Here is a 57671-nt window from a genome sequence, read left to right on the forward strand (position 1 = left end):
GCTGGTCACCGACATGGCCGCCGACGGGCTCACCCCGTCGGTGACCGGCTTCGCCGAGATCCGGGCCGCGGTCTCCCTGCCGCTGCGCGTGATGCTGCGCATCCGCGACGGCTTCACCCCCGGCGACCTGGACGACCTGCTCGCCCGGACGGCCGCGCTGCGCGCCGAGGGCGCCGAGGAGTTCGTCTTCGGCTTCCTCGACGAGCGCGGGGCCGTCGACCTGGCGGCCACCGCCACCGTCGCCGAGGCCGTGGCGGGCTGCCCGTGGACGTTCCACCGCGCGCTCGACCACAGCGCCGACCGGGCCGCCGTCCGGGCCGCGGTCGCCGAACTGCCGGGCGTGGACACCTTCCTCACCTCCGGCGCCCCCGCAGGCGTCGACGTCGGCCAGGGCGTGCTGGAGGGCGAGATCGCCAAAGCGGGCGAGCCCGGCTACGCGCAGCGCATCCTGGTCGGCGGCGGTCTGCGCGCCGGGCACGTCCCCGGGCTGAAGGCGGCCGGGTTCGACGCCTTCCACATCGGCGGCGCCGTCCGCGTGGACGGCTGGTCGACCCCGGTCGACCCGGCCAAGGTCGCCGTCTGGCGGACCCTGGCCGACGCCTGACGTTGCGCGAAGGCGCCCGGGTGCACCCATGGGGCGCAGGGAACTGCGCGATTCGGATGCGGCCGCCGTACGGATCACGGCCCGGCCCGTGCTGTCGTGACACCGCGTCCGAATCGCGCGGTTCTCCCCGGCCTCCGGCCGGGAGGTGCCCCCACGCGCCCCTCGGGCGTTCCCCGGTACGCCCTAAGCGCCGAGCCGCTCCGGCAGGGGGGCCGAGTGCAGCACCTGCAGTCCGGAGACCGCGCGGGTCAGTGCCACGTACAGCCGGCGCAGGCCGGTCCGCTCGTCCGGCTCGCCCGCGACGACGTCGGCGGGTTCGTCGAGCACCACGTAGTCGTACTCCAGGCCCTTGGCCAGCGAGGCGGGCACCAGGGTGAGCCGGGCCTCCGCCGTGGTCTCGGTGCCCGGCTCGACGAACGGCAGCCCGGCCGCCGCCAGCGCCTCGGCGAACAGCGGGATGCGCGCGTCGGCGGCGATCAGCCCGGTCGAGCCCTCCCGGCCGAGAGCCGTCCTGCAGGCCGTCACCACCTCGGCCACCAGGTCGCCGTCGACCCTGCGGACCACCAGCGAACCGGGCGCATCACGCACCGAGCTCGCCGGCGCCAGCCCGGGCGCGATCTCCGGCAGCAGCCGCGAGGCGTACGCGATGACCTCCTCCGGCACCCGGAAGCCCTGGGTGAGCTCCTCCACGTGCGCGCCCGGCTTGCCCAGGTGGTGCAGGGCCTGCGGCCAGTCGGCGGTGGCCCACGGGGTGGTGCCCTGCGCGATGTCCCCGAGGACGGTCGCCGAGCCGGTCGAGCAGCGGCGGCCCACCGCGCGGTACTGCATCGGCGACAGGTCCTGGGCCTCGTCCAGCACCACGTGGCCGAGCGACGGGGTGCGCTGCACCAGGTCGGCCGCCTCGTCCACCAGCACCGCGTCCGCCGCCGACCAGGGGGCCGTGCGCGCGGAGCGGACGGGCTTCGCCCAGCGGACCGCCCGCTGCTCCTCCTCGCTCAGCACGCCGTCCGCGCACTGCGCGAGGAACTCCGCGTCGGAGAGCAGCCGGTGCACCAGCTTCACCGGGTCGATCGGCGGCCAGCAGGCCTTCACCACCGCCTTGACGGCCGCATTGCGGGCCACCGCGTCCTGCACCCGGTCGTCGGGTGCCTCGCCGGACTGCTCCATCTTCACCAGCACGGCGTGCGCGATCCGCTGCGGCAGGGCGTCCCGGGCGGCACCGTAGCGGATGTCGCGGCCCTGCAACTCCTCGATGATCTCGACGAGTTCGTGCACCGGGACGCGCCAGCGGCGGGAGCCGCGGACCACCACGCACGGCTCGGTGGGCAGCGTGATGCCCGAGCGGACGGCGCGCCGCAGCACCTCCGCCATCCGGGCGTCGCCCTTGACCAGGGCCGCCTCGGCGGAGTCCGCGCCGCGCACCTCGACGTGCCCGACCAGCTGCTGCACGGTCGCCTGGGCGACGTCCAACTCGCCGAGTGCGGGCAGCACCTGCTCGATGTACTGCAGGAAGGAGCTGTTCGGGCCGATCACCAGCGTCCCGGTGCGGGCGAGGCGCTCCCGGTGCGCGTACAGCAGGTAGGCCACGCGGTGCAGGCCGACGGCGGTCTTCCCGGTGCCGGGGGCGCCCTGGACGCAGACGGTGCCGCCGATGTCGGCGCGCACGATCTCGTCCTGCTCGGGCTGGATGGTCGCCACGATGTCGCGCATCGGACCGACGCGGGGCTTCTCGATCTCCGCGGCGAGCAGCGCCGACCGGGTCTCCCCCTCGGCCGGGTCGCTCAGGTGCTCGTCCTCGTAGGCGGTCAGTTCGCCGCCGGTGTAGCCGAACCGGCGGCGGCGCTCCACGTCCATCGGGTCCTTGCGGCTGGCCCGGTAGAACGGCTGTGAGACCGGGGCCCGCCAGTCGATCACCATCGGGTCGCCGTCCGCGTCGTGCACGTGCCGGCGGCCGATGTAGAACCGCTCTCCGGTGCCGCCCTCGGCCAGCTCCTCGCTGATCGCGTGCAGGTAGTCGAGGCGGCCGAAGAACAGCGGGGTGTGCGACAGGTCGGCCAGTGCGGCGATCCGCTGCTGGATCTGGTTGTGCAGGACGGCGGCCGACACCCAGGTGCCGGTGACGTCGGTGAGGTCGAGCGACTCGACGTCCTCGCGCATGGCGCGCAGCGCGGCGCGCGAGGAGGCCAGGTGGCCGCGCTCGCGCTGCAGTGGATCGGCGGCGTCGGTGAGGGGGGAGTGCACGGCGAACCTTCCCGGCTGCCCGGCCGGCGCACGGCGGCGCGGGGGCAGCGGACTCATGGTGGAAGCTCATGGCAGAAGGACACCGGCCGGTTGCCGAGCGGCCGGACCTCCCCCGGCTGCCGCACGACGGGGCACCACGGTTCGGGAGGGGCAGACCGGCGATCATAGCCGATCGGCTGCGAACCGGGCGAAGAATCAGGCGGGGCCCTCAGGGGTGCAGCAGCGCCTCGAACGGGCGCTCCGGAGGTGACCGCCCCGGGGGCGGTCTCGGGGTCGCCACCCCCGAACCTCGGGGTCGCCCTACGCCTCCAGGACGACACCGGGGACCGGCGGAAACGGACTTCGGGCCGATGCGCCCCGGTGGCCGCAAACCTACGGTGGAAACATGAGGAACAGAACGCAGCACACCGCCCACCGCCGCTCCGCCAACCGGACGGACCCGGCCGGCCCCCGCCACCGCAGCCCGGTGGCGAAGGCCGTCCGCAACGTCGGGATCATGCTCGACACCGCCGCCCGCGTGGTCTTCCTCGGCCGCGACGGCGTCTCCTACTGACCCCGGCCCCGGCCGCGGGCCCCGCTCAGATGTCGTCCGCGTCGACGATCCGGTACGCGTAGCCCTGCTCGGCCAGGAACCGCTGCCGGTGCGCCGCGAAGTCCTGGTCCACGGTGTCCCGGGCGACGACCGAGTAGAAGTGCGCCATGTGGCCGTCCGCCTTGGGCCGCAGCACCCGGCCGAGCCGCTGCGCCTCCTCCTGGCGGGAGCCGAACGTCCCCGAGACCTGGATGGCCACGGTGGCCTCCGGCAGGTCGATCGAGAAGTTCGCCACCTTGGAGACCACCAGCACGGAGATCTCCTTGTTCCGGAACGCGTCGAACAGCTTCTCGCGCTGCGCGTTGGTCGTCTCGCCCTTGATCACCGGGGCGTCGAGCGCCTCGCCCAGCTCGTCCAACTGGTCGATGTACTGGCCGATGATCAGCGTCTGGTCCTTCTCGTGCTTGCGGACCAGCGACTCCACCACCCGGCGCTTGGTCGCCGTTGTGGAGCAGAACCGGTACCGCTCCTCCGGCTCGGCGGTCGCGTACGCCAGCCGCTCCGAGTCGGAGAGCGTCACCCGCACCTCCACGCAGTCCGCCGGCGCGATGTAGCCCTGCGCCTCGATCTCCTTCCACGGCGCGTCGAACCGCTTGGGGCCGATCAGCGAGAACACGTCCCCCTCGCGGCCGTCCTCGCGCACCAGGGTCGCCGTCAGGCCGAGGCGGCGGCGGGCCTGCAGGTCCGCGGTGAACTTGAACACCGGCGCCGGCAGCAGGTGCACCTCGTCGTACACCACCAGGCCCCAGTTGCGGGCGTCGAACAGCTCCAGGTGCGGGTAGACGCCCTTCCGGCGGGTCGTCATCACCTGGTACGTGGCGATGGTGACCGGCCGGATCTCCTTGCGGGTGCCGCTGTACTCGCCGATCTCGTCCTCGGTCAGCGAGGTGCGCTTCACCAGCTCGTGCTTCCACTGCCGGGCCGAGACGGTGTTGGTGACCAGGATCAGCGTGGTCGACTTGGCCTCCGCCATCGCCGCCGCGCCGACCAGCGTCTTGCCCGCACCGCACGGCAGCACCACGACGCCGCTGCCGCCGTGCCAGAAGCCCTCCACCGCCTGCTGCTGGTACGGCCGCAGCTGCCAGCCGTCCTCCTCCAGGTGGATCGGGTGGGCCTCGCCGTCCACGTAGCCGGCGTGGTCCTCGGCCGGCCAGCCGAGCTTCAGCAGCACCTGCTTGATCTGGCCGCGCTCCGAGGGGTGCACCACCACGGTGTCCGGGTCGACCCGGGCGCCGACCAGCGGGACGATCTTCTTGGAGCGCAGCACCTCCTCCAGCACCGGCCGGTCGGTGGTGGAGAGGACGAGGCCGTGCACCGGGTGCTTCTGCAGCTGCAGCCGGCCGTAGCGGGCCATGGTGTCGGCGATGTCGACCAGCAGGGCGTGCGGCACCGGGTAGCGGGAGTAGGTGACCAGGGCGTCGACCACCTGCTCGGCGTCGTGGCCGGCCGCCCGGGCGTTCCACAGGCCGAGCGGGGTGACGCGGTAGGTGTGTACGTGCTCCGGGGCGCGCTCCAGCTCGGCGAACGGCGCGATCACGCGCCGGCAGTCCGCCGCCCTGGGGTGGTCGATCTCCAGCAGGAGCGTCTTGTCGCTCTGGACGATGAGCGGTCCGTCGTTCACGCGGGCACCCTCCGGGTTGTCGTGTCGCAGACTTTCCAGTGTCCCGCACCCGGACGGCCTCCGGCGGCCCGGTGGGCACTCCCCGCCGGGCCGCCGGGCCCGTGGACTACCGCCGGAGCTCGTAGATGCCGATCCGGCCGTTGTCGAAGACGCGCTCGGGGGACTCGCGGCCGGCCTTCCCGTCGCCGAAGGCGGCGAGGACGGAGGACGGGTCCGAACCCCGGTGCTTGACGCGGGCCGCGACCCGCGCCCGCATCCCGGCGCTCCTGTCGACGACCGCCCACAGGGCCAGCAGGACCTTGCCGCGGGTGGACAGCCGGGCCCGCTCGAAGGACTCGCAGAAGCCCCAGGCCGACAGCACCACGCCGAAGGCGAGGCCCGCGTGCGTGAAGTAGCCGGCGTTCCAGCCCTTGACCAGCAGGAAGACGGCCGGCCTGGCGACGGCGCCGCCGAGCAGGAACCACTGGACGGTGTCGAGCCGCAGCCGGGAGCGCAGCAGCAGCGGCAGCGCACCGACCAGCCGCAGCTGGGTGTTGACCAGGAACGCGAAGCAGACCAGCGCGGCGAGCACGGCCCGGCCGGCACCGGAGCGGAGCTGCTGCGGGTCGGCCCAGCTGCCGCTGAGGTTGGCGAGCGGCCCGACCTCCAGGCCGTAGCTCTTGAACCGGAAGATGACGGCGGTCGAGAAGAGCTGGGCCGCGGCCACGGCCAGCCCCATGCCCAGGACGGCCAGGGGGAGCCGCCGGGTGCGCACCAGGACCACCAGTCCGGCGAGCGCGAGGCCGGCCAGGGGCACCGGGACGGAGGTGGCCTTGGCGGCGCACGAGGCGAAGGCGAACAGCGCGACCAGGACGAACACCCCGCGGCCCAGCGCCGGGACCTCGTCGTCCGCGGCGCGCTTGCGAAGCCCCTCCGCGGTGACGCCGATCAGCGCGAAGAGCAGCGGCTGGCTGTACGTCATCGAGATGCTCGCCCAGACCATCAGGGTGGTCTGCGGCGAGCCGAACGGCGTGCCCGTGGCCGAGGCGTTGAACTCGCCGATGGCGAAGATCAGCAGGGCGGCGACCGGACCGGCCCAGGCGCGGCCGGAGATCCGCCAGGCGACCACGGCCGTGAGCACCAGCGTGAGCGCGACCAGCGCCGGGATCATGAGCCGGAGCTGGACGACCGGGAGGTCGAGGTGGCCGACCAGGCTGGTCATGGCCTGGTGCGCGAAGGCGAACCAGTGGTACTCCAGCGGCTCGCCGGCGACCTGGGGCAGGGTCAGCGGGAAGTTGTGCTTGGCGTTCCCGGCCAGCGACATCTGGTAGGAGATGTCGACGAACTGCCGGGCGCTGTCGTTCGGCGGCAGGATCGGGTTCCGCTCGAGGTACACCTTGTACAGGTAGCCGAAGGCCGCGGCCACGATGCCCGCTACGGACCAGGACCAGCCGAGCGGGACGGGCCGGTGGCCGCGCACCCACCAGTGCCTGCGAAGCCGGGGCACGGCGGCGAACGGGACGACCACCAGCAGCGGCCACAGCGTCGCCGCGGACTCGATCCCGAGCGAGACGAACAACGCCCAGGCGGCCAGTTCGAGGACCAGGCCGGTGGCGGCGCCGAACGCCAGCTCCTCCACCAGGGTGTGCGGCCGGCGCCGCAGCGAGCGGTAGACCAGGGTGCCCGGCAGCAGGACGCCCCAGGCCGTGTACCGGCGTAGCGCAGGACCGCGTGGGGCCGGCGGCCCGCCCGGTCGGAGCCTCCGCCGTCCGAGGGCCGGCCCGGGCCGGAGCTGCAACGGCGACGGGTTCGCGGTCCGCCAGGAGCGGGGTGCTGTGACTCGTGCCCATCGGGCTCTTCCACTCCCGTGTGTGTCCGGCTCGACCGGCGCCCGCCGACCTGTCGGCCGAGTGCGCCCGGCGGAGTCGCTGCTGCTGCCCGGACACACGGGTGCTCCGCCGCGCGCGGTGTCGGCCGGTCTCCCCGACCGGTCGGTCCGCGGGGTCGCGGGCGGCAGTCCTGTGCGCGTTCCGGTGCGATCCGCGGTGTTCCGTGCGGGTGCCGCCCACCCCCTTGCGCAGGGGAGCGAATGAGAATCGTCAGACTGTCAGCCTTGATATGGCCCACTGGGACGTGCACCCCCGGAGCGGGCGCCCGCCGGAGGCCCGGCACCCCGGGGCCGGTCCGTGGCCGGAGCGGCCTGCGGGCCGCTTGCGCGCATGTACTAAAGTCAGGGCGCCATCTTCGTCAAGTCCGATACCGCAGGCAGGATTCCATGGTGGCTGAGCCAACCACGACAGTCTTGTCGGTGGTCATCCCGATGTACAACGAGGAGGAGGCCCTCCCCGCACTGGTGTCCCGCCTCCGGCCCGCACTTGACGGGACGGGCGTCAGCTACGAGGTCGTCGCGGTGGACGACGGCAGCGCGGACCGCACGGCCGAGCTCCTCGAGGAGTTCCGCCTGACCTGGTCGGAGCTGCGCATAGTCAAGCTGCGCCGCAACTCGGGCCACCAGGCCGCGCTCACCGCCGGCCTGCACAGCTCGGTCGGCGCGTACGTCGCCAGCATCGACGCGGACCTCCAGGACCCGCCGGAGAAGATACCGGAGATGCTGGACCTGGCCCGGAGCCAGAACCTCGACATCGTCTACGGCGTCCGCTCGGACCGCAGCACCGACACCGGCTTCAAGCGCTGGACGGCCGGCGCCTACTACTGGCTGATGCGCCGCATGGTCGGCAAGCGGGTGCCCTCGCAGGCCGGCGACTTCCGCCTGCTGAGCCGCGAGGCCGTGGACGCCCTCAAGTCCCTGCCGGACCAGCAGCAGGTCTACCGCCTGCTGGTGCCGTGGCTCGGCTTCCCGAGCGGCCAGGTGACGTACTTCCGCGACGAGCGGGTGGCCGGCGAGACCAAGTACCCGCTGAGCAAGATGATCCGCCTGGCGGTCGACAGCATCATTAACTTCTCCGCGGCTCCGCTGCGGATCGCCACCTGGCTCGGCGTCACCAGCTTCTTCGGCTGCTTCGCGATGCTGCTCGCCACGCTCGGCATCTACATCGGCGGCAAGACCGTCCCGGGCTGGACCTCCCTCATCGTCGGGATGCTGTTCATCGGCGGCGTCCAGCTGATCTGCGTCGGCCTGCTCGGCGAGTACATCGGCCGGATCTACACCGCGGTCCAGCACCGTCCCACGTTCTTCATCGGCTACGACTCGGCGCGTGACGCGGCCCCGCAGCCGAAGGACGGCTCGAAGGACCAGGAGACGGCCGGCGCGGGCGTCTGACCCACCGAAGCCCTTCCCCAGGAGCCCCGGGCCCGTGCCCGGGGCTCCTGCCGTTCCCAGGGCGGCCCGCGGGTGACCGGACGGCGGCGGCCTCGTTGGGCAGGTCATGAACAAGCCGAACCGCCTCCTCGCCGGCCTCGCCCTCTCCGGCGCGGCCTTCGCCACCGTCCTCGGCGCGAGCCACGCCCAGGCCGCCGAGCCGGGCCTCGACCAGGTCGCCGACATCGGGCAGCCCGGCGGGCTGCTGGGTGCCACCGCGTTCACCGCGACCGGTCTGCTGACCGGGGTGCAGCCCAAGATCCCCGACCCGCAGTCCTTCGTCGAGCAGGCCAAGCAGCAGAAGGCCGAACAGGACGCCAAGGCCGCCCAGGGGCACTGACCTCCGGTCTCAGGCCGGCTCGTCGACCTCGGCGACGCCGGTGATCCGGTGCAGGGCGAAGGTGCGGACCTCGTCCGACAGGTGGTCGAAGGCGGTGACGAACCCGCCCTCGACCTTCACCGGGTCGACCACCCGCTGCGAGGCGATCCCCTCGGCGTTGATGTAACCGATCCACATCCGCTCGCCGAGCAGCACCGCCGTCTGCAGGGCGGCCAGCGTGTCGGCGGCCGCGGTGCGCGGCAGCTGCCGCAGGTCGGTGCGGGCCGGGCCGGACTGCGGCATGTTCGCGGCCGGCCCGGCCACCGTCTCCCGGCGGACGGCGGTGGCCGCGCGGTCGCCGGCCCGGATCGCCTTCACCGCCGCCCCGAGCAGCGCGTCGTCCGGGCGCGGCGGCCCGTCCGGCACCGGAGCCGGCGCGCTGCGCGGCGGCGTCCGCCGGCTGTCCGGGCGGGTGATCAGCACATCGCCCTCGGCGGACTCCGCGGCCGGCGCGTAGCCCATCCCCCGCAGCACGGCCAGCAGCGTCTCGGTCGGCGCCTGCGCGGCCAGCACCGTCGGCGCGAGCAGTCGCAGCCGCAGCTCGGCCGTGCGCCGGTCCGCCAGCACCTCGTTCAGCAGTGCGGGGTCGTCGCAGCGCAGGTACGAGGAGGCGGCGCCGACCCGCAGCACGCCGTGCCGCCGCGCCACGTCGTCGACCAGGTAGGCGAGCGGCTGCGGCACCGGCGTCCGGGAGTGCTGTTCCAGGAAGGCGTGCAGGTCGGACGCGGTGCGCCCGGCGTCCAGCGCCCGCCGGACGGACTCCGCGGTGAACCGGTAGACCGTCGCGCCGCCCTTGGACTCGATGTCCGCGCAGAGCGCCAGCGCCTGGGAGAGCGGGGTGAGCAGCGGCCCGGGCGCGATCGCGGTCAGGTCCGGCTGCAGGATGACGTGGTCCAGCGGCTGCGGCAGCAGCGGGGCGAGCACGGGCACCGGATCGTCGCCCGCCAGCAGGGTGCGGGCGGCCGTGGCGAGCGCCCCGCGGCCGGTGACGCCGAGCAGTTCGGCCTCGTGCAGCGTCCAGTCGGTGAGGTGTTCGCGCAGGTCGCGGCCGTCCGGGCCGGTGGCGCCGCCGCGCAGCGGGCGCTGCCAGCGCAGCGCGGGCAGCAGGCCCCCGGCGGTGGCGGTGCCGCCCGGTGGCAGGCCGGCGAGCAGCCCGAGCACCGCCCGGCGGACGGACGGCGCGAGGGTGCGGTCGAGCTCGGGGCCGAGGGCGGCCCGCGGCTTGCCCTTGGCGTCCGGGCTGCCGGTCAGCCCGGCCACCCGGGTGCCGGCCAGCCAGGCGTCGGCGAGCCGGGCCCACCGCTCGGCCACCGTGTCCTGCAGCCAGCCGTCGTAGGCGGGGGTGGGCGCCCAGTGCTCGTCCGCCTCGCCGTCCGGGGCGAGCAGGCCGGCCGCGTAGGCGAGTTCCAGCCAGAACGCGGCGGTCTGCTCGGAGCACTCCAGTGCGGCGGCGGCCCGCTTGAGGTCGCGGACGCCGACGCCGCCGGCCCGCAGGGTGGGCGGCGGCTGGAGCCCCCAGCCCTCCAGCAGCTCCTCGACGGTCCGCACCGCGGTGTAGGCCTGTCCCGCGGCGGTCGCGTCGACCGTGGCCGGGTCGCGTTCGGCGGCCGGTGCGAGCACGGGCGGTGCCGGCTCCACGGTGCGGTGGCTGCGGCCGCCGCGCAGGTGCAGGGCGAGTTCGCGGGGCAGCACGACCGAGCCGGGGCCGGAGGGCAGCAGCATGCCCCGGGCGAGCAGCCACTCCAAGGGGGTGTGCGCCTGCTCGGCGGTCACCGGGCGGGCGGCGTCCGGGAGGGTGCCGGTGGGCGGGCCCCAGACCAGCCGGTCCAGCAGGGCGAGGGCGGGCGGCGGCGCCTGCTCCAGCAGCGCGGCGCAGCGCTTGCGGTCCGCGAACAGGCCCGCGAGCGCGGCCACCGCGGTCACCGGGTCCGGAGTGGCGGGCAGGCCTGCGCCGGCCAGCAGCTCCTGCAGCCGGGCCGGCGACATGCCGGTGGTCGCCTCGGCCACGGTCGGGCCGAGGCCGGTCCGTCCGGGGTTGGCCGCGCTCGGCGCCAGCGCCTCGCGGACGGCCAGGACCAGCCGCAGCGCCGAGTCCGGGCCCCAGAGCAGCGCCCGGGAGCGGAGTGCGGCGAGCGCGCCGGGCAGCGCGGCGGTGACCGCGGCGCGGTCGACCGGGTCGGCCTGCGGGTGCGGCTTCACCCTGGCCGGACCGGCCAGCAGATTGCGGACGACCGTGTCGGGGCTGCCCTCCGGCGCGGCGGCCAGCGCCTCGGCGACCTGCAGGGTGAAGCGGTCGAGCCGCTCCAGGGCGCGCAGTGCGGAGGCCCGGCTGGACAGCCGCGCCGAGAGCTGGGTGAGGTCGCCGGGGACGGGGTTCAGCAGGTCGGGCCGCACCCGGAGCAGCCCGGCGAGGTCCTCGTCGCTGCGGGCCCGGAGCTCCTCGGCGAGCGTGCGGGGTGCGGTGGCCCGGGTGCGGGACGGCCCGCTCTGCTGGGTGGTCATCCGACCCAGGTTAGTCGGCCCGCCTTCCCGGGGCCCAGTGCCGGACGGTGCCCGGTCCGCCGCAGGCGGGCCGGTGCGGTCCGGAGGGGGGCGACGGCGGCGCCTCTCGCGTGTGCGGCACGCCAGTCGGTACCGTCGGCAGTGGGCGGGGCCGGTGAGCGAGCGGGGTGCGGGAGATGGCGGACGACGGGGCGGGCGGTACGGCGGACGGCGCCGGGCAGGACGGCGGCCGGGGCGGCGGGGCCGGCGGCGAGTGGTGGAAGTCCGGGATGCCGTGGCGGGTGATCGGGCCGCCGCGCCCGGCCGCCGACGACACCCCGGCCGACGAGCAGAGCGTGTACGCCCCGAAGTCCCCGGCCGAGCCCGGTCCGAAGACTCCGGAGGCTCCGCAGGCGGCGAGGCCCCCGGTGGCCCAGGACGCCCCGCTCTTCGGCCCCTCCGACTCCGGGCTGACCCTGCCCGGCTGGGAAGTGGTGCAGTTCGACCCGCTCGGCGAGGCGGCTCGGGCGGCCGCGGACCCGGCCGCCGACGTCCCCGCGCAGCGGGCCGGGGCGGAGGCCGAGGCACCTGCCCCGACCGAACCGGCCCCGGCCGCGCCGACCGGCCGCACGTCCAGGAAGGGCAAGCCCGGGAAGGGCGGGGCCGGGAAGGGCGGCAGCACCGGGGACGCGCCGGCCGAGCCCGCCCCGAAGGGCCTGCTGGCCGGCCGCCGGCCCTCCCCGCTGCTGCTGTTCGCGGCCGCCGCACTGCTGGCCGGCGCCGTGACCGGGCAGCTGCTGGCGATCCTGCTCGGCTGGGGGGCGGCCTACCTGTCGCGGCAGTTCTCCGACCTGACCCGCAAGGTCGTGGTGATCGGCATCCCGCTGGCCACCATGAGCGCGTCGGCCTTCTGGTACTGGGGCCGGACGAAGGGCCGCTGGGGCGAGCCGCTGGCCGAGGGCGAGGCGATGAACCACGCCGTCTGGACGGCGGCCCCCGACGTGCTGCGGACGGCCGCGGTGCTGACGGCCCTGGTCGTACTGGCGGTGACGCTCCGCCGGCGCAAGGCCGCGGAGTGACGCCGGCCCGGTCGGCAGCCGCGGAGGGGCCGCCCGGTCAGGCGCCCAGGAAGCGCTGCAGCTCGCCGACGATCAGGTTGGCCCCGGTGTAGCCGACGCCTTGGAACCACAGCCGGTCGTCGACCGGGAAGGCCCGGTGCGCCCTGACCGCGCCGAGGGCGAGCCAGCCGGGGCTGCGCAGTACCGCCGTGGTGCCGGCCCGGTCGGGGTCGCCGTAGGTGGCGTAGAAGAGGAAGTCGGCGTCGGCGCGGGCGAGCTGGTCCACGGGCAGGTCGATCTCGTCCTGCTCGGTGTTCTGGGCGTCCGGGCGGCCGAGGCCGAGATCGGTGAGGACGCTGCCGAGGAAGCTCTGCCGCCCGTGGGTGCGGATGCCGGGCGGCGGGCCCTCGACGAACCGCAGGACGCCGATCCTGCGCCCGCCCGAACCGGCGTTCCGGATCGCCCGGGCGGCCCGCTCGATGTGCCGGCGGTACTCGGAGGTGACCGCGGCGGCCTGCTCCTGGCGGCCCAGGGTCTGCGCGTGCAGCTGGAAGTTGTCCTTCCACGGCGGGCCCGGGGTGCGGGTGAGCACGGTGGGCGCGATCTGCTGCAGGGCTTCCAGGTGGGCGCCGTCGCGGGACTGGCTGCCGAGGACGACCTGCGGCTCGGTCCTGCGGATGCGGGCCGGGTCGGGGCTGCCGGTGTCGCCCACCTGGGCGATCTCTGCGAGCCGGGAGGCCGGCCAGTAGTCGGGCAGGCCGGGGTCGAGGGCGGAGCGGGTCGAGCCGACCGGGGTGATGCCGAGCGTCATCGCGGAGTCCAGCTCGGGGGTGCCGAGGACGACCACGCGGACGGGGCCGCCGGGCACCGTCACCGGGCCGGTCGCGGCGGTGACGGTGGTGCTCGGGGTGGGGCGCGGGCTGGGACTGCCGCTCGCCGCGGACTGCGCGCCGGTGGCGGCCGGGGTGCCGCGGAGCACGGTGGGCCCGGTGCATCCGGCGAGCACGCCGCCGCAGCCGGCGGCGAGCGCGGTCAGGACCGCCCGGCGGGTCGGCCGGTGGGGCATCGGGACCTCCCGGAGGTCGGGCATCTGCATCCGATTATGGATGAAATGCCCGATCTGCCTGAGGAGCCGTCACCGGCGTGGGCGTCAGCGCGGGTCGGGGAGGTGCTCGCCGAGCCAGCCCAGCGAGGCGGGAAGCATCCGCGACCAGGTGTTGAAGTTGTGGCCGCCGGTCGCCAGGGTGATCGAGGAGACCTTGGTCGGCCCGCCCTTGGCGGCCGCGACGAACTGCTCGGTGCTGCGGTAGTAGTCGCCGTCGCCCTCCTTGGTGCCGCCGACCAGCAGCGAGACCGCGGGCCGGGGCAGGTGCGTGAGGCGCCAGGTCAGGTCGGCGTCCTCGCGGCGGCGGGCGTCGCCGCCGAAGAGGTCGCCGGTGGTGGCGTCCTCGGCGGCCTTGTAGTACCCGGAGAGCGAGACCGCGGCGGAGAACACGCCGGGATTGCGCAGCGCCAGCTTGAGCGCGCAGTACCCGCCGGTGGAGTTGCCGATCACGCCCCAGCTGCCGGGGCCGGTGGCCACCCGGTACGCGCTGCCGATCGCGGCCGGCACGTCGTGGGTGAAGTAGCTCGCCGCCTGCGGCCCGCCCGGCACGTCCTCGCACTCGGTGTCCCGCGGCATGGCGGGCGAGGGGCGCATCAGCACCAGGACGGTCGGCTTCATCCGGCCGTCGCGGATCAGCTGGAGCTCGGTGGCCGGGTAGTTCAGCTTGGTGATCAGGTTCTTGGCGTCCCCCGGGAAGCCGGTGATGGCGATCGCGGCGGGGAAGCGCTTGTCCTTGTACTCCGGCTGGAAGTACTGCGGCGGCAGGTAGACGTACCCGTCGGTCGCCAGCCCGGTGGTGGCGCCGGGGATGCGGATCTTCTCCAGCTTGCCGACCTGCGCCGCGTCCCGGCCGACGGTGTTGGTGCCGCGGACGTTCTCGGCGGAGATCCGCTGCACGCCGTGCTGGCGCCCGTCGAGCCGGTTCTGGATCGTCACCGGGCCCTGGTCGCCGGTGCCGAGCAGGTCGTCCCAGCTGCTGTAGAAGGCGAAGTAGTTGTTGGCCAGCAGGCCGAGGGTGCACATGACGGCCAGCTGGGTGCCGACGATGGTGCCCAGCCGGGCCGTCACGGCCGTCCAGGTCGGCCTGGCCAGCCTGGGCCAGAGCCAGACGGTGCCCGCGATCGCAGCCACCGCCACCAATGCGGACAGTGCCAGCACCTTGTGGCTGGTGAGTCCCATGCGCCCGCTCCCCCCGGTCGGCCCTGCGCCCCCGTTGTTGCTTCAGTTTCAAGGATCGCTGGGAGATTCCTGGGAGGACTCGACACGCAGGCTGAATCCGCCCCCGCCGAACGGCGGGGGCCGACGGCTGGGAGACTGATGCGTGCCGACGCAGTGAGGAGCCAGTTGTGAGCAAGCCGTCCGCCGACCGCGGCGACGCCCTCGTCCGGGCCGGGGCGATCGTCTTCGCCGTCGGAGCGGTCGCGACCATGGTCACCTTCGTCCCGCTCTTCTTCCACCTGACGAGGCTGCCCACCGCGGCGTACTGGATCTGCATGCTGATGCCGCTGGGCTTCCTGCTGTCCCTGGCCGGCCTGCTCACCTCCGCCCGCGCCCAGCGCCGCCGCACCCGCACCGACGCCTAGGGGGTGCCTTACGGATCTTGCCGGGCCCGCGACGCCATGGCACGCTCCCTCCTTGCCCGCCCTCGGACAGGAGGGGCCCACCGCCGCGTTGTCGTCGGTCGCCGATGGCCCCCAGCCTCCGGCCGGGAGGTGCCCCCACCGCATGGACTCCCTCCTCCGCCTTGCGATGCACGCACCCTGACGCCGCAGGCTGATCCGACAAGATCCGTAAGGCACCTCCTAGGGCGGCACCGGAGCCGGGAGTGCGTTACCACATCCCCCCGTGGTGGGCGGCGAGCCAGTCCGGGAAGGCCGTGAGGTCGTCGAGGACGGCGTCCGCGCCGGCCTCCCGCAGCTGCGCCGCGGTGTACGGCCCGGTGGCCACCGCGACCGCGACCGCACCGGCGGCCCGGGCGCCGCGGATGTCGCCGAGGTGGTCGCCGACGTAGACCCCGGCGCCGTGCTCGCGCAGTGCGTCCCCCTTGGTCTCCGCCCACAGGTCGCCGACCAGGACGTCCGCGTCCAGGTCGAAGTGCTCCAGGTGCAGCCGGGCGTTGGGCTCGTACTTGCCGGTGATCACCGCCACCCGCCCGCCGTGCGTCCGCACCGCGGCGACCGCCTCCCGGGCGCCGGGCAGCAGCAGGGTCGCGGGCAGCGCGTACTCCCGGTACATCACCCGGTACCGGTCGGCGATCGCGTCCACCTGCTCGGCGGGGAACCAGTTCGCCAGCTCGCGCACCAGCGGCGGCCCCAGCCGGCTGACCGCGAGTTCGCTGTCGATCCAGGTGCCGGTCTCCGCGGCCAGCGCGTCGTACGTCGCCTTGATCCCCGGGCGGGTGTCCAGCAGCGTCATGTCGAGGTCGAAGCCCACGGTGAGAACCATGTCGGCCAGCCTAGGGCGTGTCCGGCGCGCCCGGGCGGGCCCGCGGACCGCTGCGACGTGCTGTCCGTCACTGTTCGCAGTTCTCCGGGGACCCAAAGTTTCGGCAGCCGCCCCGGCCGGGTATGCAGCCCTCGCACGGGGTTGATCGGGTACCCCGCTTCGTCATCGGGGGTGTCTGCCTGTGGATCGCGCCGCGTCGCGTCCCGGCCGCGTCAGGCCCCCGGACGGATCGAGTGCCGCTCGGGGATGAGCGGCTGAGGGATCATTAATCTGCTGAGCGTCGCCGGTCTCCCGCGTAGGGTGGTCGGCTCGCCGTCCACCCGGCGGGGTCCGGCCGAACCGGTGCCCCGCCCCACACTCACACCGAGGACAGTTCGAGATGCCCACCGGCCAGGTCAAGTGGTTCAACGAGACGAAGGGATTCGGCTTCCTGTCGCGCGACGACGGGGGCGACGTCTTCGTTCACACCAAGGCGCTGCCCGCCGGGGTCACCACGCTGCGGCCGGGCCAGCGCGTCGAGTTCGGGATCGTCGCGGGCCACCGCGGCGACCAGGCGATGGGTGTGACCCTGCTCGACGCCCTGCCGTCGGTCGCGGCCGCCCAGCGCCGTAGCCCCGACGACATGGCACCGATCGTGCAGGACCTGATCACCACGCTGGACGCCGTGCTGCCCGGTCTGCAGCGCGGCCGCTACCCGGCCAAGCCGGCCGGCCAGAAGCTGGCCGTCATGCTCCGTGCGGTCGCCGACCAGTTCGACGTCTGACCGCACCGCCCGCCGAGGGCGTCAGAAGTGCAGCGCACCCGGGTCGACCGAGGGCACCAGCCCCTCCGCGGCGGCCCGGGTGAGCAGTTCGGCGACCGCCGCGTAGCCCTCCTCGCCGAGGTCCGCGGTGAAGGCGTTGACGTACAGCCCGATGTGCTGGTCGGCGACGGCCGGGTCCATCTCCTGCGCGTGCTCCAGCACGTACGCCCGGGAGTTCTCCGGCTCGTCCCAGGCGGCCCGCACCGAGGCGCGGACGGTGTCGGCCAGCTCCCGGAGCCGGTCGGCGCCCAGTGAACGGCGGGCGACGATCGCACCGAGAGGGATCGGCAGGCCGGTCCTGCGCTCCCAGGCCTCGCCCATGTCGGCGAGGCTGTGCAGCCCGTACTGCCGGTAGGTGAACCGGGCCTCGTGGATGACCAGCCCGGCGTCCACCCTGCCGTCCCGGACGGCGGGCATGATCTCGTGGAACGGCATGACCACGATCTCCCCGAAGCCGCCGGGGACCGCCTCGGCCGCCCACAGCCGGAAGAGCAGGTAGGCCGTGGAGCGCTCGCTCGGCACCGCCACCCTGCGGCCGGCGAGGTCGGCGCCGGCCTCGCGGGTCAGCACCAGCGGGCCGCAGCCGCGGCCCAGCGCCCCGCCGCAGGGCAGCAGCGCGTACTCGTCCAGCACCCAGGGAAGCTGGCCGTAGCTGATCTTCAGCAGGTCCAGTTCGCCGCGCTCGGCCATGCCGTTGGTGACGTCGATGTCCGCGAACAGCACCTCGGGCGCGTCCGCGCCGGGCACCAGGCCGTGCGCCCAGGCGTGGAAGACGAAGGTGTCGTTCGGGCACGGCGAGTACGCGACCCGCAGCGGCTCAGCCATCGGCGGCCTCCTGGAGCAGTTCCGGGTACGGCAGGGCCGCGAAGGCCCGCTCCAGGGCCGCGAGCGCCTCGCCGATCCGCCAGGCCGCGCGGTCGCGCGGGCCGACGGGGTTGGACACGGTCCTGATCTCGAGGGCGGGCACCCCGAACCGGGCAGCCGCCTCGGCCACCCCGAAGCCCTCCATGGCCTCCGCGGCCGCACCCGGATGACGGGCCGCCAGGGCGGCGGCCCGCTCGGCGCTGCCGGTCACGGTGGTGACGGTCAGCACCGGGCCCGGCACGGCGTCCAGGACCTTCGCCGCCAGGGCGACGGCGCCGGGGGCGGGCCGGTGCCGCACACCGCCGAACCCGAGCTCGGAGACGTCCAGGAAGCCCTCGGGGGTGTCGGCGCCCAGGTCGGCCGCCACGATCTCCGAGGCGACCACCGTGCCGCCGACCGGTGCGTGCGGGGCGAAACCGCCCGCGATGCCCGCAGAGACGACCAGGCGGTACCGCCCGGCGGAGAGCGCCGCCGCGGTCGCCGCGGCAGCCGCGGCCGGGCCGACCCCGCCCGCGAGCACGTCCACCGGCACCCCGCCGGGCTCGCCGCCGCGCCACAGGCCGCCGCCGGGCAGCGGAAGCGGCCGCGGGCCGCTGCCGAGTCCGCGCAGCACCGCCTCGGCCTCGGCCCGAACGGCGACGACGACGAGCAGCCCGGCCGTGGTGCCTGGCTGCTCGTCGCCGTACGGAAGGCTCATCGACGCTGCGGTCAGTCCTGGGGGGTCTTGAGTTCGAAGTACCAGATGCCGAGGATCTCCTGGGACTTCTGGTCGGCCTCGACGACGGTCACCGTGGTGGTGCCGGAGGCGTTCAGCACCGTGGAGGCGAGCACCGAGCCGGACCACGTGGAGCCGCGGGTGTCCTGGGCGAGCGGGGCCTGACCCTGCGTGCCGCCGTCGGTGAAGGCGAACCAGCCGCGATCGGCCACGGACGGGGGCACGCCCACGCCGATCCGGTCGCTGGCGAGCACGTCGGAGGAGGGCAGCTTGTTGGCCTCGCGGGCCTTCTTCGCGTCCACCTGGCACTTGGCCAGGACGTCCTGCTGCAGCGCCTTGCCGTCGTTGTAGCAGAACGGCTCCGAGGTGATCGACGTGCGGCCGACCGTCAGGGTGACGACGTTCTCCGGGGGCTCGCCCTGGCTGTTGGCGTACGCGATGGAACCGCCGACCGTGCCGGCGCCGATCACGACCACGGCGCCGATGGCGGCGATTGCACGGGTGCTGAGGCTCATGGGCAAGAGGCTACCGGGCTTTCGCGATCACGCGACGCGGGGGTGGCCGAGTCGCCGGAGCTATGCCACCCGCGGCCGAGCGGCCGGTCTGCGCATCCCCCCGACCTTGAAGAGCGACCGCAGCGTCCACAGCAGCATCAGCGTCATCACCGCGGCCGCCAGCGCCAGGCCCAGCGTCGCGTTCAGCGGCAGCGAGATGCCGATCACGCCGCCCGCCACCCAGCACAGCTGAAGGATCGTCTCCGACCGTGCGAAGGCGGACGTCCGCACCGACTCCGGCACGTCCCGCTGGATCAGCGCGTCCAGCGCCAGCTTCCCCAGCGAGGCCGCCATGCCCGCCGCGGCCGCCACGATCGCCATCGTCAGCAGGCTGTACCAGAGCGCCGCCGCCCCCGCCGCCAGCGCGGCCAGCAACAGCATCGCCGCCACCGTCGCCTCCGAACCGCGGGTCTTCAGCCACGAGCCGAACACCGACCCCAGCGCGTTCCCCACCCCGGCCGACGCCGCCACGACACCCAGCGCCAACGTCTCCGGCACCCCGCTCGGCGGTTCGTTGCGGATCAGGAACGCCAGGAACATCACCAGGAAGCCCACCAGCCCGCGCAGCGAGGACACCCCGCGCAACGCCAGGATCACCGACGGGCCGACCGTCCGCAGGATCGCCTTCGACGACCGCGGCCCGTGCCCCTCGGCGTGCATCACCGCCCGCTGCTCGCCCTTGGCCGAGTCCACCTTGTGCGGCAGGTGAAAAGCCATCAGCGTGCCGATCACGAAGACCAGGAACGCCCCGCGCAGCGGCCACCCCGGCCCCGCCAGGTGCAGCAGCCCGCCCACCCCGGCCGCCACCATCGTCGCCAGCAGCCCGGCCAGCGTCACCCGCGAATTCGCCTTCACCAGCGACAACTGCGGTGGCAGCAGCCGCGGCACCACCACGCTGCGCACCACCCCGTACGACTTGGAGGCCACCAGCACGCACAGCGCTTCGGGATAGAGCGCGATCCCCCCTCCGGTGATCGAACCGGCCATCGTCCAGGCCAGGATCGCCCGCGCCAGCATCGACATCGCCATCGCCGAACGGCGGCCGTGCGGCAGCTTGTCCAGCAGCGGGCCGATCACCGGGGCGAGCAGCGCGAACGGCGCCATGGTGATCAGCAGGTAGAGCGCCACCCGGCCGCGGGCCTCGCCGGTCGGCACCGAGAAGAAGATGGTGGAGGCCAGCGCGATGGTGATCAGCATGTCGCCGAAGGAGTTCAGCGCGTGCAGCTCGATCAGCTTCGCCAGGCCCGACTCCCCGGCGCCCTCCGCCGAGGTCGCCCGCCGGATCCTGCGGCCGGTGCCGTGCACCACCCGCCCCGTCCGCACACCCGCCGCGGACGCCCCCCGCAACAGCCGGTTCTTCGGCTTGCCCGCCTTCGGTGGAACCGTGCCGCCCGGCACGTCGGAGGGGGTGCCGGCATCCTGTGGAGGCACAGCCCTCACCCCCGAGGGACCCTCCGGCTGCGGAGCGTCCACGCCGTGCTGCGAGGGGGTCTCGTCCTCCACATACGCCATCCTGCCCGAGAATGACCCGCCGTACGACTGTGACCCGGCGGAGGTTCCGCGACCGGCCGTGCGCAGCCCGGACTGTGCCGAGGCACCGACCGGCGGGTAGCCTGCACTACGCGCGCACGGGGCGGGACGGACCGGGCGGGGCGGCGCGGCCGGTACCGGGGACTGACCCGGGTCGCGCAGAATGGAAGTGCCCCTCGTACGGCTTCGGCGGCCTGCGGGAACCACCCGGACGGCCCAGGCCGTGCGCGGGACGACAGCCGGACAACAGGACTGGGAGAAATCGACGCCGTGAGCGCTGCGATGCGAAGCCGTACCCCCGACCGGCTCTGTGCCGAAGCCGTCGAACTCGCCCGCCAGGCCGCCGTCGAGATGGTCGGACCGGAGACCGTCGGCGCCCACCTCGGCGCGCGCGCCGAGGCCGACCGCGTCGTCACCCACACCTTCGAGTGCCTCGACGCCGCCTACCGCGGCTGGCAGTGGGCGGTCACCGTCGCCCGCGCCCCGCGTGCCAAGAACGTCACCCTCGACGAGGTCGTGCTGCTCCCCGGCGACGACGCCGTCCTGGCCCCGCAGTGGGTGCCGTGGAGCGAGCGGCTGCGTCCCGGCGACATGGGCCCCGGCGACCTCCTCCCCACCGGCGCCGACGACCTGCGGCTGGAGCCCGGCTGGAGCGGCGAGGACGAGCCCGCCCCCAACTCCGCCATCAGCGAGGCCGCGGAGGAGGACGTCGTCCTCACCGACCCGCACATCCAGCCCGCCCCGGCCCGCGCCCGGATCGGCGCGGTCGCCGAGGAGCTCGGCCTCGCCCGGCCCCGGGTGCTCTCCCGGCTCGGCCTCCACCTCGCCGCCGAGCGCTGGGAGACCTCCTTCGGCCCGCAGACGCCGATGGCGCAGGCCGCCCCGGCCAACTGCGACACCTGCGGCTTCCTGATCCCGATCGGCGGCTCGCTCGGGCAGGCGTTCGGCGTGTGCGGCAACGAGTTCGGTCCCGCCGACGGCCAGGTCGTGGCCTTCGGCTACGGCTGCGGCGGCCACTCCGAGGCGGCCGTGCTGCCCGCCCCGCCCACCCCCTCCGAGCTGATCCTCGACGAGACCGTCGTCGAGCCCCTCGCCCTCCACCCCGACCGCACCGGCGGCTCCGTCGAACCCGACGCCCCCGCAGAGGAACTCGGCCACGCCTGACGCACTCGGCGAGCGCCCGGGGGCGACCCTTCGGCACCCCGCGCCCCCGGGTGCGCCGTCAGCGCCCCCGGGCCGGAGCTGTCCTCCCGACAGGAGAGAATGCGGACCGTACGCAGGGTGCAGACGGCGGAAGGCGGCAGGGCCAGTGGAGCCTCGGATCATCGGCGGTACGGACGGACGGGCGGCGGACGTCTTCGACACGGCGGGCCTGCGCCACCGCGTCCTGGAGGCATGGACCGCCGCCCCCGCACGCTTCCGCGAGGACGCCAACGCCGAGGAGGAACTCGCCCTCGGCGGCTACCGCGACCGCCTGATCGTCGAGCTCGCCCAGAACGCGGCCGACGCCGCCGCCCGCGCCGGCACCGCCCCCGGCCGCCTGCGGCTGATCCTCCGCGACGGCGTGCTCGCCGCCGCCAACACCGGCGCCCCGCTGGACGCCACCGCGGTGGAGTCGCTCTCCACCCTCCGCGCCTCCGCCAAGCGCCCCGAGGACGCCCCCGCCGTCGGCCGCTTCGGCGTCGGCTTCTCGGCCGTCCTCGCCGTCACCGACGAGCCGGCCGTGCTGTCCTCGCACGGCTCGGTCCGCTGGTCCCTGTCGGAGGCGTACGCGCTGACCGAGGCCCGTTCGCAGCTGGCCGAGGAGCTGCGCCGCCGCGAGGGCCACGTCCCGCTGCTGCGGCTGCCCTTCCCGGCGGAGGGCGCGGCCCCGGACGGCTACGACACGGTCGTGGTGCTGCCGCTGCGCGACGCCGCGGCCGAGGACCTGACCCGCCGTCTGCTCGCGGAGATCGACGACGCGCTGCTGCTCACCCTGCCCGGCCTGGCCGAGGTCGTGGTGGAGACGCCGGACGGCGCCCGCACGCTGACCCGGTCCGCGGACGCCCCGCGCCCGGACGGCATCACCACCGTCACCATCACCGACGGCGACCGCGCCACCGTCTGGCAGACCGTCGGCGCCGAGGGCACCGTCGCGGCGGAGCTGCTCGCCGACCGCACCACCGAGGAGCGCGCCCGCCCGTACTGGTCGGTGACCTGGGCCGTCCCGGTCTCCGACACGGGCGTGCCGCAGCAGATGCGGACCACCCCGGTGGTGCACGCGCCGACACCGAGCGACGAGCCGCTGGGCGTGCCCGCGCTGCTGATCGCCGGCTACCCGCTGGACTCCACCCGCCGGCACGTCGCGCCCGGCCCGCTCACCGACTTCCTCACCGAGCGCGCCGCCGACGCCTACGCCGACCTGCTGCGGGCCCGCGGCGCGGACCTCGGCTCGCTGTCCCTGGTACCGGGCCGGCTCGGCCACGGCGCGCTGGACAACGCGCTGCGCGCCGCGATCCTGGCCCGGCTGCCCGGTACGCCGTTCCTGCCGCACCCCGGCCCGGTCGAGAACGGCACCCCGGCGCTGCGGCCGCGCGACGCGACGCTGCTGGAGGGCGCCGACACCTCGGTGGTGGCCGCACTGGCACCGATCTTCCCCGGCCTGCTGCCGGCCGGCCTGGAGCGCCGCCCGGAGCTGCGCGCCCTGGAGGTGCGGCGGGTGCCGCTGGCCGAGGTGGTCGACCAGCTCGGCGGCCTGGAGCGCGAGCCCGCCTGGTGGCGCAACCTGTACGCGGCGCTGGCCGGGGCCGACCCGGAGGCGCTGGGGGCGCTGCCGGTGCCGCTGGCCGACGGCCGTACCGTCACCGGCCCGCGCCGGGTGCTGCTGCCCTCGGACCCGGCGGACTGGGCGGGCTACGAGGGGTACCCGGACACCCTGGCGGAGGCGCTCGGCCTGCTGGACCTGCGCCTGGCCCACCCGGAGGCGGCGCACCCGCTGCTCGCCAAGCTCGGCGCGGTGACCGCGACCCCGGCCGGGGTGCTGGACACCCCGGAGGTCCGGGCCGCCGTCGCCCGCTCGCTGGAGGTCGGCGAGGACGACTTCGACGCCGCCGTGGACCTCGCGGACGCCGTGCTGGCACTGGTCAGGGCCGCGGAGGCGACTCCGGGCGACCACCCGTGGCTGGCCCGGCTGGCGCTGCCGGACGACGAGGGCGAGCTGACCCGGGCCGGCGAGCTGATCATCCCGGACACCCCGCTCGCCGACCTGGCCCGCGAGGGCGACGCCGCCTTCGTGGACGAGGACCTGCTGGAGCGCTGGGGCCCCGAGGTGCTGGCCGCGGCCGGTGCGCTGGCCGCGTTCGTGCTGGTCCGCGCCGAGGACGTGGTCCTCGACCCGGACGACCTGGAGCGGCTGGACCCGACCGCTCCCGCCGACCGGGCGGCCGGCGGCTCCCCGACCGGCCTGATCGACGAGGCGCCGGACGGCCTCGCCGAGTGGTGCGAGGACGCCCTGGAGTCCCTGCACGCCGACGACAGCGGCGAGCTCGGCGTGCCGCCGGTCGCCGCCGAACTGCTCGCCGTGCGGGACTTGGACCTCGTCGACGACTCGGCCTGGCCGGAGGCGCTGGCGGTGCTGGCCCGCCCGCCGTACCGGGACGCCGTGGTCAACCCGGTGCGGACCCTGCTGCCGGACGGCCGGTACGTCGACCTGCCGCCGTACACCGCCTGGTGGCTGCGCGACCACCCGGTGCTGGACGGCCGCGAGCCCGCCGGCCTCCGCGCGGCGGGTGCGGACCCGCTGCTGCGCGGCCTGTACGACGAGGCCCGCACCACCCTGGACGAGCAGTTCCTGCACGCCCTCGGGGTGCGGACCACGCTGGCCGCGCTGCTGGCCGAGCCGCACGGCCCGGAGGAACTGCTGGACCGCCTGGTCGACGACGCCTCCGAGGTCACCCACCGCCAGCTGCACGGCATCCACACCCAGCTGGCCGCGCTGCCCGCCGAGCGTGTCGAGCCGCTGGACGTCGTCCGGGCGCTGGCCCCGCTCGACCCGGAGACCGGCCGCCGCCCCGACACCACGGTGGTCGTGGACGCCTCGCAGGCGGTCGTCGCGGACGCCCCCGACCTGGTGGAGCTGCTGCACGACCACGCGGTGCTGCCGGTCGCCCCCGAGCTGGCCGTGGCGCTCGCCGAGCGGCTGCACGTGTCGCTGGCCAGCGAGGTGGCCGGCGGCCGGGTGCTGTCCGAGGGCGTGCTGCACCGCGTTCCGGCGGTGGTCCGCGAACTGCTGCCGGGCTGCCCGGCCGCGTACGAGGAGCACGAGGAGCTGCTGGTGGTCGGCCCGGACGGCGAGGAGGCGAACGTCGACTGGCGCTGGGACACCGCCGCCGACACCCCCGAGGTGCCGTACGCCCCGGAGGAGGCCGAGTCCGGCGACGAGGACGACGAGTTCGAGGTGCCGCCGGTGCCGGGCCTGCTGCACGCGGCCACCCCGGAGGGCCTGGCCGCCGGTCTCGCCTGGTCGGTCGGCCAGTGGCACCGCCGCTTCGAGATCCTCGCCGCCCTGGCCGAGCCGGACCGCGCCTACGAGCTGCTGAACGCCCGCGACTACGAGTCCTGACCGGGCCCGGCCGGGGCGGCGGTCAGCCGCCGTCCCCGGCCGGTTCGGAGCGCAGCACGATCACCCGCCAGCTGATCTCCAGCAGTACGCCGGCGATCCCGGCGATGATCACGCCGATCCACGGGTCGCGGACGCCCGCCAGCTGCAGCTGGAAGAAGTCGGACAGCCAGGGCACCACCAGCACCAGGGCGAAGGCCCCGCCCATCGCCCCGATGAGCAGCAGCCGCCACCACGAGTACGGACGGGCGACGATCGCCAGCACCCACATCGCGACCAGGAAGAGCGTCAGCGTCGCCACGCTGGTGTCGGCCTCCAGGTCGGTGCCGTTGTTGGCGCGCGCCAGCATGTACGCGGTGAAGGTGGCCGTGCCGGCGATCACCCCGCCCGGCACGGCGAACCGCAGCACCCGCCGCACGAAGCCGGTGCGGGCCCGCTCGTTGTTCGGCGCCAGCGCGAGGAAGAACGCCGGCACGCCGATGGTCAGGGTGGACAGCACGGTGGAGTGCCGCGGCAGGAACGGGTACGGCACATGGGTGAAGACCACCAGCAGGGCGAGCAGCACCGAGTAGACGGTCTTCACCAGGAAGAGGTTGGCGACCCGTTCGATGTTGCCGATCACCCGCCGCCCCTCGGCGACCACCGACGGCAGGGTGGCGAAGGAGTTGTCGAGCAGGACGATCTGGGCGACCGCCCGGGTGGCGTCGCTGCCGGTGCCCATGGCGACGCCGATGTCGGCGTCCTTGAGGGCGAGCACGTCGTTGACGCCGTCCCCGGTCATCGCCACGGTGTGCCCGCGCGACTGGAGGGCGCCGACCAGGTCGCGCTTCTGCGCGGGGGTGACCCGGCCGAAGACGGACGTCCGGTCGGCGGTGTCGGCGAAGGCCGCCTCGTCGTCGTGGGGCAGCGTCCGGGCGTCCACCGGGTCGTCGGCGCCGGGCAGCCCGAGGTGGGCGGCGACCGCGCCGACGGCCACCGCGGCGTCCCCGGAGATCACCTTGGCCCGGACCCGCTGCTGCTCGAAGTAGCGCAGGGTGTCGGCGGCGTCGGCGCGCAGCCGCTGCTGCAGCACCACCAGGGCGCACGGCTCCAGCCGGGCCGCCGGGTCCGGGGCGTCCAGCGGCAGCGGGGAGCGGCCGAGCAGCAGGACCCGCAGGCCGCGTGCGCCGAGCCCGTCCGCCTCGGCCAGCGCCGGGTGTCCGGCGGGCAGCAGCACGTCGGGGGCGCCGAGCAGCCAGCTGGCCTCGCCGCCCTGCGGTTCGGCGAGCCGGGCCGCGCTCCACTTGCGGGCGGAGGAGAACGGCACCGCCTCGACCACCCGCCAGCGGCCGTCCGGCGGCGGCCCGTAGGCGTCGATCACGGCCTTCATCGAGGGGTTCGGCCGGGCGTCGGCGCCGCCGAGCGCACCGAGCACCTCGCCGAGCGGTCCGGCGCCGGGCCCGGGGCTGCCGTCGGCGAGCGGCCGCAGCTCCAGCAGGTCCATGCCGCCCTCGGTGAGGGTGCCGGTCTTGTCCAGGCACACCGTGTCGACCCGGGCCAGACCCTCGATCGCGGGCAGCTCCTGCACCAGGCACTTCTTGCGGCCGAGCCGCACCACGCCGATCGCGAAGGCCACCGAAGTCAGCAGCACCAGCCCCTCCGGCACCATCGGCACGATGCCGGCCACCATCCGGCGGACGGCCTCCTGCCAGTCGTGCCGCTCCACGGCGAGCTGGCTGACGATCAGCCCGATCGCGGTGGGCACCAGCAGCCAGGTGATGAACTTGAGGATCTCGTTGATGCCGCTGCGCAGCTCGGAGCGGACGAGGGTGAAGCGGCTGGCCTCCTCGGCGAGCTGGGCCGCGTACGCCTCCCGGCCGACCTTGGTGGCGGTGAACGCGCCGGAGCCGGCGACCACGAAGCTGCCGGACATCACCTGGTCGCCGGGGCGTTTGAGGACGGCGTCGGGCTCGCCGGTGAGCAGCGACTCGTCGATCTCCAGGCCGTCGGCCTCGGTGATCGCGCCGTCCACCACCACCTTGTCGCCGATGCCGAGCAGCACGGTGTCGTCGAGCACGATCCCGGAGGTGGCCACGGGCTGCGCGGTGCCGTCCCGGCGGACCTGCGGGCGGGCCTCGCCGATCAGCGCGAGGCTGTCGAGGGTCCGCTTGGCGCGCAGCTCCTGGACGATGCCGATCGCGGTGTTGGCCACGATGACCAGGCCGAACAGGCCGTCCTGGATCGGGCCGACGACCAGGATGATGGCGAACATCACGCCGATGATCGCGTTGAAGCGGGTGAAGACGTTGGCCCGGACGATCTCGCGGACGGAGCGGCTGGAGCGGACGGGGACGTCGTTGACCTGGCCGCGGGCGACCCGCTCGGCGACCTCGGCCGCCGTGAGCCCGCCCCGACGCCCTGGCGGTCCCGGGTGTCCTGCCTCGGCCGTGCCCTCCGCGGGATGCGTCATGGCACCGACTCTAGGTGGGCACCCGGTCGGGTGCCGCCCTGCCGGGGGAGCGGTCAGTCCAGACGAGTGGCGGGGCCCTCGGCGGTCTCGGCCTCGGCGGCGCGGGCGCGGCGGATGGCGTCCCGGCGGGTCCGGCAGTACCAGAGGCCGATCAGTCCCAGCAGGCCGCCGGAGAGGCAGATCCACGGCCAGGTGCCGTGGCCGTGGGCCTCGAGGGCGCTCTTGAAAGGCAGCAGGGCGAGGAAGGCGACGAACCACAGCACCGTGCCGCCGCCGACGATGGCGACGTCGTTGGCCTCCAGGGGCGGGGGCGAGGGGCGCAGCGGGGTCTTCGGCATGGCCCCTAGGGTACGGGGCGGCCGGGCGGCGGCAGCGGGGCGGCGGCCCCGTACCGCCGATTCCGTCGCGAACGGCCGTAAGGGGCATTGCTCTACGCGCGAAGATGGCGTGTGCACGAGCGGAAACTCATACTTGTGCTTCCGGTTGCTGCTACGCGCGTCATTCCGACGTCCCCAGGCCGCCGGCGGACCAGGTCAGCGCTGCCCCCGGTCCCTCCTCCCGTGCCCCCACCCGACGAGGACCCCGCATGTCTCCGCAGGCCCAGTCGACGCCCGTGCTCGATGCGACCTCCGCGCCCTCCGCCTCCCCCAGGCCCCCGGCCGGCCCGCTCGACCGCTTCTTCCGGATCACCGAGCGCGGCTCCACGCTGCCCCGGGAGATCCGCGGCGGCATCGCCACCTTCTTCACCATGGCCTACATCCTGGTGCTGAACCCGATCATCCTGGCCAACGCCACGGACATGACCGGCGCGCACCTGGACAGCGGGCAGCTGGTCACCGCGACCGCCCTCACCGCGGGCCTCACCACCCTGCTGATGGGCGTCGTCGGCAACGTGCCGATCGCCCTCGCGGCCGGCCTCGGCGTCAACAGCATCGTCGCCCTCCAGCTCGCCCCGCGGATGACCTGGGCCGAGGCGATGGGCATGGTCGTCCTCGCGGGCCTCGCCATCCTCGTCCTGGTCGCCACCGGCCTGCGCGAGCGGGTGATGAACGCGGTGCCGCTCGGCCTGCGCAAGGCCATCGCGATCGGCATCGGCCTGTTCATCGCCCTGATCGGCCTGGTCGACGCCGGCTTCGTCAGCCGCATCCCGGACGCCGCGCACACCACCGTCCCGCTGCAGCTCGGCGGCAGCGGCCACCTGACCGGCTGGCCGGTGCTGGTCTTCGTGCTCGGCCTGGTGCTCACCCTCGTGCTGCTGGTCCGCAAGGTGCCGGGCGCGATCCTGATCGGCATCGTCGCCGCCACCGCGGTCGCCCTGGTGGTCGAGCAGGTCGCCGGTCTCGGCCAGGGCTGGGGCCTCACCGTGCCGACCTGGCCCGGCAGCCCGGTCGCCGCCCCCGACTTCGGCCTGGTCGGCGAGGTCGACCTGTTCGGCGGCTTCCACCACGCCGGCGCGCTCACCGGTGCGCTGTTCGTCTTCACCGTCCTGATGTCCTGCTTCTTCGACGCGATGGGCACCATCCTCGGCGTCGCCGACGAGGCGCACCTGCTGGACGGGAAGGGCGACCTGCCGGGCATCAACAGGATCCTCATGGTGGACGGCATCGCCACCGCCGCCGGCGGCGCCACCTCCTGCTCCGCCAACACCTGCTACGTCGAGTCCACCGCGGGCGTCGGCGAGGGTGCGCGGACGGGCTTCGCCTCGATCGTCACCGGCGCGCTGTTCCTGCTGGCGCTCTTCCTCACCCCGGTCGCCACCATGGTCCCCGCGCAGGCGGCCACCCCGGCGCTGGTCGCCGTCGGCTTCCTGATCCTGGCCAACTCGATCAAGGAGATCGACTGGGCCGACCACACCATCGCGATCCCGGCCTTCCTGACCATCGTCCTGATGCCGTTCACCTACTCCATCACCAACGGCCTCGGCATGGGCTTCATCGCCTTCTGCGTGCTGCGCCTGGCCGCCGGCCGGGGCCGCGAGGTGCCGGTGGCGATGTACGCGGTGTCCGCGGTGTTCGCCTTCTACTACCTGATGCCGGCGCTCGGCCTGCTCTGATCCGCGCCGCCGCCGACGGGCCCTTCCCCGACACCGGGGGAGGGCCCGTCGGCGTTCCCGGGCCGGCGTGCGGGCCGCCGGGGGGAGGCGCGGAGCAGCGCACAAGGGGGCGTGCGGGTGGCGATCCGGCGTCGATTCGACGAAGGGGGCGCGTGTTCGGGGCGGGTGTTGTGCAAGGCGTGGCGACACGCCCCGATCTGGCAACTTGCGTGTGCATGACCATGCTTGGATGGCCGAAATCCCGCCGCGCGGCAGCCCGGACCCCCGACCCGGACGCCCCGCCCCGGTGCCGCGGGCAGCGCACCCGGGTAGGCAGTCGGGCACCCGGAGCCGACCGGACGGGCCATCCCCCCACAACCGCTGACATGTCGTCGGAGGGCCACCTTGCGCATCCTGCTGGTCGCCAGCGCCTTCAACAGCCTCACCCAGCGCGTCCACACCGAGCTGCGCGGCCGCGGCCACACCGTGGCCGTCGAGCTCGCCCTGGGCGACGAGCCAGTCCGCGCCGCCGTGAGCGGCTTCGCCCCCGATCTCGTCCTCGCCCCGATGCTCACCCGGGCCGTCCCCGAGGACGTGTGGAGCCGGCACACCGTGCTGATCGTCCACCCCGGCCCCAAGGGCGACCGCGGCCCTTCCTCCCTCGACTGGGCCATCCACGAGGGCGCCGAGGAGTGGGGCGTCACGGTGCTCCAGGCCGTCGCCGAGATGGACGCCGGCCCGATCTGGGCCTCCGTCCCCTTCACCCTGCCGTCCTGCGGCAAGAGCGAGGCCTACCGCAACGAGGTCGCCGACGCCGCCCTGGAGGCCGTCCTGCTCGCCGTCGAGCGGTACGAGAGCGGCTGGTTCGAACCGGAGCCGCTCGACTACACCCGCTGGGACGTCCGCGGCCGCCTGCGGCCCTACCACGCCCAGGAGTACCGCCGGATCGACTGGGCCCGCGACGACACCGCCACCGTGCTGCGCAGACTCCGCTCTGGCGACTCCCAGCCGGGCGTCCTCGACGAGCTGTACGGCCGCGAGTACTTCCTGCACGGCGGCCACCCCGAGGACGTGCTGCGCGGCGCGGCCGGCACCGTCCTCGCCACCCGCGAGGGCGCGGTCTGCCGCGCCACCGCCGACGGCGCCGTGTGGATCCCGCAGCTGCGCCCGCGCCGCACCCCCGGCGGTCCGGCCACCTTCAAGCTGCCCGCCGCCCAGGTGCTCGGCGACCTCCTCGCCGGGGTGCCCGAGGTGCCCGTCACCCCCTACGACGCGGCCCGCCGCACCACCTGGTCCCAACTGCGCTACCGCGAGCACGCAGGCGTCGGCCACCTCGAATTCGCCTTCCCCGGCGGCGCGATGAGCACCGAGCAGTGCCGCCGCCTGCTCGCCGCCTACCGGGAGGCCTGCACCCGGCCCACCGGCGTCATCGTGCTCGGCCCCGCCCGGGACTTCTACTCCAACGGCATCCACCTCAACACCATCGAGGCCGCCGCCGACCCCGCCGAGGAGTCCTGGCAGAACATCAACGCCATGGACGACCTGGTCGAGGCGATCCTCACCACCACCGACAAGGTCACCGTCTCGGCGCTGGCCGGCAACGCCGCGGCCGGCGGCATGATGCTCGCCGCCGCCGCCGACGAGGTCTGGTGCCGGGCCTCCGCCGTGCTCAACCCGCACTACCGGCTGATGGGCCTGTACGGCTCCGAGTACTGGACGTACACGCTGCCCCGCCGGGTCGGCGAGGAGAACGCCCGCCGGCTCACCACCGCCGCACTGCCGGTGGGCGCCCGGGAGGCCGGGGAGATCGGGCTGGTCGACCGCGTCCGGCGCGGCAGCGCAGGGGAGTTCCGCCGCTGGGTGGAACGGGAGGCCGCAGCGATCGCCGCCTCGCCCGAACTCGGCACCCGGCTGCTGGAGAAGAAGCGCCGCCGGGCCGCGGACGAGGCCGAGAAGCCGCTCTCCGCCTACCGTGCGGAGGAGCTGGCGCACATGCGGCGCAACTTCACCGCTCCGGACGAGCCCTACCACCGCCTGCGGCGGGACTTCGTCCACAAGGTCTGCCCCACCGCCACCCCGGAACACCTGCGGGGCTGAGGCTCCCCGCCGGGGCGTGAGGGCCACCCGGGGGCGCGGAGAACCGCGCCCCCGGGTGGCCCGACCGGTTCAGTAGCGGGGCTGGTCGTCGGGCTGGGGGCCGGACCAGGCCGGGACGACGCGGCCCGAGACCGGGGCGGAGGTCGTGGGCCGGGCCCGCCGGCCGCTGCGCTGGCCGAAGGCACCCTGGCCGTACGGGGAGCCGAGGTCGTCCTGCCGGGACCTCGCGCCCTGCAGCGGCCACTCCGGCCAGTCGTCCGGCGCCCGGCGGGCGGCCTTCTTCGGCGGCAGCGGTGCGGCCGGGCCGGTCAGCACGGGCTGCGGGCGGTGCTGCTTGCTCGGTGCCACCGCGAAGGCCAGGGCGCTGATGAAGACGTAGGTGCCGAAGCCGACCGCCAGCGGGAAGACGAACTGCAGCGCGACCGGGCCGGACGGGGTGCGGTCGGTGTCGGTGAGGTGCACCGAGACCGCGAGCATGCCGGTGAAGTGCATCGCGCAGACGGCCACGCCCATCACCGGGGAGGCCGCCATGACGGCCGCGGTCCCCTTGATGTTCAGCGCCGCCCACAGTGCGGCGGTCGCGGCGAGGACGGCGATCGCGACGGAGGCGCCGACCAGTACGGGGTCGTAGCTCAGCCGGCCGGGCAGCCGCACCGCGGCCATGCCCATGTAGTGCATCGCCGCGACGCCGAGGCCGGTGGCCACGCCGCCGACCAGCAGGGCGCCCCGCGGCCGGGTGCTGTGGCCGACGGTGAAGAGGCCGATGCCGACGAAGCCGATGGCGACCAGCAGGCTGGCCAGGGTCAGCGGGACGTTGTAGCGGATCTCGGCGCCGCTCACGGCGAAGCCGAGCATGGCGACGAAGTGCATGCTCCAGATGCCCCCGCCGAGCGAGACCGTCCCGAGCAGCAGCCAGTTGCGCTTGGAGCGCCCCTCGGCGAGCAGGGCCCAGCGGGTACTGCGCAGGGCGACCAGGGCGCCGAGGCAGGCGATGAGGTACGAGGACGCCGGTGTCACCCAGCCGTAGACAGCGTGGTGGATGTGACCCAAGAGGACTCCCGGGGCGGAGTAGGGGTGCACAGTGCCGGCGTGCTGTGTTCCTGACAATATCGAACCCTAGTCACCCCCTCCGCTCGTGGGCAACGCCGGGAGATTCGGTGAACTCGCAGGTCATCAGCGGTACTTCACGTTAGGGGCAAGATCTCGTCACCGGAGATTGACGCGATGTCCCGCGCGCCTCCGCATGGTGCCTGCGGGTGGGCGGCCGGGCCCGTAAAGGATTTTCCTTAGAGAGGGTAATGACGTAGGCTAATGACCATGCCCGAGATGTCCGAGGACGATCTTGCAGCGATCAGCCAGCTGCGCTCGTCCACGATGCGCCTTGCCCGTCGGCTGAGACACCAGCGTGTCGAGGAGTCGCTGAGCCCCACGGAGATGGGGGTGCTCGGCACCCTGGCGCGCTGCGGCAAGGCAACCCCTGGCGAGCTCGCCCGGCGCGAGCACGTCCAGCCGCCGTCCATGACGCGGATCATCGCGATGCTGGAGGAGAAGGGGCTGGTGCGGCGCGAGCCGCACCCGGACGACCGCCGCCAGGTGGTCGTCAGCAGCACCGAGCAGGCCGAGGCGATCCTCATGGAGAGCCGGCGGCGGCGGAACGCCTGGCTGGCCGAACTGGCCGAAGGGCTGACCGAGGAGGAATGGGCGCTGGTCCGCGCGGCGGCACCGGCGCTCTACAAGCTCGCGCACCTCTGACTCGCGCACTCCGAGGAGCACGACGTCTCACGGCACCCGAACGAAGGAGTACCGCATCACCGCAGGACACATCCGCGACACCAGCCGCGCTGCGACGCACCTGCCCGTCGCCGCGCCCCGAGGGGAGAACACCTTGACACCGCCGGCCGCAGCCAGCGCCGCCGCCACCCGTACCGACGACCTCACCGCAGACCCCGCAGCCGACCGCGCTGCGACCGCCGAGAGCCAGGCGCCCGCACCCGTGGGCCTGCCCGGCACCGGCGACGACGACCCCGACGAACGCACCGCGGCGGCCACCACCGCCGCACCCCGCCCCGCAACGGGCAGCCCCACCGGGGCACGCTTCACCCGGCCCGGGGGGATGTTCTCCTCCCTCCGCATCCGCAACTACCGCTACTACTTCGCCGGCCAGGTGGTCTCCAACACCGGCACCTGGATGCAGCGCATCGCCCAGGACTGGCTGGTGCTGAGCCTCACCGGCAGCCCGTTCGCGGTCGGTGTGACCACCGCGATGCAGTTCCTGCCGATGCTGCTGCTGGGCCTGTGGGGCGGCGTCCTCGCCGACCGGCTGCCCAAGCGCCGGCTGCTGCTCGCCACCCAGGGCGCCATGGGCCTGCTCGCCGCCGGCCTCGCCGTACTGACCGTCACCGGCACCGTGACCGCCGGCCTCGTGTACGTCTTCGCGCTGCTGCTCGGCCTGGTCACCGTGGTCGACAACCCGACCCGGCAGGCCTTCGTCAGCGAGATGGTGCCCGCCCGCGACCTGCCCAACGCGGTCAGCCTGAACGCCGCCAACTTCCAGACCGCCCGCCTGGTCGGCCCGGCCGTCGCCGGTCTACTGATCGCCGCGGTCGGCAGCGGCTGGGCGTTCGCGGCGAACGCACTGTCCTTCGCCGCCGTCATCGGCGGCCTGCTGGCGATGCGGGAGAGCGAACTGCGCCCGACCGCACCGGTCGCCCGGCAGCGGGGCCAGCTCCGCGAGGGCCTGCGCTACGTCCGGGAGCGGCCCGAGCTGCTGTGGCCGATGGTGCTGGCCGGCTTCATCGGCACCTTCGGGTTCAACTTCCCGACCCTGCTGTCCGGCTTCGCCTACGACACCTTCCGGGTCGGCGCGGGCGAGTACGGCCTGCTCAACACCGCGATGGCCGTCGGCTCGCTGACCGGTGCGCTGCTGGCCGCACGGCGCGGCGCCCCCAGGCTGCGCCGGCTGGTCGGCGCCGCAGTGGCCTTCGGCACCCTGGAGGTCCTGGCCGCGTTCGCGCCCGGCTACTGGACCTTCGCGGCCCTGCTCATGCTGATCGGCGTCTTCGGCCTGACCTTCAACACCTCGGTCAACGCCGCCCTCCAGCTGGGCACCGAGCCCGCCGTCCGCGGCCGGGTGATGGGCCTGCTGGTGCTGGTCTTCACCGGCGGCACCCCGATCGGCGCCCCGCTGGTCGGCTGGGTCACCGCCGCGTACGGGCCGAGGCTCGGCCTGCTCGCCTGCGGCCTGGTGTCGGCCGCCGCCGCGGGTGTGGTCGCCGTGGTGCTGGCCCGCGCCGCCGACCTGAGGGTCCGTGTCGACCTGCACCCCGGTGCGGGCGGCCGGGTGGTGGCGGTGGTGCCGCGCACCCTGCCCAGGAAGGACCTGGCCACCGCCTGCTGAGCGGCCAGCCGGCCCGGCCGGCCCGCACCGCGCAGGTGCGGCCCGGCGGGGCCGTGCTCAGACCCGGATCGCCAGGATCTGCCCCGGCCACGGCCCGCCCGGCCGGACCGCCTCGAAGGCGTCGGTGGGGGTGAACCCCAGCCGCTCGTACTGGGCGACCAGCTTGCCGTCGTCGCCCGCGTAGCAGTCGACCCGCAGCAGGCCGATGCCGCGGCGGCGGGCCTCCTCGACGGCGTCCGCGACCAGGGCCGCACCGATCCCGGAGCCGGCCCGGCCGCGGTCGGTGACCAGCAGCCGGACGTACAGCTCCCGCTCGCCGGCCGCGGTGGCGTACTCCGGGGCCTCCTCGGCGAGCACGCAGACGCCCACCGTGCGCCCGTCGGCGTCCTCGGCGGCGCGCAGCAGGTGGTCGCCGGCGTAGCGGTGGACGCGCTCCACCGCGGCCGGCCGGCTCGTCCACGGCCGGTCGCCCCACTGGCCGGTCCGGCCGCGGGCGGCCAGCCAGGCCACCGCGGCGTCGAGCAGGGCGAGGGTGTCGGCCGCGTCCTCGGGGCCTCCCGTTCTGATCTTCATACGGACGGTTCTAGTCGCCGAACACCGCCACGGGAAGGGGGCCTGCGGGGAAGATGGGGCGCATGAGGCTCTTTGTGGCGGTCAACCCGCCGAGTGAGGCGGTGCAGGAACTGGTCGACGCGGCGGCCCCCGTCCGGGAGCTGCCCGGCGCGGAACGGCTGCGCTGGAGCGGCATCGAGGGCTGGCACCTCACCCTGGCCTTCCTCGGGGAGGTACCGGTCACCGACGTCCCCGAACTGGAGGCGGTGCTCGCCCGGACGGCCGGCGAGCACGGCGCGCACCGGCTGCGGCTGGCCGGCGCAGGCACCTTCGGCGACCGGGTGCTGTGGGCAGGCGTGGACGGCGAGGTGTGGGCGCTGCGGCGGCTCGCCGAGGCCGTTCGCGGCGCCGTCGGCGACGTGGGCATCGAGACCGACCAGTACGGCTTCCACCCGCACCTCACGCTGGCCAGGGCCGGGTCGAGCCGTGGCCGCCGCCGCGCCGAGCAGCGGGTGGCCGCCTCCGAACTGCAGCACCTCGCGGCCGGCCTGGACGGCTTCCGCGGCCTGGAGTGGGAAGCTGCCGAGATCCACCTCATGCACAGCGAGACCGGCTTCGGCCCCTCCCGCTACCGCAGCCTCGGCGCCTGGCCCCTGGCCCACTGGGAAGCGTCCTGACGGGGCTGCCCGCCCGTCAGCCTAGGTCCGGGGCGGGGCGGAGTTCGACCTTGCGCGGGCGGGCGTTCCCGAGCTCCAGGAGGGTGATCTCGTTGCGGCCCGGGCGCAGCAGCGGCTGCGGGCAGTACAGGGTGGTCTGCGGGCCCCTGCCGTCGTAGCGGCCCAGCAGGAAGCCGTTCACCCACAGGAGGCCGTGCACGCCGCCCGGTACGGCGAGGAAGGCGTCACCGGTGGACTCCAGGACGAGCGCCCCCCGGGCCAGGCGCTCGCCGTCCGCCGCGCCCCCGTCCGCCTCGGGGCCGAACTCCGCGTCCGGCAGCGGGTCCAGCCGCAGTGCCTCGGCCTGCCAGCCGTGCAGGTACTGCCGCTCGTGCCGGACGCCGTCGAGCCCCTTGGTCTCGCCGACCTGCGGGCCGTAGTTGACTCGGCCGAGCGACTCCACCAGCAGCTCCACGGTGACCCCGCCCGGTACGGCCGTCTCCGGCTGCGGGATGCCGCGCTCCAGCTCGGCCGCCCGTACGCCGTCCACCCGGAGCACCGCCCGGTCGCGCAGGCCCTCCACGGTGAGCGGGAGCTCCGGGCGCCCGGCCGGCACCCGGGTGCGGTAGCGGACCAGCCCGTGCTCCAGGCCGAGTTCCTCGAACAGCGGTGGCACCGGGGCGTGGACGGCCTCCCCGAAGGGCAGCGGGGCCGTCTCGGCGAGCTCCACGACCGCCGCCCCCAGCACCGGCGGCAGCTCCGGCGGGGCGGGCTCCCGGTCGTCGAGGAAGCGGGCCTCGTCGGGGTGCGCGGCGGCGAACTCCGCCAGCACCTCGCGGAACAGCGCGAACTTGGCGGTCGGCGCCCCCCGCTCGTCCAGCGGTGCGTCGTAGTCGTAGGAGGTGGTGGCCGGCTGGTACGGCGAGTGCGTCCAGCCGGTCGAGTTGAACGGCGGGTCGGCGTGGTTGGCGCCCGCGCCGGTGCCGAAGTTGGTGCCGCCGTGCGCCATGTAGAGGTTGACCGAGCCGCCCGCGGCGAGGACGCGGCGCAGCGTGTCGGCCGCGTCCGCGGCGCCGCGGGTGTGGTGCCGCTCGCCCCAGTGGTCGAACCAGCCGTTCCAGAACTCCATGCAGAACGGCGGGTCATCGGGCCGGTGCCGGCGCAGCGCGGCGAAGGCCTCCTCGGGCGCGGAGCCGAAGTTCACGGTGGCCAGCACACCGGGCAGGGTTCCGCCGGTCAGCATGTGGTCCTCCGGCCCGTCGGAGGTGAACAGCGGGACGGTCACCCCGCGCCGGACCAGCCCCTCGGCGAGGTGCCGCAGGTAGGCCGCGTCGCTGCCGAAGGAGCCGTACTCGTTCTCCACCTGCACCATCAGCACGTTCCCGCCGTGGTCCACCTGCCGTTCCACCACGGCCGGCAGCACCTCGTCGAAGTAGGCGTCCACTGCGGCCAGGTACTCCGGGTCGGAGGTCCTGGCCCGCCGCCCCACCCGGGCGGTGAGCCAGCCGGGCAGCCCGCCGTTGTCCCACTCGGCGCAGATGTACGGGCCGGGCCGGACGATCGCCCACAGCCCCTGCCGTGCCGCCTCGTCCAGGAAGGCGCCGAGCTCGGCCGTCCGCCCGAACCTGCCGGGTGCGGGTTCGTGGAGGTTCCACGGGACGTACGTCTCCACGGTGTTCAGGCCCATCGCGCGGACGGCGGCCAGCCGCTGCGGCCACTGCTCGGGGCGGGTGCGGAAGTAGTGCACGGCACCCGACAGGATGCGCAGCGGGCGGCCGTCGAGCCGGAACCCGGCCCGGTCGTAGGTCAGCATGCCCACCAGCCTGCAGGAACGCCCCGCTCCCGGCCATGGACAAAACCCGGTGGGGTGTTGGACTGTCGTCGCCGGAGGTGAGCGGTGCGGCGGTGGTGGCACTACCTGACACCCGGCCCGGCCCAGGCGGCGACCGGGCTGGCCTGCCTGGGCGTCGGCATGCAGCGCGGCCGGCTGCCCGTGGTCGGCCCGCGCACCCTGGACCGCTGGGTCGCGGTCGTGGTCACCTCCGGCAGCGGCTGGTACACCGCCCGGGACGGCTCCCGCCGCCCGGTGGCGGCGCCTTCGGTGCTGTGGCTGCGGCCCGGCGTACCGCACCACTACGCGCCGGACGGCGGCGGCTGGTCCGAGTCCTTCGTCGACTTCACCGGCCCCGGCCTCGCCGGATACGCCGAGCTCGGCCTGCTGCCGCAGGAGGACCTCGTCCCGCTGCTCGCCGCCGACTCCGCCCAGCGGGTGGTCGCCCGGATCGCCGGGGCCTGCCGCCGCGGCGGCCCGCTGGTCGACGCCGAGGCCGGCGCGGCGGTGCACGAGCTGCTGGTCGAGCTGCACCGGCAGCGGGCCGACCTGGACCCGCGCGGAGCGCCCGTGCTGGAGGCGCTGCGCCGGGACGCCTTCCTGCCGCTGCCGGTCGCCGAGCACGCCCGCCGGGCGGGGCTGACGGTGGCCGGGCTGCGGCGTGCGGTCCGCGCCGTGGGGGAGGCCGGGCCGAAGGAGTACCTGCTGGCGGTGCGGCTCAGCGAGGCGAAGCTGCTGCTGGCGGCGGGGGAGCTGCCGGTGGCGGCGGTGGCCCGCCGGGTCGGCTACCCGGACCCGGCCTACTTCACCCGGCTCTTCACCCGCCGGGTCGGGGTGGCGCCGTCGGTCTTCCGCGAGCGGGAGTACCGCGGCGGGCTGTCGCCCCGGGCCGGTACCGAGGGGCCCCGGACGACCGACTAACCTCGAAGCGTGGACCCGAAGACTCGCATGCGGATCGTGACCGGCGCGCTGGTGCTGCTGCTCGTAGTGGTGATCGTCAGCTCGCTCGTCCGGAAGTGACCTGCGCCGGGGCCCGACCCCCGGCGGCCTTCGACGGCTCCGGAAGCCCCGGCACCGGACGGCCCCGGCACCGGACGGCGAAGGGCCACCGCCTGCCGGCGGTGGCCCTTCGGTGCTGTCGCGGCAGCGGTCAGAGCTGCTCGACCACGTAGTCGATGCAGGCGGTGAGCGCCTGGACGTCCGCCGGGTCGACGGCCGGGAACATCGCGATGCGCAGCTGGTTGCGGCCCAGCTTGCGGTACGGCTCGGTGTCGACGATGCCGTTGGCGCGCAGCGCCTTGGCGATCGCGGCGGCGTCGATCGAGTCGTCGAAGTCGATGGTGCCGACGACCTGCGAGCGCTCCTCGGCCTTGGCGACGAACGGCTGCGCGAAGGAGGACTTCTCGGCCCAGGAGTACAGGATCGAGGAGGACTCGGCGGTGCGGGCCACCGCCCACTCCAGGCCGCCGTTGCCGTTCAGCCAGTCCAGCTGCTCGGCGAGCAGGAAGAGCGTGCTGATCGACGGGGTGTTGTAGGTCTGGTCCTTCGACGAGTTGTCGATCGCCGTCGGCAGGTCGAAGAACGGCGGGACGTAGCGGCCGGAGCCGGCGATCTCGGCGGCGCGCTCCAGGGCGGCCGGGGAGAAGGTGGCCAGCCACAGGCCGCCCTCGCTGGCGAAGGACTTCTGCGGGGCGAAGTAGTAGACGTCGGTCTCGGTGATGTCGACCGGCAGGCCGCCGGCGCCCGAGGTGGCGTCGACCAGGACCAGCGAGCCGGCGTCCGCGCCCTCGGGGCGGCGGATCGGCATGGCGACACCGGTGGAGGTCTCGTTGTGGGTCAGGGCGTAGACGTCCACGCCCGCCTCGGCGACCGGCAGCGGGTGGGTGCCCGGCTCGGTCTTGATCACGGACGGCTCGGCCAGCCACGGGGCGGCCTTGACCGAGGAGGCGAACTTGGAGGAGAACTCGCCGAAGTTCAGGTGCTGGGACTTCTCGCGCACCAGACCGAAGGCGGCGATGTCCCAGAACGCGGTGGAACCGCCGTTGCCGAGCACCACCTGGTAGCCCTCGGGGAGGGAGAAGAGGCTGCTCACACCCTCGCGGACGCGCTTGACCACGTTCTTGACCGGGGCCTGGCGGTGGGAGGTTCCCAGCAGGGAGGTTCCGGTGGCGGCGAGGGCACTCAGGGCCTCGGGGCGCACCTTGGACGGACCGCAGCCGAAACGGCCGTCTGCGGGCTTGATGTCAGCGGGGATCTGGATCTGGGCCACGGCCGCAGCCTACTGCCCCGGGGGGTGGTGCGGGGGCGGACGTCCGCCCGCTGAGATGTGATCCCCGCCCGTTCCGGGCGGGCCCGGGGATGCCCGGACCCGCCCGGAAGGGCGATTCGTCAGTGTGCGATCGAGTCGTAGCCCTCGACGTCGTGCGGGCTGCGCGGGCCGGGGCCGACGTAGCGCGCGGAGGGGCGCACGAGCCGGCCGGTGCGCTTCTGCTCCAGGATGTGCGCCGACCAGCCGGCGGTGCGGGCGCAGGTGAACATCGAGGTGAACATGTGGGCCGGGACCTCGGCGAAGTCCAGCATGATCGCGGCCCAGAACTCCACGTTGGTGGCGAGCACGCGGTCGGGGCGGCGGTTGTGCAGCTCCTCCAGCGCGGCCTTCTCCAGCGCCTCGGCGATCTCGAAGCGCGGGGCGCCGAGCTCCTTGGCGGTGCGGCGGAGCACGCGGGCGCGCGGGTCCTCGGCGCGGTAGACGCGGTGGCCGAAGCCCATCAGGCGCTCGCCCTTGTCCAGCGCCTTCTTCACGTAGCCGACGGCGTCGCCGGTGCGCTCGATCTCCTCGATCATGCCGAGCACGCGGGACGGCGCACCGCCGTGCAGCGGGCCGGACATCGCGCCGACCGCGCCGGAGAGCGCGGCGGCGACGTCGGCGCCGGTGGAGGCGATGACGCGGGCGGTGAAGGTGGAGGCGTTCATGCCGTGCTCGGCGGCGGACGTCCAGTAGGCGTCGACGGCCTTGACGTGGCGGGGGTCGGGCTCGCCGCGCCAGCGGATCATGAACCGCTCGACCACCGTCTCGGCCTTGTCGATCTCGCGCTGCGGCACCATCGGCAGGCCCTGGCCGCGGGCCGACTGGGCGACGTAGGAGAGCGCCATCACGGCGGCCCGGGCGAGGTCGTCGCGGGCCTGCTCGGCGGAGATGTCGAGCAGCGGCTTGAGGCCCCAGACCGGGGCGAGCATGGCGAGCGCGGACTGCACGTCGACCCGGATGTCGCCGGAGTGCACCGGGATCGGGAACGGCTCGGCGGCGGGCAGGCCGGGGTTGAACTTGCCGTCCACCAGCAGGCCCCACACGTGGCCGAAGGAGACGTGGCCCACCAGGTCGTCGATGTCCACGCCGCGGTAGCGCAGCGCGCCGCCCTCACGGTCGGGTTCGGCGATCTCGCTCTCGAAGGCGACGACACCTTCGAGTCCTGGTACGAAGTCGGACATCAGACGGCTCCTTCAATGATCCGATCCGGCGGGCCGCAGTGAGTGGTGCGGCGGGCCGGGTGACCGCGGGTGGGTTGGCACTCGGTGTCAGCCTTGCAGGCACGGCGTGCATTGCGCCATACACCACGACGGTGATGTTTCCCCCATGGGAGCGCTCGACCCTCCGGTGTCCGGCGCCGTCGGCGGACACCGGGGGAAAATCCGGTTCATACCGGACGATTCCCGGGGTTGCGGCAGGCCAAGCGATGGCGGGACACCTTAACTCCCCCTGCGGTTTGCCGGGACGCAGCCGTCCGCAACGCTTGTCGTACGGGATGATGTTGCCGTGCCTACCGCGGAACGACCCCCGACTGCCCTGACCGCGCCGACCGAACCCCGGCCGGGCCCGGACCTGACCGTCATGCGCAAGCACTACCAGCACGAAGGGCTGGCGGAGGGCGATCTGGCGGCGGACCCGGTGACCCAGTTCACCCGGTGGTTCCACGAGGCGGACGAGGCGGGCGTGGTCGAGCCCAACGCGATGGTGCTCTCCACGGCGGACGCGGCCGGCCGGCCCAGCTCCCGCACCGTGCTGCTCAAGGGATTCGACCTCCGCGGCTTCGTCTTCTTCACCAACTACGGATCGCGCAAGGGCGCCGAACTGGCCGTCAACCCGCAGGCCTCGCTGCTCTTCCCGTGGATCGAGCTGGCCCGGCAGGTGATCGTCTGCGGCCGCGTCGAGAAGGTCGGCCGGGACGAGACCGCCGCCTACTTCCGCACCCGCCCGCACGGCTCCCAGCTCGGCGCCTGGGCCAGCGAGCAGTCCAGCCCGGTGGCCGGCCGCGAGGTCCTGGAACAGCGCTACGCCGACCTGGCCGCCCGCTACCCCGAGGGCGAGGGCGTCCCCGTCCCCCCGTTCTGGGGCGGCTACCGCGTCGTGCCCGAGACGGTCGAGTTCTGGCAGGGCCGGGAGAACCGGCTCCACGATCGCCTGTTCTTCGTCGCGGAGAGTGACGGCTGGCGCGTCGAGCGGCTGTGTCCCTGATCGAGCGCACTGCCGTTGATCGAGCGCACTGCCGCGCCTGCTAACCCGAACGAACGGTTTTACCCGATGCCGATCGACCGGAAACGCTGATAACTCGTCACCGGCCCGGGAATTGCGCTTTACTTCATCATAGGGCCGCAGGCCCCAGGCCGGACGGCAGGTTCTCGCCGCATCGGCCGGAGACGCGCGCCCCGCATGTCGTTTTTCCCCATTGGCGCATTTGACCTCGCAGAATCGAGTCTCCCCATGGTCGCTGCACTCGCCACCCGGCCTGTCGACGACGCATCCGCCGAGGAGGCCGTCACACGGCCCTCCCTTGCCGCGCTCGCCGCACTGGGTTCGGACGAACTGACCGCGCAGCTGCACCGCGCACTGCCCGGCGCCGATGCCGGCCAGGTGGCCGTAGCCGCGTTCAACTCGTCCATCTGACGCGCGTGACAGCGTCCGGCAGTCCGCACGACGCGGCTGCCGCGCCGGTGGTGCCGTTCTCGCAGTTCGTGATCAAGGTCCACAGTCGATGCGATCTCGCCTGTGACCACTGCTACGTCTACGAGCACGCCGACACCAGCTGGCGCGGAAAGCCGAAGGCCGTCCCCGGGGAGGTCCTCGCCCGGACGGCCGAACGGATCGCCGAACACGCCCGCGCCCACGCCCTGCCCGCCGTGCACGTCGTGCTGCACGGCGGGGAGCCCCTGCTCGCGGGCCCCGCGACGCTCCGCCTGGCCGCGGAGGAGCTGCACCGGGCGCTGCCACCCGGGTGCGCCCTCGACCTGCGGATCCACACCAACGCGGTGCTGTTGAGCGCCGCGTTCCTCGATCTCTTCGCCGAGTACGGCATCAAGGTCGGCGTGTCGCTCGACGGCGACCGGGCCTCCAACGACCGCCACCGGCGGTTCGCCGACGGCCGCTCCAGCCACGCCAAGGTGCTCGCCGCCCTCGACCTGCTGCGCCGCCCCGAGTACCGCCACCTCTACGCCGGGCTGCTGTGCACCATCGACGTCGAGAACGACCCGATCGCGGTCTACGAGGCGCTGGTGGCCCTCGAACCGCCCCGGATCGACTTCCTGCTGCCGCACGCCACCTGGGACACCCCGCCGCCGCGGCCGGAGCGGCTCGGCCCGCACCCCTACGCCGACTGGCTCCTCGCGATCCACGAGCGATGGCTCGCCGACGGCCGCCCGGTGCCGGTGCGCACCTTCGAGTCCGTCCACCGCACCCTGCGCGGCCGCTCCAGCCTCACCGAGTCCCTCGGGCTCGACCCGGCCGACCTCGTCGTCGTCGAGACCGACGGCAGCTTCGAGCAGGCCGACAGCCTCAAGACCGCCTACGACGGAGCCCCCGCCACCGGCTTCACCGTGCTCGAGCACACCCTCGACCAGGTCGCCGACCACCCCGGCATGCGCGAACGCCAGTCCGGGCTCGCCGGGTTGAGCGGGCAGTGCCGCGGCTGTCCCGTCGTCCGCTCCTGCGGCGGCGGCCTGTACGCCCACCGCTACCGCTCCGGCAGCGGCTTCGCCAACCCCTCGGTCTTCTGCGGAGACCTCATGCAGCTCATCACCACCGTCCGCGACCGGATCGGCCCGGCAGCCACCGTGCCCGCCCAGGCCGGCCCCGTCGAACCCGACCTGACGGACGAGCAGTTCGACCAACTGGCCGCCGGGTACGGCGACCGCGCCACTGTCAAGGCCCTCGCCGGCGCGCAACTCGGGCTCACCCGGCGGATGCTCGCCGCCCTCGCCGACGGCCGCCCCGACGCCTGGCAGCTGCTCGCCGACCTCGACGGCCGCGCCCCGCACGCCCTGGACGCCGTCCTCGGCCACCCCTACGCGCGCGCCTGGGCCGCCCGCTGCCTGCGCGGCGAGCGCGGCGCCGACCTGGGCGGCCTCGCCGAGCTGGCCGCCGCCGCGGCACTGCGCGCCCGGGTCGAGGTCGACCTGCCCGTGCCCGTCCGCGAGGGCGCCGTGCACCTGCCCACGCTCGGCCGGCTGGTCGTCGGCGGGGCCGGCGAGGCCCGGTTGACCACCACCGCCGACGGCTTCACCGTGCGCGGTACCACCGTCGGCTGGGACACCCCGGCCGGCGGTGCCTGGCAGCCCGTCCGCCGGGTCGCCCTGCCCGGCTGGACGGTCGCCCTCGAGGACACCGACCCGCAGCGCGACAGCCACCAGTGGCCGGTCGCCGACCGGCTCGCCGAGGACGAACTGCTCGGGTGGACGGGAGGCCTCCGGGAGGCCTGGGAGCTCATCGGCCGCGACCTGCCGGACCACGCCCCGGGCCTCGCCGCCGGCCTCTCCACCGTCACCCCGCTGCGCCCCGGCCCGGAGGGCCGCGACGTCAGCGCCGCCGCCCGGCAGGCCTTCGGCGCCGTCGGCATCGCCCGCCCGGCCACCGCGCCGATCCTCGCCCTGCTGCTCGTCCACGAGTTCCAGCACGTCAAGCTGGGCGCCGTGCTGGACCGGCACGAGCTGTTCGACCCCACCGACGACCGGCTCTACCACGCACCCTGGCGGCCGGACCCCCGCCCGCTGGAGGGCCTGCTGCAGGGCACCTACGCCCACCTCGCGGTGACCGAGTTCTGGGGCACCAGGGTCCGGACCTACGACGGCCTGCCCGGCGCCGCGGCCGAGCACGCCCGCCTGCAGCTCGCCGTCTGGCGCGGCCACACCGCGACGGCGGTCGAGGACCTCGGCGCCAGCGGCTCCCTGACCGGCCTCGGCAAACGCCTGATCGACGGGATGCGCGCCGCGGTCGAGCCGTGGCTGACCGTCCCGGTCGGCGCCGCCGCCGAGGCCGCCGCCCGCGCCCGGGCCGCCGAGGACCGCGTTCGTCGACAGGCTGCTCACACCACCCGCTGACCGAGGCCCGCCAGGAGGAGCCCGCTGTGTCCACCACCGTCGCCGAACCGGCAACAGCGGCGTTCCCGACCCTCCCCGAGGCCGGCGGCCCGCCGGTGGTGGAACGGGTCGAGCGCCCGGTCGGCGGCCCGCCGCGCGAGCCCTGGACGGTGGACCAACTGGCCGGACAGCTGAAGGCGATGGGCCTCGCCACCGGCACTACCGTCCTGGTGCAGTCCTCGCTGCGGCGGCTCGGCGAACTCGCCGAGGGCGCCGAGACACTGCTGAAGGCCCTGCAGCAGGCCCTGCGGGAGGTCGACGAGGAGAAGGGGACGGTGGCCGCCGAGGGGACGGTGGTCGTCTACACCGCCTCCCCGGAGAACAGCGACACCTCGCGCCTCGCCCGCGACGTCACCGCCGGCATGACGCTCGAACAGGAGGCCGCCCACAAACGGGTGATGCCGCCGTACGACCCGGAGACCACTCCGACCTCGCGTGTCCTCGGCTGGTTCCCCGAGTTCGTCCGTCTGCAGCGCGGAGCGATCCGCAGCGGCCACCCGCAGACCTCCTTCGCGGCCCTCGGTCCCGCAGCCGAAAAGCTCATGGCCGACCACCGGTTGGAGAGCCATCTCGGCCCCGACTCGCCCACTCAGAAGCTCTACGACGACCCCTCGGCCCGGGCCCTGCTGATCGGCCTGCCGGTGTGGTGCTGCACCGCATTCCACCTCGCCGAGTACCAACTGCCCGACCCGCCCCGGCAGGTGTACGGCTGTGTGGTGTCGAAGGAGGACGGCGGGCACTGGGAGCACTTCAACGCCGTCAAGCTGGTCGACGAGCACTTCATGCCGATGGGTCCCGTCCTGCGGAGCACTATCGCGGGCCTGCGCCAGGGTCGGCTCGGCGACGCAGACTGTTGGCTCGTACCGATCCGCGCGGGAGTGGATGCGGCGCGCAACTACATCGAAACGCGCCGCCGTTGACACGTTCACGCGCTATTCCCTCAGGGAAGGTGACCTTCCTAGACTGATCCCCGTTGGGGGTCAGGTTGCGAACGGTCTCGGGGGAGGCGTGTGTGAACAGCCCGGGGGGATGGGGCAAGGACGCCGCGCGGCCGTACTTCTTCCTCAGCTACGCCCACACCCCGCGCGCCACCGGCAAGGCGGGAGACCCCAACCACTGGGTGGCCAGGCTCTACGACGACCTGTGCGAGGCGATCACCGAACTGACCGACGTCCCCGAGGGCGTCCCGGTCGGATTCATGGACCAGTCCATGCACCAGGGGCAGTTCTGGGCCGAACGCCTCGCCCGCGAACTCGCCTCCTGCCGGGTCTTCGTGCCGCTCTACTCGCCCCGCTACTTCAAGAGCCATGCCTGCGGCCAGGAATGGCACATCTTCAGCCAGCGGCCGGTCTACCAGCGGTGGCAGGACGGCGAGGTGACCAGCGGCATCGTCCCGGTGCTCTGGGTCGCGATGGACCACTACACGCTGCCCCGCTGCGCCAGTGAACTCCAGTTCAACCACGGCAGTTTCGGCCCCGACTACGCCGCCGAGGGCCTGTACGCGCTGATGAAGCTCACCGCCTACCGCGCGCAGTACGAACTCGCCGTCCACCGCCTCGCCCAGCGCATCGTCGAGGTCGCCGAGCGGACCATCATCCCGGTCGCCCGGCCCGCCGCCTTCGAGGACCAGCCGAGCGCCTTCGCCGGCACCGAGCCGCCCGGCAACACCCTGCGCATCTCCGTCTACTCCTACCGCCGCGGCGAACAGCCGCCCGCCCGTAGCGCCGCGTACTACGGCGCCCGGCGCACCGACTGGCAGCCCTACCGGCCGGAGTCCCGCAGGCCGCTCGCCGAGGACGCCGTCGACGTCGCCCGCAGCATGGGATTCCAGGCCTCCGTCCACGAGTTCGAGACCGAGGCGCCCGCCCTGCTCGGGGGCGCCGAACCCACCGCCCCCGGCATCGTGCTGATCGACCGCTGGGCCCTCTACGACGGCCGTCGCCGCGAGAGCGTCCGCCGGCTCGACCAGCGCAACCCCGCCTGGATCACCACCCTCGAACCGTGGAACGCCGAGGACGAGGAGTGCACCGCGCACGACGAGGAGCTCACCCGCCTCAGTGACGACGTCCTGCGCTCCGCCCGGGCCCGGCGGCCCACCCTCCGCGGCGGCGGCTCCACCGCACCGGGCAGCCTGGAAGCCTTCCGCGGTGAGATGGAGTGGGCGGTGATCCGCGCCAACCAGGGCTTCGAACGCCGGGACGGGCCCAAGACACAGCACCTGCCGGCCCCGCGCAGACCGAGCCTGCGGGCCGATTTCGACACCGGACAGCGACCACCCCGCACGGTGCCGCTCGACAGGCCAGGGGACGACGAGGACGGCGGAGGCACCGGAAGGGCCGCGCCTGGGGGAGGACAGCCATGACCGACAGGCAGACCTGGGCCGCCGCGGCGGGCCGCCGCTTCGGGCCGGAACCCGGGACCGAGACCCGCTCCGACGAGGACCGCCAGGGCCGGATCATCACGTTCTACTCGTACAAGGGCGGCACCGGCCGCACCATGGCGCTCGCCAACACCGCCTGGATACTCGCCGCCAACGGCTTCCGGGTGCTCACCGTCGACTGGGACCTGGAGGCGCCCGGCCTCGGCCGGTTCTTCCACCCGTTCCTCGACCAGGCCGCCGTCGACGGCACCACCGGCATGATGGACCTCTTCGCCGACTACTACGACGAGGCCCGGCGCCCCGTCGAACGCTCCGCCGACTGGCACGAGGACTTCGCCCGCATCCACCCGCACGCCATCTCGCTCTCCTGGCGCTTCCCCGGCACCGGCGGCCTCGACTACGTGCCGGCCGGCCAGGTCAACCGGGACTACTCGGCCAACCGGATCGACTGGGACGACTTCTACGAGCGCTACGACGGCCAGCGGTTCCTGCAGTCGCTGCGCCAGGACATGAAGCGCCACTACGACTACGTCCTGATCGACAGCCGCACCGGTCTCACCGACACCGCCGACATCTGCACCGTCGAGATGCCCGACGACCTCGTCGTCTGCTTCACCCTGAGCGACCAGAGCATCGACGGCGCCGCCCGGATCGCGCACACCGTCGACGGCCGCTACGCCGACCGCGGCATCCGCATCCTGCCGGTGCCCATGCGCATCGACGAGAACGAGAAGGAGAAGGCCGACGCCGGTCGCGCGCACGCCCGCATCCGCTTCTCCGGCCTGCCCTCCGGCATCACCGAACCCGAACTCTCCCAGTACTGGGCCTCCGTGGAGATCCCGTACCGGCCGTTCTACTCGTACGAGGAGATCCTCGCCCCGTTCGGCGACCAGCCCGGGCAGCCCGCCTCGCTGCTGTCGGCCTGCGAGCGCCTCACCGCCGTCCTCACCCGCGACCAGGTCACCGCGCTGCCGCCGATGGACGAACTCGAACGGCTCCGCAACCTCGACGCATTCATCCGCCGCCGGCCCACCGCCCCCGCTGACCTCTACCTCAGCTTCGTGCCCGAGGACCGGGTCTGGGCCGACTGGATCGCCTCCGTGCTCACCGATGCCGGCTTCCGGGTGGTCTCCCGCGACCTCGGCGTGGGCTCCGACCCGCGCTCCTCCACCGAACAGGGCATCGACGCCGCCTACCGCACCGTCGCCGTGCTCTCCTCCGCCTACCTCGTCTCGCCGCAGGCCCAGGCCCTGTGGGAGCGCACCGTCGGCGGCGACCCGGCCGGCACCCGCCGCCAGGTCATCCCCGTCCGCGTCGGCGACGTCCGGCTCACCGCGCCGTTCAACAACCGTAACCCCGTCGACCTCGTCGGCCGCGACGAGGCCCAGGCCGCCCTCACCCTGCTGCGCGCCCTCGGCCACACCGACCCCGCGCCCGTCGAACGCAGCCCCGGCAGCCCGCGGTTCCCCGGCACCCGCCCCACCTACTGGTCGGTGCCGCAGCGCAACCCGTCCTTCACCGGGCGCGCCAAGATCCTCGACGACCTGCGCGAACAGCTCGTCGGCGGCCCCACCGCCGTCCTGCCCACCCCGCAGACCCTCTACGGCCTCGGCGGCGTCGGCAAGACCCAGGTCGCCCAGGAGTACGCCCACCGGTTCATGTCCCACTACGACCTGGTGTGGTGGATCGACGCCGAGCAGGCCGAGTCCGTCGTCCTCTCGCTCGCCGAACTCGCCGACCGGCTGGGTCTGCGTGTCGGCGAGAGTGTCAACGAGGCCGCCGAGGCCGCTCGCGAGGCGCTGCGCCGCGGCACACCCACCGCCCGCTGGCTGCTGATCTTCGACAACGCCGACGAGCCGTCCGAGGTCCGCCGCTACTTCCCCGGCGGCTCCGGCCACATCCTCATCACCTCGCGCAACCAGGGCTGGTCCGGCCAGGCCGGGGTGCTCGGAGTCGACGTCTTCACCCGCGGCGAGAGCATCGACCACCTGCGCCGCCGGGTGCGCGGCCTCTCCCGGCAGGACGCCGACCGGGTCGCCGACGCCGTCGGCGACCTCCCGCTCGCCGTCGAGGTCGCCGCCGCCTGGCTGGAGACCACCCGCACCCCCGTCGACACCTACGTCGCCCAGCTCCACGCCGAGGCCACCAAGGCCCTCGCCGCCGGCGACACCCCCGTCGACTACCCGACCCCGGTCGGCGCCACCTGGAACGTCTCCATCACCCGGCTCCGAGAGCAGTCCCCCGCGGCCGTCCGGCTCCTCCAGCTCTGCGCCTTCTTCGCACCGGAGCCCATCTCGCTCACCCTCTTCTACAACGAGCAGATGACCCGGGCCCTCGCCCCCTACGACGACGAGCTCACCGACAGCTTCATGCTCGGCAAGGTCATCCAGGCGGTCAGCCGCTACGCCCTCGCCAAGACCGACGCCGCCAGCAACAGCTTCCAGGTGCACCGCCTCGTCCAGGCCGTCGTCCGCAGCGGCATGAGCCCCTCCGAGCAGCAGGACGCCATGCACGACGTGCACCGCATCCTGGTCAGTGCCCGGCCCTCGCTCGGCGACACCGACGACCCCGGCAACTGGCCCTCCTTCGAGAAGATCTGGCCCCACCTCACCCCGTCCCGCGCCCAGGACTGCGACGAGCGCGAGACCCGCGAACTACTCATCGACCGCGTCCGCTACCTGTGGAAGCGCGTCGACCTCGACCGCGCCATGACGCTCGCCCGCTCCCTCGACGCCACCTGGTCCTCCCGCTACGGCACCGAGACCAACCAGGCCGAACGGCGCTTCCTGCGGCGCCAGATGCTCAGCCTCAACTTCCAGCTCGCCAACGTGCTCCGCTCGCAGGGCGCCTACAGCGAGGCCCTGGAACTCGACCGGGCAACCCTGGCCGGCCAGAAGGAACTCCTCGGCGACCACAACGCCTTCACCCTGATGACCGCCGGCTCGCTCGGCGCCGACCTGCGCGCGCTCGGCCGCTTCCAGGAGGCGCTCATCCTGGACATCGACACCTACAACCAGTTCCGCGACCTGTTCGGCGACGACAACCCGCGCACCCTGTCCGTTGCCAACAACCTCGCCATCGACCACCGCCTGGTCGGCAACTCCCAGCTCGCCCGCGACCTCGACCAGGAGACCTTCGACCGGCGCGCCGCCGTCCTCGGCCCCCGCCACCCCTACACCCTCTCCAGCAAGTCCAACCTCGCCCGCGACCTGCGCGAGATGGGCGACTACAAGGGCTCCGTCGAACTCCTCCGCGAGGTCACCGAGGTCCTCGACGAGATCCTCCAGCCCGACGCCCCCGAGAACCTCCGCAACGCCAAGTCCCTCGCCGTCTCGCTGCGCCGCGCCGGCGAGGTCCGCGAGGCTCGCCGCCTGACCGAGCAGACCTACGAGCGCTACGTCGACCGGTACGGCCCCGAAAACGCCGACGCCCTGGCCTGTCGGCTCAACCTCGCCGCCGACCACAGCGCCGCCGGCGACAAGGAGACCGCCCGCGACATCGCCTCCGCCGCCTACGAGGGCTACCGGCGCCTGCACGGCGACCAGCACCCCTTCACCGCCGTCTGCCAGAACAACCTCGCCATCTATCTGCGCGGCAGCGGCGACATCACGGCTGCCATCCGGCACAACGAGGAGGCCGTTGCCGGGCTCGCCCACTCCCTGGACCCGGACCATCCCTACACCCTCAACGCCACCATCAACCTCGCCAACGCCTACGCCGACGACCACCAGCTCGCCAAGGCCGAGGAGCTCGGCCGCGCCGCCTACGCCGGCCTGCACAACCGCTACGGCCCCGGCCACCCCGACGCCGTCGTCTGCTGGCTCAACCTCGCCATCACCCTGCGCGCCTCCGGGCGCCAGGAGGAGGCCGAGACCCTGCGCCGCCAGGCCATCACCGCCCTCGTCGAACTCTTCGGCGACGACCACCCGACCATCGTCTCCGCCCGCGGCTGGCAGCGGATCAACCGCGACCTGGAACCGCAGCCGCTCTGAGCCGCCCGACGACCCGCCCCGGGACACCACCGGGGCGGGCCCGTCGCCGGTGTAGCCTGCGGGCCTGATGACCGACACCACCGCGCCCAAGGTCCTCGTCACCCGCCGGCTCGCCCCCGGCGTCGTGGACCGGCTCCACCCCGCCTGCGACGTCCGGCACCACGACAGCGAGCAGCCGATGGCCCGCGCCGAGCTGCTCGCCGCCGCGGCCGGCTGCACCGCCCTGGTCACCACCCTCGACGACACCGTCGACGGCGAACTCCTCGACGCCGCCGGGCCCGCCCTGCGCCTGGTCGCCAACCACGCCGTCGGCACCCACAACATCGACCACCGGGCCTGCGCCGAGCGCCGCATCGCCGTCTCCAACACCCCCGGCGTGCTCACCGAGGCCACCGCCGACATGGCCTGGGCACTGCTCCTCGCCGCCGCCCGCCGGCTCGGGGAGGGCGAGCGGCTGCTGCGCTCCGGCCGCCCCTGGGCCTGGGCCCCGACCTTCCTGCTCGGCCTGGAACTGGCCGGCACCCCGCTCGGCATCCTCGGCATGGGCCGGATCGGACAGGCCGTCGCCCGCCGCGCCGCCGCCTTCGGCATGCCGGTGAGCTACCACAACCGCACGAGGCTCCCCGCCGACCTCGAACAGGGCGCCCGCCACCTGCCGCTCGACGAGCTGCTCGCCGCCTCCCAGGTCCTGGTGGTGACCGCCCCGCTGACCGCCGGCACCCGGCACCTGGTCGACGCCGAACGGATCGCCCGGCTCCCGGCCGGCGCCGTCCTGGTCAGCATGACCGCCGGCGTCGTCGACGAGGGGGCGGTGGCCGCCGCCCTCGCCTCCGGACACCTCTTCGCCGCCGCCGTCGACAACTTCGAGCACGAGCCGGCCGTCCCCGCCGCCCTGCTCGCCCAGGAGCGCGCCGTGCTCGCCCCGCACCTGGGCAGCGCCACCGTCCGCACCCGTCGGGCCATGGGCGACCTGGCGGTCGACAACGTGCTCGCCGTCCTCGCCGGCGCCGAACCGCCCACCCGGGTCAGCCCGCCGCCCACTTCAGCGCTTCCGTCATCACCTTGAACGCGCCGAAGTGCGCCGCCCCCGGCTCCAGGTAGAGGTCGGCGCCCGGGATGCGGTCGGCCAGCCAGCGGGAGTGGTCCACCGGAGAGAACTGGTCGTCCGCACCGTGCCACAGCCGGGTCGGCACCCGGATCGACGACACCTCGAACCCCCAGGGCGCGGTGAAGGCCAGCACGTCGTCGATCCACCCGTCCGCACCGTGCCGGAACGCCTCCTGGTACGTCGCCAGCAGCATCCGGCGGATCCCCATGTCCGTGACCAGTGCCCGGTCGGTCGGCGGGAGTTCCGGCACCAGGTCGTCGATCAGCGCATGCGGGTTGTCCCTGATCAGCTTGGAGCGGGCCTGGAACGCATCGGCGAAGAACTCCTCACCCCGCTCGACCTCCGTGTACTCGCGGATGTTGGACCGGGTCATCCCGCCGTACCAGTCCAGACCTTCCGCGAACCTCGGCGCCAGGCACACCAGTGCGGCCACCCGCACCACCCGTTCGGGCAGCAGCGCCGCACAGGCCAGCGCGTGCGGCCCGCCCCCGGAACGGCCCAGCACGGCGAAGTCCTCCAACCCGAAGGCGTCCGCGATCGCCACCACGTCCTCGGTCGCCGCGGCGACCCGGCGCCCGGACAGCCTCGTCGACTCCCCGTACCCCGGCCGGTCGAAGGAGATCAGCCGCACCCCCAGCCGCGCCAGCACGCTGCTGCGCGGCACCGGACCCACCCTGCTGCCCGGCGTGCCGTGCAGCAGGAACACCGGCTTCCCGTACGGGTCACCGGTGGTTTCGACGGCCAGCCACCGTCCCGCCGCGGCCTCGACCAGTCGTCGTACCACGCAGTTCCTCCAGGTCAGTTGGGCACGTCCAGGCTGCGCACCTCACGGCGGGCCTGCCAGGTGGTGTGCTCCCGCGAGATCGCGTCCTCGGCGTCCCGGGCGAGCCGCGCCCAGGTTTCCTCGGCGTCCTCGGAATCGGGCCGCAGCTGGTCCAGCTGGCGCTCCACCAGGGCGAGTTCGGACGCGGCGAGCGAGTAGGCGGCGGCCTGCGGCCGGTACTGCCGAAGCTGCGCCCAGGCCGAGACCGAGGCGGCTATCGCCGAGACCGTGCCCAGCGCGTCGTAGCTGAAGTACCCCAGCGCCCGCAGCACGGCGAGCACCAGGCCCAGCATCGGCAGGGCGATGCCCAGCCGCCCCGCCCACCGGCCGGCATTGGCGCACTGCCGGGCCTTGTGCTGGTACCACTCGCGCTGCGCCTGCACCCGCTCGCGCAGGTACACGTCGCGGCGCACGGGCAGCGGCTGGTCGCGCAGCTGCTCCATCTTCTCGGTGATCTGCGGGTGCCGGGCCGACCCCCGCCAGGCCTGCAGCTCCGAACGGACCCGGGACATCTGGGGGATGACCCGGTCCGTCTCGAACTCGCCCAGGATGCCGTCGAGCTGGATGGCGTACAGCCGCTCGGCGTCCGGCAGCTTCTTCGGCGGCGGCTGGTAGGAGTCGGCCCGCACCGCGTACTTCCACGACAGCGTCTTCACCGACTCCGCTACCGCCCGGCCCTCGTACCAGAGGCCCTGCGGGTTCTGGACGGTCACCAGCGCGGCCATCAGGACGGTGCACAGGTACGCGAAGGCCGCCACCCAGGCCCACATCGTGCCGTCCGCGGAGCCTGTCGCGGCGGCGGCGACCAGCAGCACCAGCTCCCAGCGGGAGAGCAGTACGGCCCGGCGCTGCCCCTGCAGCGAGGACGAGTCGGCGGCCCAGAACAGCTCGGGCAGCAGGTCGTCCTCGCGCACCCAGCCGATCGAACGTGCCGGCCCCGCGGTCATGTCGGCCCCCCACCGTCGCTCCGACCCCAGCAGCAGTGTTGTGCCCCGCGCGGTGGCGCGGTACGCCTGGGGAACGGCCAGTATGGGTGCGGACCGTCGCCCGCCGACAGGTGCAGTTCGGACATAGGCCGCCCGCCGCGGGGCCCCCGGAGCCCGCGGGCCGGGCGGCGGGCCGGTCAGAACGCGTAGTAGATCCGCTCCCGGTTGTCCGCCATGACCTTGGCGTTCCACTCGGTGCCACCGTCGACGTTGCCGGAGCGGAACAGCGGCGGGGTGATCCCGCGCTCGGTGAGCCGGCCGACCGCGGAGACCACCACCGCCTGCATCAGCGCACTGGTCACGATCGTTGACACCGGGCCGAAGGTGGTCTCCGCACCCGCGCAGGACAGCTCCCCGTCGCCGACCGCGATCTTGTTGTCCAGCACCACGTCGCAGTTGTCCTTGAGGAAGGTCCCGGACGGGTGGTTGGAGGTCATCGCGTCCGGATACGCCAGCGAGGTCACCCCCACCACGTTCATCCCGCGCTCCCGAGCGTGCCGGGCCAGCTCCACCGGCATCACCTGACGGCCGGAGAGGGAGATCAGGAACAGCAGGTCGCCGGCGGCCGCCGGGGTGAGGTCCAGGGTCGCGGTCGCCAGCCCGGAGACCCGCTCCAGGGCGCTGCCCAGCGGCGCCGGCATCACGTTCACCCCTGTCATCCCCGGCACGTTCAGCAGGTTGATCACGACCAGCCCGCCGGCCCGGTACACCACGTCCTGGGCGGCCAGCGAGGAGTGCCCGGCCCCGAAGGCGAAGATCCTCCGGCCGTCCGCCACCGCCCCGGCGAGCAGCTCGGCGGCCGCCTCGATCGACGCCGCCTCCTCGCGGCGGACCCGCTCCAGGTGGGCCACGGCGGCGTCGAAGTACTGCCCGACCAGGTCGGTCATCGAAATCTCCGATTCTCTGGGCGGCCGGGTGGTCCAGACCGCGCATGGAGGAAGATACGGCCTGCACGGTGCTGCCTGCGGCGGTCCGCTGTCAACAGCGATGAAAAGGGCCGGGCATGTACCACGACCGGCCCCTGTTGACACTGCGGTACGCCAGAATTGGCGGTGAGGACACCGAAGAACGGAGACCAGCGGCGATGTCTGGCCTGATCGACACCACGGAGATGTACCTCCGCACCATCCTCGAGCTGGAGGAGGAGGGCATCACGCCGATGCGCGCCCGCATCGCGGAGCGCCTGGAGCAGAGCGGCCCGACGGTCAGCCAGACCGTCGGCCGGATGGAGCGTGACGGCCTCCTCCGCGTCGCCGGCGACCGTCACCTGGAACTCACCGAGGAGGGCCGCCGGCTCGCGGTCCGCGTCATGCGCAAGCACCGGATCGCCGAGTGCCTGCTGGTCGACGTGATCGGCCTGGAATGGGAGCAGGTCCACGAGGAGGCCTGTCGCTGGGAGCACGTGATGAGCGAGACGGTCGAGCGCAAGGTGCTCGCCATGCTCGGCCACCCCACCCAGTCCCCGTACGGCAACCCCATCCCCGGCCTGGACGAGCTCGGCGACACCAAGGCCGAGGGCGAGGGCTTCGACGCCGCCCTGCTCACCCTGGACGCGGTGGCCGGCAGCGGCGGCACCAACGTGATCGTCCGCCGCATCGGCGAGCCGATCCAGACCGACGAGGAACTGATGCGCACCCTGCGCCGGGCCGGTGTCCGCCCGGGCGCGACGGTGCAGGTCGCCGCAGCCATCGGCGGCGTGCTGGTCGGCGCCGGCGAGAACGCCGCCGAACTCGGCAAGGACATCGCCGCCCACGTCTTCGTCGCCCAGGCCTAGGGCACGCAAGGGGGCACCCACGGCGATGCGAGCAGGGCCCGGCGCTCCCCGGCGCCGGGCCCTGCTGCTCCCCACCCGCTTCCCCTCCGTTCCCTCCCTGTCCCCCTTCGTGCTGCGGCACCGGCCACCCCGAGCCGGGACGGTGCCGCAGCCCCCGAAGCCCCCCTGTCCGCGTCCGGCTTCCCCGACCGAACGCCCTCCCCGGCCCCCCGGTCCGTGCCCCCTCTCGTGTCGTTCTCGTACGTCCTCCCGACGGAATGTGTCCCCTCGGCAGATCGCGCCAATCCTTGAGACTTGTCACCCGAATGAGCGGGCTTGCCGCGCTGAGCAGCGGGTACACCGGTGCCTCAGGGCGGACACGCGTCAGGCGGGCCCCGCCCCCGGTGGGAGGCGGGGCCCGCCGGATGCGCGCGATGGTGTCGCGCGGTCCCGCCCTCACCCGATAGGAGCAGGGCGGCGGTCGGCGGACGGGTGAATTCCCGTCAGGCTCCGGTCAGCGCAGGCCCGCTGCGACCGGCAGGGGCTGCGGCCGGACGGGCCGGGAGGCGTCCCGGCCGCAGGCGTACGCGAGCGGGTTGATCAGCTCCGCGGCGTCCGGCAGCCAGCGGTTGATCGCGGACGGCGGCCGCGCCCACTGGGCGAAGCTGTACGGCCCGACCCGGGAGGGCGGGGCCACGACGAAGTCGCCCTCGCCGCGGGCCACCAGGTCGAGCCTGCCGGGCGCCCAGCCCAGCTTGCGGAGCATCTCCGGCAGCTTGGCCGCCACGCCGGGCAGCACCAGGAAGTGCAGCCGCCGGCCGACCTGGCCCGGGGCCGCGGGGACGGCCACCACCGGGCCGAGCTGCAGCCCCATCCGCTCCATCCGGGCCAGCGCCAGGCAGCCCGCGACCTCGGGCACGTCCAGCACGTCGAAGGAGCTGCCGGTGGGGAGCAGGATCGAGGCCTCCGGCCGCTCCGTCCACCAGCGCCGCACCACGCCGGGGCCCGAGCTGGCTCTGCGCCGCCAGTCCTCCTCCGTCGGGTGCGCGCCGGGCAGCGCGCACCGGGGATCGCCGCATGAGCAGTGCGCCGGTCCGTCGCCGTCGACCAGCGATGCGCCGGGGACGACCTCCCAGTGGCGGTCCTCCGCGTAACTGACGGCTTCGATGAGGAGCGGGGGCAGGTCCTGCTCGCGGGCTCCTGGGGTGTTGTCCACGTGTTGCTCAACTACCGTGCGTGAAGGCGGTTACGGCCGGGCGGGGGGTGGTCAGCCGGACGCCGTGGATGTCACCCTCGACGGTGAGGCGTCCCCGTTTCCGGGC

45 protein-coding genes (1 of these 45 only partly in view) are annotated in these 57671 nt (G+C 74.2%); 23 read left to right on the top strand and 22 right to left on the bottom strand.

Annotation, left to right across the window (positions count from 1 at the left end; genetic code table 11):
- Positions 1 to 604 carry the 3' portion of a copper homeostasis protein CutC gene (locus AB0M03_RS05415; RefSeq protein ID WP_363488667.1) on the top strand. It extends 83 nt beyond the left edge of the window, so 604 of the gene's 687 nt are visible here — the last part of the coding sequence; its start codon lies off the left edge, out of view; the stop codon is at positions 602 to 604.
- Positions 605 to 787: 183 nt separating this feature from the next.
- On the opposite strand, the gene AB0M03_RS05420 is transcribed toward AB0M03_RS05415, so the two are convergent.
- On the bottom strand, positions 788 to 2845 hold the full coding sequence (locus tag AB0M03_RS05420; protein ID WP_363488669.1) for an AAA family ATPase: 2058 nt from the start codon (positions 2843 to 2845) through the stop codon (positions 788 to 790).
- A gap of 385 nt (positions 2846 to 3230) precedes the next feature.
- Between AB0M03_RS05420 and AB0M03_RS05425 the strand changes: the two genes are divergently transcribed.
- Entirely contained in the window at positions 3231 to 3398 is a 168-nt protein-coding gene (locus AB0M03_RS05425; RefSeq protein ID WP_363488671.1) for a hypothetical protein, read from the top strand.
- A 25-nt stretch (positions 3399 to 3423) separates the two neighbouring features.
- Here AB0M03_RS05425 and AB0M03_RS05430 read toward each other — a convergent pair whose 3' ends face one another.
- Positions 3424 to 5058 (bottom strand): DNA repair helicase XPB, encoded by a 1635-nt coding sequence (locus AB0M03_RS05430; RefSeq protein WP_363488673.1) that lies wholly within the window; start codon positions 5056 to 5058, stop codon positions 3424 to 3426.
- Between the two features lie 106 nt (positions 5059 to 5164).
- Positions 5165 to 6835, bottom strand: a complete 1671-nt coding sequence (locus AB0M03_RS05435) for a hypothetical protein (protein ID WP_363488675.1) — start codon at positions 6833 to 6835, stop codon at positions 5165 to 5167.
- Positions 6836 to 7312: 477 nt separating this feature from the next.
- Here AB0M03_RS05435 and AB0M03_RS05440 point away from each other — a divergent pair, with 477 nt between their 5' ends.
- Together AB0M03_RS05440 and AB0M03_RS05445 are read left to right on the top strand one after the other, a co-directional pair.
- Complete coding sequence (locus AB0M03_RS05440; protein ID WP_363488677.1) at positions 7313 to 8317, top strand: glycosyltransferase family 2 protein; 1005 nt, start codon at positions 7313 to 7315, stop codon at positions 8315 to 8317.
- A gap of 106 nt (positions 8318 to 8423) precedes the next feature.
- Positions 8424 to 8696: a hypothetical protein gene (locus tag AB0M03_RS05445; protein WP_363488679.1), complete on the top strand. Its 273-nt coding sequence runs from the start codon at positions 8424 to 8426 to the stop codon at positions 8694 to 8696.
- Between the two features lie 9 nt (positions 8697 to 8705).
- Here the strand turns inward: AB0M03_RS05445 and AB0M03_RS05450 are convergent, their stop codons facing one another.
- Positions 8706 to 11237: a helicase C-terminal domain-containing protein gene (locus AB0M03_RS05450; protein ID WP_363488681.1), complete on the bottom strand. Its 2532-nt coding sequence runs from the start codon at positions 11235 to 11237 to the stop codon at positions 8706 to 8708.
- A gap of 176 nt (positions 11238 to 11413) precedes the next feature.
- Here AB0M03_RS05450 and AB0M03_RS05455 point away from each other — a divergent pair, with 176 nt between their 5' ends.
- Positions 11414 to 12295 carry a hypothetical protein gene (locus tag AB0M03_RS05455; protein ID WP_363488683.1) on the top strand — a complete coding sequence of 294 codons (882 nt, stop codon included), beginning with the start codon at positions 11414 to 11416 and terminating at the stop codon, positions 12293 to 12295.
- A gap of 37 nt (positions 12296 to 12332) precedes the next feature.
- Here the strand turns inward: AB0M03_RS05455 and AB0M03_RS05460 are convergent, their stop codons facing one another.
- Positions 12333 to 13364, bottom strand: coding sequence for an iron-siderophore ABC transporter substrate-binding protein (locus tag AB0M03_RS05460; protein ID WP_363488685.1), 1032 nt, complete (start codon positions 13362 to 13364; stop codon positions 12333 to 12335).
- 60 nt (positions 13365 to 13424) lie between these two features.
- Positions 13425 to 14558 carry an alpha/beta hydrolase-fold protein gene (locus AB0M03_RS05465; protein ID WP_363488687.1) on the bottom strand — a complete coding sequence of 378 codons (1134 nt, stop codon included), beginning with the start codon at positions 14556 to 14558 and terminating at the stop codon, positions 13425 to 13427.
- 167 nt (positions 14559 to 14725) lie between these two features.
- Here AB0M03_RS05465 and AB0M03_RS05470 point away from each other — a divergent pair, with 167 nt between their 5' ends.
- Positions 14726 to 14962: a hypothetical protein gene (locus AB0M03_RS05470; RefSeq protein WP_363488689.1), complete on the top strand. Its 237-nt coding sequence runs from the start codon at positions 14726 to 14728 to the stop codon at positions 14960 to 14962.
- A gap of 247 nt (positions 14963 to 15209) precedes the next feature.
- On the opposite strand, the gene AB0M03_RS05475 is transcribed toward AB0M03_RS05470, so the two are convergent.
- Entirely contained in the window at positions 15210 to 15824 is a 615-nt protein-coding gene (locus tag AB0M03_RS05475) for an HAD hydrolase-like protein (RefSeq protein WP_363488691.1), read from the bottom strand.
- Between the two features lie 379 nt (positions 15825 to 16203).
- Between AB0M03_RS05475 and AB0M03_RS05480 the strand changes: the two genes are divergently transcribed.
- The gene (locus tag AB0M03_RS05480) at positions 16204 to 16587 is read left to right on the top strand and encodes a cold-shock protein (protein WP_344622529.1); all 384 of its coding nucleotides are present in this window, start codon (positions 16204 to 16206) and stop codon (positions 16585 to 16587) included.
- A gap of 21 nt (positions 16588 to 16608) precedes the next feature.
- On the opposite strand, the gene AB0M03_RS05485 is transcribed toward AB0M03_RS05480, so the two are convergent.
- The 4 genes from AB0M03_RS05485 to AB0M03_RS05500 are packed head-to-tail and all read right to left on the bottom strand — an operon-like array spanning position 16609 to position 20082.
- Positions 16609 to 17451, bottom strand: coding sequence for a 1,4-dihydroxy-6-naphthoate synthase (locus AB0M03_RS05485; protein ID WP_363488693.1), 843 nt, complete (start codon positions 17449 to 17451; stop codon positions 16609 to 16611).
- Positions 17444 to 18187 carry a futalosine hydrolase gene (locus tag AB0M03_RS05490; RefSeq protein ID WP_363488695.1) on the bottom strand — a complete coding sequence of 248 codons (744 nt, stop codon included), beginning with the start codon at positions 18185 to 18187 and terminating at the stop codon, positions 17444 to 17446. Before AB0M03_RS05490 ends, AB0M03_RS05485 begins: the two co-directional genes overlap by 8 nt.
- 11 nt (positions 18188 to 18198) lie before the next feature.
- A complete protein-coding gene (locus AB0M03_RS05495; protein WP_363488697.1) occupies positions 18199 to 18720 on the bottom strand; it encodes a hypothetical protein in 522 nt (173 codons plus the stop codon).
- 60 nt (positions 18721 to 18780) lie between these two features.
- On the bottom strand, positions 18781 to 20082 hold the full coding sequence (locus tag AB0M03_RS05500) for an MFS transporter (protein ID WP_363488861.1): 1302 nt from the start codon (positions 20080 to 20082) through the stop codon (positions 18781 to 18783).
- Between the two features lie 489 nt (positions 20083 to 20571).
- On the opposite strand from AB0M03_RS05500, the gene AB0M03_RS05505 reads away from it, so the two are divergent.
- Both AB0M03_RS05505 and AB0M03_RS05510 read left to right on the top strand, forming a co-directional pair.
- Complete coding sequence (locus AB0M03_RS05505; RefSeq protein ID WP_363488699.1) at positions 20572 to 21453, top strand: DUF3027 domain-containing protein; 882 nt, start codon at positions 20572 to 20574, stop codon at positions 21451 to 21453.
- A 145-nt stretch (positions 21454 to 21598) separates the two neighbouring features.
- Complete coding sequence (locus AB0M03_RS05510; protein ID WP_363488701.1) at positions 21599 to 24889, top strand: molecular chaperone Hsp90; 3291 nt, start codon at positions 21599 to 21601, stop codon at positions 24887 to 24889.
- A 22-nt stretch (positions 24890 to 24911) separates the two neighbouring features.
- Here the strand turns inward: AB0M03_RS05510 and AB0M03_RS05515 are convergent, their stop codons facing one another.
- On the bottom strand, positions 24912 to 27335 hold the full coding sequence (locus AB0M03_RS05515; protein ID WP_363488703.1) for an HAD-IC family P-type ATPase: 2424 nt from the start codon (positions 27333 to 27335) through the stop codon (positions 24912 to 24914).
- 53 nt (positions 27336 to 27388) lie between these two features.
- On the bottom strand, positions 27389 to 27673 hold the full coding sequence (locus AB0M03_RS05520; RefSeq protein WP_363488705.1) for a DUF2530 domain-containing protein: 285 nt from the start codon (positions 27671 to 27673) through the stop codon (positions 27389 to 27391).
- Positions 27674 to 27921: 248 nt separating this feature from the next.
- Between AB0M03_RS05520 and AB0M03_RS05525 the strand changes: the two genes are divergently transcribed.
- Complete coding sequence (locus AB0M03_RS05525) at positions 27922 to 29388, top strand: NCS2 family permease (RefSeq protein WP_363488707.1); 1467 nt, start codon at positions 27922 to 27924, stop codon at positions 29386 to 29388.
- A gap of 384 nt (positions 29389 to 29772) precedes the next feature.
- Positions 29773 to 31464 (top strand): hydrogenase maturation protein, encoded by a 1692-nt coding sequence (locus AB0M03_RS05530; RefSeq protein WP_363488709.1) that lies wholly within the window; start codon positions 29773 to 29775, stop codon positions 31462 to 31464.
- Between the two features lie 69 nt (positions 31465 to 31533).
- Here AB0M03_RS05530 and AB0M03_RS05535 read toward each other — a convergent pair whose 3' ends face one another.
- A complete protein-coding gene (locus AB0M03_RS05535; protein WP_363488711.1) occupies positions 31534 to 32514 on the bottom strand; it encodes an MHYT domain-containing protein in 981 nt (326 codons plus the stop codon).
- A gap of 267 nt (positions 32515 to 32781) precedes the next feature.
- On the opposite strand from AB0M03_RS05535, the gene AB0M03_RS05540 reads away from it, so the two are divergent.
- Both AB0M03_RS05540 and AB0M03_RS05545 read left to right on the top strand, forming a co-directional pair.
- Entirely contained in the window at positions 32782 to 33216 is a 435-nt protein-coding gene (locus AB0M03_RS05540) for a MarR family transcriptional regulator (RefSeq protein WP_363488713.1), read from the top strand.
- A gap of 133 nt (positions 33217 to 33349) precedes the next feature.
- Positions 33350 to 34861 carry an MFS transporter gene (locus AB0M03_RS05545; protein WP_363488715.1) on the top strand — a complete coding sequence of 504 codons (1512 nt, stop codon included), beginning with the start codon at positions 33350 to 33352 and terminating at the stop codon, positions 34859 to 34861.
- Between the two features lie 57 nt (positions 34862 to 34918).
- On the opposite strand, the gene AB0M03_RS05550 is transcribed toward AB0M03_RS05545, so the two are convergent.
- On the bottom strand, positions 34919 to 35434 hold the full coding sequence (locus AB0M03_RS05550) for a GNAT family N-acetyltransferase (RefSeq protein ID WP_363488717.1): 516 nt from the start codon (positions 35432 to 35434) through the stop codon (positions 34919 to 34921).
- Positions 35435 to 35496: 62 nt separating this feature from the next.
- On the opposite strand from AB0M03_RS05550, the gene thpR reads away from it, so the two are divergent.
- Positions 35497 to 36090 (top strand): RNA 2',3'-cyclic phosphodiesterase, encoded by a 594-nt coding sequence (gene thpR / locus AB0M03_RS05555; RefSeq protein ID WP_363488719.1) that lies wholly within the window; start codon positions 35497 to 35499, stop codon positions 36088 to 36090.
- Positions 36091 to 36106: 16 nt separating this feature from the next.
- Here thpR and AB0M03_RS05560 read toward each other — a convergent pair whose 3' ends face one another.
- Entirely contained in the window at positions 36107 to 37882 is a 1776-nt protein-coding gene (locus AB0M03_RS05560; RefSeq protein WP_363488721.1) for a beta-galactosidase, read from the bottom strand.
- 84 nt (positions 37883 to 37966) lie between these two features.
- Here AB0M03_RS05560 and AB0M03_RS05565 point away from each other — a divergent pair, with 84 nt between their 5' ends.
- Positions 37967 to 38821 (top strand): AraC family transcriptional regulator, encoded by an 855-nt coding sequence (locus AB0M03_RS05565; protein WP_363488723.1) that lies wholly within the window; start codon positions 37967 to 37969, stop codon positions 38819 to 38821.
- A 229-nt stretch (positions 38822 to 39050) separates the two neighbouring features.
- Here the strand turns inward: AB0M03_RS05565 and serC are convergent, their stop codons facing one another.
- Both serC and AB0M03_RS05575 read right to left on the bottom strand, forming a co-directional pair.
- Positions 39051 to 40169 (bottom strand): phosphoserine transaminase, encoded by a 1119-nt coding sequence (gene serC, locus AB0M03_RS05570; RefSeq protein WP_363488725.1) that lies wholly within the window; start codon positions 40167 to 40169, stop codon positions 39051 to 39053.
- A 119-nt stretch (positions 40170 to 40288) separates the two neighbouring features.
- Entirely contained in the window at positions 40289 to 41389 is a 1101-nt protein-coding gene (locus AB0M03_RS05575) for a citrate synthase 2 (RefSeq protein WP_363488727.1), read from the bottom strand.
- Between the two features lie 400 nt (positions 41390 to 41789).
- On the opposite strand from AB0M03_RS05575, the gene pdxH reads away from it, so the two are divergent.
- The 7 genes from pdxH to AB0M03_RS05610 all read left to right on the top strand — a co-directional run bounded on the left by pdxH (position 41790) and on the right by AB0M03_RS05610 (position 52745).
- Positions 41790 to 42413 carry a pyridoxamine 5'-phosphate oxidase gene (pdxH, locus tag AB0M03_RS05580; protein WP_363488863.1) on the top strand — a complete coding sequence of 208 codons (624 nt, stop codon included), beginning with the start codon at positions 41790 to 41792 and terminating at the stop codon, positions 42411 to 42413.
- 246 nt (positions 42414 to 42659) lie between these two features.
- Positions 42660 to 42842 (top strand): FxSxx-COOH cyclophane-containing RiPP peptide, encoded by a 183-nt coding sequence (gene fxsA / locus AB0M03_RS05585; protein ID WP_030268897.1) that lies wholly within the window; start codon positions 42660 to 42662, stop codon positions 42840 to 42842.
- Between the two features lie 5 nt (positions 42843 to 42847).
- Positions 42848 to 45268 (top strand): FxsB family cyclophane-forming radical SAM/SPASM peptide maturase, encoded by a 2421-nt coding sequence (locus tag AB0M03_RS05590; protein WP_363488730.1) that lies wholly within the window; start codon positions 42848 to 42850, stop codon positions 45266 to 45268.
- Between the two features lie 26 nt (positions 45269 to 45294).
- Complete coding sequence (locus tag AB0M03_RS05595) at positions 45295 to 46227, top strand: AAC(3) family N-acetyltransferase (RefSeq protein WP_363488732.1); 933 nt, start codon at positions 45295 to 45297, stop codon at positions 46225 to 46227.
- 92 nt (positions 46228 to 46319) lie between these two features.
- The gene (locus AB0M03_RS05600; protein ID WP_363488734.1) at positions 46320 to 47669 is read left to right on the top strand and encodes a TIR-like protein FxsC; all 1350 of its coding nucleotides are present in this window, start codon (positions 46320 to 46322) and stop codon (positions 47667 to 47669) included.
- A gap of 134 nt (positions 47670 to 47803) precedes the next feature.
- Positions 47804 to 51679 carry an FxSxx-COOH system tetratricopeptide repeat protein gene (fxsT, locus tag AB0M03_RS05605; RefSeq protein WP_363488865.1) on the top strand — a complete coding sequence of 1292 codons (3876 nt, stop codon included), beginning with the start codon at positions 47804 to 47806 and terminating at the stop codon, positions 51677 to 51679.
- A 67-nt stretch (positions 51680 to 51746) separates the two neighbouring features.
- Positions 51747 to 52745, top strand: coding sequence for a D-glycerate dehydrogenase (locus AB0M03_RS05610; protein ID WP_363488736.1), 999 nt, complete (start codon positions 51747 to 51749; stop codon positions 52743 to 52745).
- On the opposite strand, the gene AB0M03_RS05615 is transcribed toward AB0M03_RS05610, so the two are convergent.
- The 3 genes from AB0M03_RS05615 to AB0M03_RS05625 form a co-directional block, all read right to left on the bottom strand.
- Entirely contained in the window at positions 52705 to 53571 is an 867-nt protein-coding gene (locus tag AB0M03_RS05615) for an alpha/beta hydrolase (RefSeq protein WP_363488738.1), read from the bottom strand. The two genes, AB0M03_RS05610 and AB0M03_RS05615, sit on opposite strands and share 41 nt — an antisense overlap.
- Before the next feature lie 14 nt (positions 53572 to 53585).
- Complete coding sequence (locus AB0M03_RS05620) at positions 53586 to 54557, bottom strand: DUF4231 domain-containing protein (protein ID WP_363488740.1); 972 nt, start codon at positions 54555 to 54557, stop codon at positions 53586 to 53588.
- 176 nt (positions 54558 to 54733) lie between these two features.
- Positions 54734 to 55483 (bottom strand): SIS domain-containing protein, encoded by a 750-nt coding sequence (locus AB0M03_RS05625; protein ID WP_363488742.1) that lies wholly within the window; start codon positions 55481 to 55483, stop codon positions 54734 to 54736.
- A gap of 197 nt (positions 55484 to 55680) precedes the next feature.
- Here AB0M03_RS05625 and AB0M03_RS05630 point away from each other — a divergent pair, with 197 nt between their 5' ends.
- Positions 55681 to 56370, top strand: a complete 690-nt coding sequence (locus tag AB0M03_RS05630; RefSeq protein ID WP_363488744.1) for a metal-dependent transcriptional regulator — start codon at positions 55681 to 55683, stop codon at positions 56368 to 56370.
- 493 nt (positions 56371 to 56863) lie between these two features.
- On the opposite strand, the gene AB0M03_RS05635 is transcribed toward AB0M03_RS05630, so the two are convergent.
- Positions 56864 to 57565, bottom strand: coding sequence for a bifunctional DNA primase/polymerase (locus AB0M03_RS05635; protein ID WP_363488746.1), 702 nt, complete (start codon positions 57563 to 57565; stop codon positions 56864 to 56866).
- Positions 57566 to 57671 lie beyond the last annotated feature (106 nt).

The sequence above is a fragment of the Kitasatospora sp. NPDC051914 genome, from assembly GCF_040680995.1.
GTDB lineage: Bacteria > Actinomycetota > Actinomycetes > Streptomycetales > Streptomycetaceae > Kitasatospora.

What these genes read in the sequence shown, in the direction of transcription:
- AB0M03_RS05425 (WP_363488671.1), top strand. Translation starts at nt 3,231, where the DNA reads ATGAGGAACAGAACGCAGCACACCGCCCACCGCCGCTCCGCCAACCGG.
- AB0M03_RS05440 (WP_363488677.1), top strand. Translation starts at nt 7,313, where the DNA reads ATGGTGGCTGAGCCAACCACGACAGTCTTGTCGGTGGTCATCCCGATG.
- AB0M03_RS05445 (WP_363488679.1), top strand. Translation starts at nt 8,424, where the DNA reads ATGAACAAGCCGAACCGCCTCCTCGCCGGCCTCGCCCTCTCCGGCGCG.
- AB0M03_RS05450 (WP_363488681.1), bottom strand. Translation starts at nt 11,237, where the DNA reads ATGACCACCCAGCAGAGCGGGCCGTCCCGCACCCGGGCCACCGCACCC.
- AB0M03_RS05455 (WP_363488683.1), top strand. Translation starts at nt 11,414, where the DNA reads ATGGCGGACGACGGGGCGGGCGGTACGGCGGACGGCGCCGGGCAGGAC.
- AB0M03_RS05460 (WP_363488685.1), bottom strand. Translation starts at nt 13,364, where the DNA reads ATGCCCGACCTCCGGGAGGTCCCGATGCCCCACCGGCCGACCCGCCGG.
- AB0M03_RS05465 (WP_363488687.1), bottom strand. Translation starts at nt 14,558, where the DNA reads ATGGGACTCACCAGCCACAAGGTGCTGGCACTGTCCGCATTGGTGGCG.
- AB0M03_RS05475 (WP_363488691.1), bottom strand. Translation starts at nt 15,824, where the DNA reads ATGGTTCTCACCGTGGGCTTCGACCTCGACATGACGCTGCTGGACACC.
- AB0M03_RS05480 (WP_344622529.1), top strand. Translation starts at nt 16,204, where the DNA reads ATGCCCACCGGCCAGGTCAAGTGGTTCAACGAGACGAAGGGATTCGGC.
- AB0M03_RS05485 (WP_363488693.1), bottom strand. Translation starts at nt 17,451, where the DNA reads ATGGCTGAGCCGCTGCGGGTCGCGTACTCGCCGTGCCCGAACGACACC.
- AB0M03_RS05490 (WP_363488695.1), bottom strand. Translation starts at nt 18,187, where the DNA reads ATGAGCCTTCCGTACGGCGACGAGCAGCCAGGCACCACGGCCGGGCTG.
- AB0M03_RS05495 (WP_363488697.1), bottom strand. Translation starts at nt 18,720, where the DNA reads ATGAGCCTCAGCACCCGTGCAATCGCCGCCATCGGCGCCGTGGTCGTG.
- AB0M03_RS05505 (WP_363488699.1), top strand. Translation starts at nt 20,572, where the DNA reads ATGCGAAGCCGTACCCCCGACCGGCTCTGTGCCGAAGCCGTCGAACTC.
- AB0M03_RS05515 (WP_363488703.1), bottom strand. Translation starts at nt 27,335, where the DNA reads ATGACGCATCCCGCGGAGGGCACGGCCGAGGCAGGACACCCGGGACCG.
- AB0M03_RS05520 (WP_363488705.1), bottom strand. Translation starts at nt 27,673, where the DNA reads ATGCCGAAGACCCCGCTGCGCCCCTCGCCCCCGCCCCTGGAGGCCAAC.
- AB0M03_RS05525 (WP_363488707.1), top strand. Translation starts at nt 27,922, where the DNA reads ATGTCTCCGCAGGCCCAGTCGACGCCCGTGCTCGATGCGACCTCCGCG.
- AB0M03_RS05540 (WP_363488713.1), top strand. Translation starts at nt 32,782, where the DNA reads ATGCCCGAGATGTCCGAGGACGATCTTGCAGCGATCAGCCAGCTGCGC.
- AB0M03_RS05550 (WP_363488717.1), bottom strand. Translation starts at nt 35,434, where the DNA reads ATGAAGATCAGAACGGGAGGCCCCGAGGACGCGGCCGACACCCTCGCC.
- thpR (WP_363488719.1), top strand. Translation starts at nt 35,497, where the DNA reads ATGAGGCTCTTTGTGGCGGTCAACCCGCCGAGTGAGGCGGTGCAGGAA.
- AB0M03_RS05560 (WP_363488721.1), bottom strand. Translation starts at nt 37,882, where the DNA reads ATGCTGACCTACGACCGGGCCGGGTTCCGGCTCGACGGCCGCCCGCTG.
- AB0M03_RS05575 (WP_363488727.1), bottom strand. Translation starts at nt 41,389, where the DNA reads ATGTCCGACTTCGTACCAGGACTCGAAGGTGTCGTCGCCTTCGAGAGC.
- pdxH (WP_363488863.1), top strand. Translation starts at nt 41,790, where the DNA reads ATGCGCAAGCACTACCAGCACGAAGGGCTGGCGGAGGGCGATCTGGCG.
- fxsA (WP_030268897.1), top strand. Translation starts at nt 42,660, where the DNA reads ATGGTCGCTGCACTCGCCACCCGGCCTGTCGACGACGCATCCGCCGAG.
- fxsT (WP_363488865.1), top strand. Translation starts at nt 47,804, where the DNA reads ATGGCGCTCGCCAACACCGCCTGGATACTCGCCGCCAACGGCTTCCGG.
- AB0M03_RS05610 (WP_363488736.1), top strand. Translation starts at nt 51,747, where the DNA reads ATGACCGACACCACCGCGCCCAAGGTCCTCGTCACCCGCCGGCTCGCC.
- AB0M03_RS05620 (WP_363488740.1), bottom strand. Translation starts at nt 54,557, where the DNA reads ATGACCGCGGGGCCGGCACGTTCGATCGGCTGGGTGCGCGAGGACGAC.
- AB0M03_RS05625 (WP_363488742.1), bottom strand. Translation starts at nt 55,483, where the DNA reads ATGACCGACCTGGTCGGGCAGTACTTCGACGCCGCCGTGGCCCACCTG.
- AB0M03_RS05630 (WP_363488744.1), top strand. Translation starts at nt 55,681, where the DNA reads ATGTCTGGCCTGATCGACACCACGGAGATGTACCTCCGCACCATCCTC.